Annotated in this window: 53 protein-coding genes, 2 pseudogenes and 4 riboswitches (1 of these 59 running past the window's edge); of the genes and pseudogenes, 51 read left to right on the forward strand and 4 right to left on the reverse strand. The window is 45.1% G+C overall.

The window, feature by feature from the left end; all coding sequences use genetic code 11:
- Window positions 1-192: 192 nt before the first annotated feature.
- The 33 genes and pseudogenes from WBS51_RS10575 (at window position 193) to WBS51_RS10735 (ending at window position 39339) form a co-directional block, all read left to right on the forward strand.
- Complete coding sequence (locus WBS51_RS10575) at window positions 193-636, forward strand: Rrf2 family transcriptional regulator (protein ID WP_173748842.1); 444 nt, start codon at window positions 193-195, stop codon at window positions 634-636.
- 199 nt (window positions 637-835) lie between these two features.
- Entirely contained in the window at window positions 836-1237 is a 402-nt protein-coding gene (locus tag WBS51_RS10580; RefSeq protein ID WP_173748841.1) for a pyridoxamine 5'-phosphate oxidase family protein, read from the forward strand.
- A gap of 31 nt (window positions 1238-1268) precedes the next feature.
- Window positions 1269-1901 (forward strand): pyridoxamine 5'-phosphate oxidase family protein, encoded by a 633-nt coding sequence (locus WBS51_RS10585; protein WP_294462167.1) that lies wholly within the window; start codon window positions 1269-1271, stop codon window positions 1899-1901.
- A gap of 85 nt (window positions 1902-1986) precedes the next feature.
- Window positions 1987-2165, forward strand: a riboswitch (cobalamin riboswitch).
- A gap of 134 nt (window positions 2166-2299) precedes the next feature.
- Entirely contained in the window at window positions 2300-3238 is a 939-nt protein-coding gene (gene nikB, locus WBS51_RS10590) for a nickel ABC transporter permease (RefSeq protein WP_291681257.1), read from the forward strand.
- The gene (gene nikC, locus WBS51_RS10595) at window positions 3239-4078 is read left to right on the forward strand and encodes a nickel transporter permease (RefSeq protein ID WP_173748838.1); all 840 of its coding nucleotides are present in this window, start codon (window positions 3239-3241) and stop codon (window positions 4076-4078) included. It begins immediately after the preceding gene.
- Window positions 4078-5673 (forward strand): ABC transporter substrate-binding protein, encoded by a 1596-nt coding sequence (locus WBS51_RS10600; protein WP_294462171.1) that lies wholly within the window; start codon window positions 4078-4080, stop codon window positions 5671-5673. Before nikC ends, WBS51_RS10600 begins: the two co-directional genes overlap by 1 nt.
- Window positions 5674-5684: 11 nt before the next feature.
- The gene (locus tag WBS51_RS10605; protein WP_294462174.1) at window positions 5685-6470 is read left to right on the forward strand and encodes an ABC transporter ATP-binding protein; all 786 of its coding nucleotides are present in this window, start codon (window positions 5685-5687) and stop codon (window positions 6468-6470) included.
- Complete coding sequence (locus WBS51_RS10610; RefSeq protein ID WP_173748835.1) at window positions 6463-7419, forward strand: oligopeptide/dipeptide ABC transporter ATP-binding protein; 957 nt, start codon at window positions 6463-6465, stop codon at window positions 7417-7419. Before WBS51_RS10605 ends, WBS51_RS10610 begins: the two co-directional genes overlap by 8 nt.
- Window positions 7420-7436: 17 nt before the next feature.
- Window positions 7437-8354, forward strand: coding sequence for a LysR family transcriptional regulator (locus tag WBS51_RS10615; protein ID WP_291681251.1), 918 nt, complete (start codon window positions 7437-7439; stop codon window positions 8352-8354).
- A 43-nt stretch (window positions 8355-8397) separates the two neighbouring features.
- Window positions 8398-8585: riboswitch (cobalamin riboswitch) on the forward strand.
- A 170-nt stretch (window positions 8586-8755) separates the two neighbouring features.
- Complete coding sequence (locus tag WBS51_RS10620) at window positions 8756-13735, forward strand: DUF4430 domain-containing protein (RefSeq protein WP_294462179.1); 4980 nt, start codon at window positions 8756-8758, stop codon at window positions 13733-13735.
- Between the two features lie 95 nt (window positions 13736-13830).
- Window positions 13831-14023: riboswitch (cobalamin riboswitch) on the forward strand.
- A gap of 134 nt (window positions 14024-14157) precedes the next feature.
- A complete protein-coding gene (locus WBS51_RS10625) occupies window positions 14158-16944 on the forward strand; it encodes a prenyltransferase/squalene oxidase repeat-containing protein (RefSeq protein ID WP_294462181.1) in 2787 nt (928 codons plus the stop codon).
- A gap of 9 nt (window positions 16945-16953) precedes the next feature.
- Window positions 16954-17868, forward strand: a complete 915-nt coding sequence (locus tag WBS51_RS10630) for a DUF4430 domain-containing protein (RefSeq protein WP_294462186.1) — start codon at window positions 16954-16956, stop codon at window positions 17866-17868.
- Between the two features lies 1 nt (window position 17869).
- On the forward strand, window positions 17870-18763 hold the full coding sequence (locus WBS51_RS10635; RefSeq protein ID WP_294462187.1) for an energy-coupling factor transporter transmembrane component T: 894 nt from the start codon (window positions 17870-17872) through the stop codon (window positions 18761-18763).
- Window positions 18736-20412, forward strand: a complete 1677-nt coding sequence (locus WBS51_RS10640) for an ABC transporter ATP-binding protein (RefSeq protein ID WP_173748829.1) — start codon at window positions 18736-18738, stop codon at window positions 20410-20412. Before WBS51_RS10635 ends, WBS51_RS10640 begins: the two co-directional genes overlap by 28 nt.
- Window positions 20385-21728, forward strand: a complete 1344-nt coding sequence (locus WBS51_RS10645; RefSeq protein WP_173748828.1) for an ECF transporter S component — start codon at window positions 20385-20387, stop codon at window positions 21726-21728. The genes WBS51_RS10640 and WBS51_RS10645 overlap by 28 nt, the downstream gene beginning before the upstream one ends.
- A gap of 65 nt (window positions 21729-21793) precedes the next feature.
- Window positions 21794-22654: a leucine-rich repeat domain-containing protein gene (locus WBS51_RS10650; protein ID WP_291681241.1), complete on the forward strand. Its 861-nt coding sequence runs from the start codon at window positions 21794-21796 to the stop codon at window positions 22652-22654.
- 92 nt (window positions 22655-22746) lie between these two features.
- Window positions 22747-25308 carry a PAS domain-containing hybrid sensor histidine kinase/response regulator gene (locus WBS51_RS10655; RefSeq protein ID WP_294462191.1) on the forward strand — a complete coding sequence of 854 codons (2562 nt, stop codon included), beginning with the start codon at window positions 22747-22749 and terminating at the stop codon, window positions 25306-25308.
- A gap of 156 nt (window positions 25309-25464) precedes the next feature.
- Entirely contained in the window at window positions 25465-25821 is a 357-nt protein-coding gene (locus WBS51_RS10660; RefSeq protein ID WP_291681237.1) for an Hpt domain-containing protein, read from the forward strand.
- A gap of 11 nt (window positions 25822-25832) precedes the next feature.
- Window positions 25833-27263, forward strand: a pseudogene (locus tag WBS51_RS10665) (extracellular solute-binding protein).
- 10 nt (window positions 27264-27273) lie between these two features.
- Window positions 27274-29505, forward strand: coding sequence for a sensor domain-containing diguanylate cyclase (locus WBS51_RS10670; protein ID WP_294462195.1), 2232 nt, complete (start codon window positions 27274-27276; stop codon window positions 29503-29505).
- Window positions 29453-30643: an HD-GYP domain-containing protein gene (locus tag WBS51_RS10675; protein WP_294462200.1), complete on the forward strand. Its 1191-nt coding sequence runs from the start codon at window positions 29453-29455 to the stop codon at window positions 30641-30643. The genes WBS51_RS10670 and WBS51_RS10675 overlap by 53 nt, the downstream gene beginning before the upstream one ends.
- Window positions 30640-31374, forward strand: coding sequence for a tRNA pseudouridine(38-40) synthase TruA (truA, locus tag WBS51_RS10680; RefSeq protein WP_342694082.1), 735 nt, complete (start codon window positions 30640-30642; stop codon window positions 31372-31374). The genes WBS51_RS10675 and truA overlap by 4 nt, the downstream gene beginning before the upstream one ends.
- A gap of 12 nt (window positions 31375-31386) precedes the next feature.
- Window positions 31387-31833: a PaaI family thioesterase gene (locus WBS51_RS10685; protein WP_173748820.1), complete on the forward strand. Its 447-nt coding sequence runs from the start codon at window positions 31387-31389 to the stop codon at window positions 31831-31833.
- Between the two features lie 115 nt (window positions 31834-31948).
- Window positions 31949-33628 carry a glutamine--tRNA ligase/YqeY domain fusion protein gene (locus WBS51_RS10690; protein ID WP_173748819.1) on the forward strand — a complete coding sequence of 560 codons (1680 nt, stop codon included), beginning with the start codon at window positions 31949-31951 and terminating at the stop codon, window positions 33626-33628.
- Window positions 33629-33659: 31 nt separating this feature from the next.
- Window positions 33660-35090 (forward strand): MocR-like pyridoxine biosynthesis transcription factor PdxR, encoded by a 1431-nt coding sequence (pdxR, locus tag WBS51_RS10695; RefSeq protein ID WP_173748818.1) that lies wholly within the window; start codon window positions 33660-33662, stop codon window positions 35088-35090.
- A 32-nt stretch (window positions 35091-35122) separates the two neighbouring features.
- Window positions 35123-35234, forward strand: a riboswitch (TPP riboswitch).
- Window positions 35235-35318: 84 nt separating this feature from the next.
- The gene (locus WBS51_RS10700) at window positions 35319-35615 is read left to right on the forward strand and encodes a thiamine-binding protein (RefSeq protein ID WP_173748817.1); all 297 of its coding nucleotides are present in this window, start codon (window positions 35319-35321) and stop codon (window positions 35613-35615) included.
- Window positions 35584-36348 (forward strand): ABC transporter permease, encoded by a 765-nt coding sequence (locus WBS51_RS10705; protein WP_294462645.1) that lies wholly within the window; start codon window positions 35584-35586, stop codon window positions 36346-36348. Before WBS51_RS10700 ends, WBS51_RS10705 begins: the two co-directional genes overlap by 32 nt.
- 19 nt (window positions 36349-36367) lie before the next feature.
- The gene (locus WBS51_RS10710) at window positions 36368-37381 is read left to right on the forward strand and encodes an ABC transporter substrate-binding protein (protein ID WP_173748815.1); all 1014 of its coding nucleotides are present in this window, start codon (window positions 36368-36370) and stop codon (window positions 37379-37381) included.
- A gap of 16 nt (window positions 37382-37397) precedes the next feature.
- Window positions 37398-38141, forward strand: coding sequence for an ABC transporter ATP-binding protein (locus WBS51_RS10715; RefSeq protein ID WP_173748814.1), 744 nt, complete (start codon window positions 37398-37400; stop codon window positions 38139-38141).
- A gap of 274 nt (window positions 38142-38415) precedes the next feature.
- Window positions 38416-38598, forward strand: a complete 183-nt coding sequence (locus tag WBS51_RS10720) for a hypothetical protein (RefSeq protein WP_173748813.1) — start codon at window positions 38416-38418, stop codon at window positions 38596-38598.
- Window positions 38599-38662: 64 nt separating this feature from the next.
- Window positions 38663-38881: a DUF3791 domain-containing protein gene (locus tag WBS51_RS10725; RefSeq protein ID WP_173748812.1), complete on the forward strand. Its 219-nt coding sequence runs from the start codon at window positions 38663-38665 to the stop codon at window positions 38879-38881.
- A 172-nt stretch (window positions 38882-39053) separates the two neighbouring features.
- Window positions 39054-39197 carry a DUF3990 domain-containing protein gene (locus tag WBS51_RS10730; protein ID WP_244092032.1) on the forward strand — a complete coding sequence of 48 codons (144 nt, stop codon included), beginning with the start codon at window positions 39054-39056 and terminating at the stop codon, window positions 39195-39197.
- Window position 39198: 1 nt separating this feature from the next.
- On the forward strand, window positions 39199-39339 hold the full coding sequence (locus WBS51_RS10735; RefSeq protein ID WP_173748811.1) for a hypothetical protein: 141 nt from the start codon (window positions 39199-39201) through the stop codon (window positions 39337-39339).
- A gap of 198 nt (window positions 39340-39537) precedes the next feature.
- Here WBS51_RS10735 and WBS51_RS10740 read toward each other — a convergent pair whose 3' ends face one another.
- Both WBS51_RS10740 and WBS51_RS10745 read right to left on the reverse strand, forming a co-directional pair.
- Window positions 39538-40053: a hypothetical protein gene (locus WBS51_RS10740; RefSeq protein WP_173748810.1), complete on the reverse strand. Its 516-nt coding sequence runs from the start codon at window positions 40051-40053 to the stop codon at window positions 39538-39540.
- A 30-nt stretch (window positions 40054-40083) separates the two neighbouring features.
- Window positions 40084-40536, reverse strand: coding sequence for a hypothetical protein (locus WBS51_RS10745; RefSeq protein WP_173748809.1), 453 nt, complete (start codon window positions 40534-40536; stop codon window positions 40084-40086).
- 309 nt (window positions 40537-40845) lie between these two features.
- On the opposite strand from WBS51_RS10745, the gene WBS51_RS10750 reads away from it, so the two are divergent.
- The 16 genes and pseudogenes from WBS51_RS10750 (at window position 40846) to WBS51_RS10825 (ending at window position 54400) form a co-directional block, all read left to right on the forward strand.
- Window positions 40846-41142, forward strand: a complete 297-nt coding sequence (locus WBS51_RS10750; protein WP_173748808.1) for a DUF2325 domain-containing protein — start codon at window positions 40846-40848, stop codon at window positions 41140-41142.
- Entirely contained in the window at window positions 41135-41686 is a 552-nt protein-coding gene (locus WBS51_RS10755; RefSeq protein WP_173748807.1) for a DUF3793 family protein, read from the forward strand. The genes WBS51_RS10750 and WBS51_RS10755 overlap by 8 nt, the downstream gene beginning before the upstream one ends.
- A gap of 173 nt (window positions 41687-41859) precedes the next feature.
- The gene (locus WBS51_RS10760; protein ID WP_173748806.1) at window positions 41860-42447 is read left to right on the forward strand and encodes a Maf family protein; all 588 of its coding nucleotides are present in this window, start codon (window positions 41860-41862) and stop codon (window positions 42445-42447) included.
- A gap of 2 nt (window positions 42448-42449) precedes the next feature.
- Window positions 42450-43145, forward strand: coding sequence for an HAD family hydrolase (locus tag WBS51_RS10765; RefSeq protein ID WP_173748805.1), 696 nt, complete (start codon window positions 42450-42452; stop codon window positions 43143-43145).
- Window positions 43123-43917 (forward strand): HAD family hydrolase, encoded by a 795-nt coding sequence (locus WBS51_RS10770; RefSeq protein ID WP_294462660.1) that lies wholly within the window; start codon window positions 43123-43125, stop codon window positions 43915-43917. Before WBS51_RS10765 ends, WBS51_RS10770 begins: the two co-directional genes overlap by 23 nt.
- Window positions 43910-44173, forward strand: a complete 264-nt coding sequence (locus tag WBS51_RS10775) for a glyoxalase (protein ID WP_173748803.1) — start codon at window positions 43910-43912, stop codon at window positions 44171-44173. Before WBS51_RS10770 ends, WBS51_RS10775 begins: the two co-directional genes overlap by 8 nt.
- A 101-nt stretch (window positions 44174-44274) precedes the next feature.
- Window positions 44275-45882 carry a potassium/proton antiporter gene (locus WBS51_RS10780; protein WP_294462664.1) on the forward strand — a complete coding sequence of 536 codons (1608 nt, stop codon included), beginning with the start codon at window positions 44275-44277 and terminating at the stop codon, window positions 45880-45882.
- Between the two features lie 68 nt (window positions 45883-45950).
- Window positions 45951-47348: an aldehyde dehydrogenase gene (locus tag WBS51_RS10785; RefSeq protein ID WP_226853647.1), complete on the forward strand. Its 1398-nt coding sequence runs from the start codon at window positions 45951-45953 to the stop codon at window positions 47346-47348.
- Window positions 47349-47369: 21 nt separating this feature from the next.
- On the forward strand, window positions 47370-48008 hold the full coding sequence (locus WBS51_RS10790) for a class I SAM-dependent methyltransferase (RefSeq protein ID WP_173748801.1): 639 nt from the start codon (window positions 47370-47372) through the stop codon (window positions 48006-48008).
- Between the two features lie 131 nt (window positions 48009-48139).
- Complete coding sequence (gene htpG / locus WBS51_RS10795) at window positions 48140-50188, forward strand: molecular chaperone HtpG (protein ID WP_173748800.1); 2049 nt, start codon at window positions 48140-48142, stop codon at window positions 50186-50188.
- Between the two features lie 258 nt (window positions 50189-50446).
- Window positions 50447-50758, forward strand: a complete 312-nt coding sequence (locus tag WBS51_RS10800) for a hypothetical protein (RefSeq protein ID WP_173748799.1) — start codon at window positions 50447-50449, stop codon at window positions 50756-50758.
- Window positions 50730-51284 (forward strand): hypothetical protein, encoded by a 555-nt coding sequence (locus tag WBS51_RS10805; RefSeq protein ID WP_294462670.1) that lies wholly within the window; start codon window positions 50730-50732, stop codon window positions 51282-51284. Before WBS51_RS10800 ends, WBS51_RS10805 begins: the two co-directional genes overlap by 29 nt.
- A gap of 148 nt (window positions 51285-51432) precedes the next feature.
- Window positions 51433-51891, forward strand: coding sequence for a GGDEF domain-containing protein (locus WBS51_RS10810; protein WP_294462678.1), 459 nt, complete (start codon window positions 51433-51435; stop codon window positions 51889-51891).
- 20 nt (window positions 51892-51911) lie between these two features.
- Window positions 51912-52322, forward strand: a pseudogene (locus WBS51_RS10815) (GGDEF domain-containing protein); the annotation flags it as partial.
- Between the two features lie 16 nt (window positions 52323-52338).
- Window positions 52339-53811, forward strand: coding sequence for a sensor domain-containing diguanylate cyclase (locus WBS51_RS10820; RefSeq protein WP_294462673.1), 1473 nt, complete (start codon window positions 52339-52341; stop codon window positions 53809-53811).
- On the forward strand, window positions 53777-54400 hold the full coding sequence (locus WBS51_RS10825) for an EAL domain-containing protein (protein ID WP_173748795.1): 624 nt from the start codon (window positions 53777-53779) through the stop codon (window positions 54398-54400). Before WBS51_RS10820 ends, WBS51_RS10825 begins: the two co-directional genes overlap by 35 nt.
- A gap of 18 nt (window positions 54401-54418) precedes the next feature.
- On the opposite strand, the gene nudC is transcribed toward WBS51_RS10825, so the two are convergent.
- Window positions 54419-55255: an NAD(+) diphosphatase gene (gene nudC / locus WBS51_RS10830; RefSeq protein WP_291681208.1), complete on the reverse strand. Its 837-nt coding sequence runs from the start codon at window positions 55253-55255 to the stop codon at window positions 54419-54421.
- Between the two features lie 41 nt (window positions 55256-55296).
- A complete protein-coding gene (locus WBS51_RS10835) occupies window positions 55297-55800 on the reverse strand; it encodes a DUF5721 family protein (protein WP_173748793.1) in 504 nt (167 codons plus the stop codon).
- Window positions 55801-55971: 171 nt separating this feature from the next.
- On the opposite strand from WBS51_RS10835, the gene WBS51_RS10840 reads away from it, so the two are divergent.
- Together WBS51_RS10840 and speD are read left to right on the forward strand one after the other, a co-directional pair.
- Window positions 55972-56811: a DegV family protein gene (locus tag WBS51_RS10840; RefSeq protein WP_173748792.1), complete on the forward strand. Its 840-nt coding sequence runs from the start codon at window positions 55972-55974 to the stop codon at window positions 56809-56811.
- Window positions 56812-57297: 486 nt separating this feature from the next.
- On the forward strand, window positions 57298-57671 hold the beginning of the coding sequence (gene speD / locus WBS51_RS10845; protein ID WP_173748791.1) for an adenosylmethionine decarboxylase. It continues 385 nt past the right edge of the window; 374 of the gene's 759 nt are visible here — the first part of the coding sequence; the start codon lies at window positions 57298-57300; the stop codon falls past the right edge of the window.

A 57671-nucleotide genomic window follows, 5' to 3' on the forward strand; every position in this document is an offset into this window, starting at 1 on the left:
TTGGGGGCAGCTGTAAATGTGGTGCAGTTAGCAGACTTCAGTGCGCCTTCCGGGCGCAAGCAGGTAATATCCCCTTATAGGGGGAGAACATGCCACCCGCTAAGCGGGTGGTCATGACTCATTGACATGACAGCAAGGCCGTTTTATAATTTAGTACAACGAATCAGAAAAAGAGAAAGGGGGGGAATCTGTATGCAGATTTCAAGCCGTTTTACCATTGCCGTACACATATTGCTTTGTATAGATACGTTTCAGGGGAAATACAAACTCACCAGTGAATTTCTGGCATCCAGTGTGCATGTGAATCCGGTGATTATCCGAAAAATTCTGTCCCAGCTGAAAGCCGCCGGAATTGTGGAGGTGCAGAGGGGAAGCGGAGGCGCGTCGATTGTGGGAAAGCTGGAAGAAATCAGCTTTCTGGATATTTATCGTGCGGTAGAATGTGTGGAAAAAGAGGGTCTTTTTCATTTTCATGAAAGTCCCAATCCCCTGTGTCCGGTGGGAAGAAATATTCATCAGGTGCTGGATGGCAGACTTATCCAGGTACAGAATGCGTTAGAGAGAGAACTTGAAAAAATGACGCTGGCAGATGTGGTAAAAGATGCCAGAACCTGTATGGCAAAAGAAACAGAATAGAGAAAGACAGTGCCTGTCAGAGGACATGCTCCCTTTTAAGCAAATGTTGAAAAAGGAAAACAATTTGCTTGGAAGGGAATTTTTTATGGCAAAATGAAAAAAATATGGTTGTAACTATTGACATTACAATTAAGAGGGGTTATACTGTTGTTGTAAACAAGGTTATTACAACGAACAAATGAAAAAGGAGCATAACATCATGAATGAAGTCGTAAAATTTTTACAGGAAAACCCGGTACAGTATCTTGCAACCATTGGACGTGACGGAAAGGCAAAATGCCGTCCCTTTATGTTCTGCTTTGAAAAAGAGGGGAAATTATGGTTTTGTACCAATCACACCAAGGATGTTTTTAAGGATATGAAAGAGAATCCCTATGTGGAAGTGACCGTATCCAGCCCGGATTATACCTGGATTCGATTGAACGGAAAAGCTGTTTTTGAGGATAATCGGGAGGTAAAAGAAGCCTGCATGGAGAATCCTATTGTAAAGGGACAGTACGAAACCGCAGACAATCCGATTTTTGAAGTGTTTTATTTGGCAGAAGCAAAAGCGGTTCTTGCAGATTTCTCCGGTAACCCGCCGAGAACCTATACATTTTAAGGATATTTTATAAGAGAAACGGGGGATTTTTATGACTGCACAGGAATGTTTGAAGTATATTGTGAAGGAACTGCATACTGTGGTGTTTTCCACAGTGGATGAAAAAGGCTATCCCGTCACTTGCGCCATTGATATGATGGATGGAGATGAAAGCAGTCTGTATTTTCTGACGGCCAGAGGAAAGCAGTTCTTCAGTCGCCTGAAAGCCAACAGACATATTGCGTTTACCGCCCTCCGGGGAAAAGATACCCTTTCCAGTATAGCGGTTTCCGTACAGGGAGAGGCAAAAGAACTGGGCAGCGGCAGAGTGGAAGACTTGTTTCAGAAAAATTCTTATATGTATGAAATTTATCCCACACGACAGTCGAGAGAAGCTTTGACCGTTTTTCAGATTTACAGGGGCCGGGGGGAATGGTTTGATTTGTCAAAAAAGCCCATAGAGCGCTTTGACTTTTCTTTCGGAGAAGCCAGCCGGAAGCAGGAGGGATATGTGATTACCCGGAAATGTATTCACTGCGGTGTGTGCAGTCAGACTTGTCCCCAGCAGTGTATTGACGTCGCTGCCGGGGTTATCAGGCAGCAAAATTGTCTGCACTGCGGAAACTGTTACCGCAGATGTCCGGTTAAAGCTGTAGAAAGGAGAGGACGAGGTGACACAGAGTGAAAGAAGACTTAAAAAGTGTATCCATAACAAATTGTGATACATAAAGTGTTGAATTTTCAAAATCTTCCAGTATAATTAGGGGCAGAAATCATAACAGGATATAAGTTGCGCAAGCATTCATAGAGAAACCGGTGCAAGTCCGGTACGGTCCCGCCACTGTAACAAGGAGTTTTTGCAGCGTATGCCACTGAAGGAAAACTTTGGGAAGGTGCTGTAGAAGCGGTGAGTTGAAGTCAGGAGAACTGCTTATATCTTTGGGAAGTTTCTCACGGCTGATGAGAACTCTTAAAATACGGTTAGGTACAAATAACAATATCGAATTTTATGAGTAGAGACAGTCTGTATATGCATATATCAGATTGTCTTTTTGCCGTTATAAAAACAGGAGGTGGAAGATTTTGAAAAAAGAAAACCTGGGCAGGCGGCTTTTGCAAATCGTAATTGTGCTTTTTGGAATCAGCTTTTTTACCTTTGGCCTGACCTATTTGTCCCCTGGTGACCCGGCAGAAATTATGCTTACCGAATGTGGAAATATTCCCACACCGGAGCTTTTGGAGCAGACCAGGGCAGAACTGGGGCTGGACAAGCCTTTTCTGGTGCAGTACGGAAACTGGTTAAAAGGGGTGCTGACCGGTGATATGGGAAAATCCTATTCCATGAAGGTTCCGGTGGTGGAAAAACTGGTATCCTGCTTTTTTCCTACCCTCAAGCTGGCACTGGCATCTTTGCTTATTATGATATTGTTTTCCATACCACTGGGAATATTGTCAGCAGTTTATCACAACCGCTGGCCGGACTATCTGGTGCGGGGCCTGACTTTTTTCGGCGTTTCGGTTCCCAATTTCTGGATTGGTCTGATTCTGCTCAGTATTTTCGGGGTGCAGCTTCGGTGGGTGACCGTGTCCGGGGGAAGTACCGATTTTAAATCCCTGGTGTTGCCGGCTGTTACCCTGGCTATTGCCATGTCTGCCAAATACACCAGACAGGTGCGGATTGCCGTGCTGGAAGAGCTGCAGCAGGATTACGTTACAGGGGCCCGTATGAGGGGACTTTCAGAGAAAAAGATTTTGTGGAAACATGTGCTTCCCAATGCTACGCTTCCTCTGGTAACGCTTTTGGGGCTTTCCCTGGGCAGTCTGCTGGGCGGAACGGCAGTGGTGGAAATTATTTATAACTGGCCGGGGCTTGGAAGCATGGCGGTAAAAGCCATTTCCTGCAGGGATTATCCTTTGGTGCAGGGCTATGTTTTGTGGATTGCCCTGCTCTACATGGGCATTAATCTTTTGGTAGACCTTTCCTATGAACGGCTGGACCCAAGACTGAAGGAGGAGCGGTAAGTGAAAATTTGGAAATTTTTGAAGACAAACAGGCAGTTTACACTTTTTCTCACACTGGCTCTGGGGATTGCCGCCATTGCCGTATTTGCACCGTGGATTGCTCCCAAAGATCCCTACGAGGCGGTGATGAGCCATTCTTTGCAGGCGCCGGGAGGAGAATATCTCTGCGGTACGGATAAGCTGGGAAGAGATGTGCTTTCCAGAGTTATCTACGGCACCCGTTCTTCTCTGGTCATGACCCTTTGTCTGGTTGCCGTGATTTTTGTGGTGGGAACTGCGCTGGGAATTCTGGCCGGATATTTCGGCGGGTTTGTGGATGCCGTGATTATGAGGATTGCAGATATGATGATTTCCTTTCCCGGACTGGTGCTGGCTATTGCCATTGCAGGTCTTTTAGGACCCAGTATGGTCAATGCCGTCCTTGCCATTTCGGCGGTGAGCTGGACAAAGTATGCCAGACTGGCTCGAAGTATGGTGCTGAAAATAAAGAAAAATCTTTACATTGAGGCAGCCGTAGTAACAGGAACCCGAAATCATAAAATCATTCTGAACTACATTTTGCCCAATATGATTACCACCATGGTGGTGACTGCGGCAACAGATATCGGAACCATGATGTTGGAACTGGCGTCCCTGTCCTTTCTGGGATTCGGCGCCCAGGCTCCGGTTCCCGAGTGGGGGCTTATGCTCAACGAGGGCAGAACTTATCTGACCAAGGCTCCCTGGCTGATGTTGTATCCGGGAATTGCCATCGTCATTGTGGTTGTTGTGTTTAATATGCTGGGAGACAGTATCCGTGATATTTTAGACCCCAGACAGGAAAAGAAAAGGAGAGCGTAATGAAAAAGAAATGGGTAAGAAGAATATGCAGCACTCTGTTGGCAGGAAGTATGGCGGCGTCTCTGCTGACCGGATGCGGGAGTGGAAACGGAGAAAAATCAGAAGGCAGTGCCTCCTCCTCTTCTGCACAGGAAAAGCAGGAACTGACGATTGGTGTAACCAGCTTTGCAGATACACTGGAACCGACAGAGCAGTATTTCAGCTGGGTGGTATCCCGGTATGGAATCGGTGAAACACTGGTAAAATTTGATGAAAAGGGAGAGATTGTACCCTGTCTGGCAGAAAGCTGGGAAAATAGCCAGGACAAGCTGACCTGGACTTTTAAAATCCGTGAGGGCGTGAAGTTTTCAAATGGAGAAGAAATGACACCGGAGCTGGTAAAAGCCTCTCTGGAGAGAACCTTTTCTCTAAGCGACCGTGCGGAAACCTTTTTCGCGCCTGCCTCCATAGAAACAGAGGGACAGAATCTGAAAATCACCACCAAAGAACCGGTGGCAGTCCTTCCGGGCAGCCTTGCGGATCCGCTGTTTCTCATTGTGGATGCCAATGCGGATACGGAGTCCTTTGCCATGTCCGGTCCTATCTGCACAGGACCTTATGCGGTGGAATCCTTTAGCCCCACGGATTCCTGCGTGGTAGTGAAAAATGAATATTACTGGGGTGGGGAGGTACCCCTTGAAAAGGTGGTATTAAAATGTATCGACGACCAGACCACCCGTTCCATGGCTTTGCAGACAGGGGAAATCCAGATTGCCTACAATTTGAAAACGGAAAACCTGGCAGATTTTGAAAACGATGACAGTATTCAGGTGCAGGAGCTGGAATCCCTGCGCTCCACCTACGCCTTTATGAATCAGAACGGCGTTTTAAAGGACAAAGCGTTAAGACAGGCTATCATTCGGGCATTGGACCGGGAAACCTACTGCAGCACACTGCTGGAAGGGGGCGCAACACCGGGAAAAGCGCCGGTTCCTCCAACGTTGGACTTTGGCTTTGACCAGCTTCAGGACGAAAATGCCTATGACCCGGAAGGCGCAAAGGCTCTGCTAAAAGAGGCAGGATATATAGACAAGGATGGGGACGGCTTTGTAGAGCAGCCATCCGGAGAAAAACTGGAATTGAATTTCGTTATTTATACCAGCCGGGAAGAGTTGAATGTGTATGCACAGGCAGCCCAGTCCAGCTTAAAGGACATTGGCATCAACGTAAAACTCAATACCGTAAGCTATGAAACCCTGCTGGATATGCGGGATGCAGGGGAGTTTGATTTGCTTATCTGGAATGTTCTGGTGGCAAATACAGGAGACCCGGAAAAGTATCTCCGAGAAAACTGGTACAGCACTTCCGCGTCGAACCAGACGGGCTATAAGAACGAAGAGGCAGATAAGCTTTTAGACCAGCTGGCGCAGGAATTTGACCCAGAGAAACGAAAAGCTTTGATTATTCAGATACAGCAGCTGATTATGGATGATGCGGCAACCGTCTTTTTTGGCTATGAAACCACATACCTGTTTTCCTCCAAAGAGGTGCAGGGAGCCACCCTGTATCCCATGGACTATTACTGGCTGACAAAGGACATTGCATTTGCAGAATAGAGAGGCAGATTATGCTGGAAATAAGAGATTTGACGATTCAATACGAAGGACAGCCGCCTGTGCTGGAGCATTTTAACCTTTCTATGAAAAAAGGGGAAATCATCAGTATTGCAGGAGAAAGCGGCAGTGGAAAGACCACGGTTATCCGGGCTATTTTGGGCGCTTTGGCAGGCGGCGGGAAAATTACAGAGGGTGAAATCCTGTTCCTTGGCGAATCCCTGACGGAAAAATCCCCAAAAGAATGGAGAACCTTAAGAGGCACGAAGATTTCCATGATTTTTCAGGACTGCGGGGGAACCTTAAATCCCATCCGGAAAATCGGCAGTCAGTATGTGGAATATATCTGTACCCACAGTAGGGCTTCCAAACAGGAAGCATGGAACCGGGCTGTTCATATGCTGAAAAAAATGCATCTGCCTGACGGAGAAGCTGTGATGAAAAGCTATCCTCATCAGCTAAGCGGCGGTATGCGGCAGAGGGTGGGAATTGCCATGGCTATGACCTTTCAGCCCCGGCTTTTGCTGGCAGACGAGCCCACCAGCGCGCTGGATGTGACGACTCAGGCGCGGATTGTCCGCCAGATGATGGAACTTCGAAGGGATTATCAGACAGGAATTATCATGGTGACGCATAATCTGGGCGTAGCGGCCTATATGGCAGATAAACTGCTGATTATGCAGAACGGAAAGGTGCTAGACCAGGGAAGTACAGAAGAAGTGCTGCACAATCCGAAAAGCGATTATACCAGAAAGCTTTTGGCAGCAGTACCGGAAATGGAGGGAGCGCGTTTTGTTTGAGAAAAGAGAATGTATTTTGCAGGCAAATCATCTGGTGCGGCAGTTTCCGGCGCCAAAGAAAAAAGTGCTGACAGCCTGTAATGACATCAGTCTGGAAGTTTACAGAGGAAAGACGCTGGGAATCGTAGGGGAAAGCGGCTGCGGAAAATCGACTCTGGTGCGGATGCTGATGCAGCTGGAGCAGCCGGATAGAGGAGAAATCCTTTTTCACGGAAAGAATCTGGCTGAAATGACTGCAAAAGAGAAATGGCTGAACCGGCAGAAGATGCAGATGGTATTTCAGGACCCGCTGGCGTCCTTTCATCCCAAACGAAAAGTCATTGACATTCTCACCGAGCCGTTGGAAAATTATAAGAGACTGAAAAAAGGGGAAAAAGAGGCGAAGGCAAAAGAACTTCTGCGTATGGTGGAACTGCCGGAAGACCTTCTCTGGCGGTATCCCCATAGTATGAGCGGCGGACAGCGGCAGAGAATCGGCATTGCCAGAGCCCTTTCCCTGGAACCGGAAATTCTCATTTGTGATGAAGCCACGTCAGCGCTGGACGTTTCGGTACAGAAGACAGTGATTGAATTGCTGGTAAGACTTCAGAAGGAAAAGCATATCAGTATGGTCTTTATCTGCCATGACATTGCTCTGATTCAGTCCTTTGCCCATCAGATTGCGGTGATGTATCTGGGCCATGTGGTAGAGTTGCTTCCGGGGGAGCAGGTTGGAAGTCATGGAGCACATCCCTACACACAGGCTTTGCTGCAGGCTCTTTTCTCCGTCCGGGATGACAGACGAAAAGAGATAGAAGGTCTGGAGGGAGAAGTGCCCAGTCCCTGTGATTTGCCAAAGGGCTGTCCTTTTTGGAGCCGCTGCAGATACGGGACGGAAACGTGCAGGGAAGAAAAACCTAAATTGAAAGAAATTGCCCCGGGGCATCTGGCTGCATGCCACCGGTTGTAAGAGAGGAAGAAAAAGATATGGAGATGAAACAACTGCAGTATTTTGTGGTAAGCGCAGAGGCAGGGTCTTTGAGCAAAGCCGCAGAACTTTTGTACACGACCCAGCCCCATGTAAGCATGACCATTCAGAAACTGGAGTCCAGTCTGGGGGTTCCTCTGCTGAAACGGAGCAAAAAAGGCGTGGTGATGACAAAAGAAGGGGAACTGGTTTACGAACAGGTAAGAGAGATTCTCAAAAGCCTGCAGACGATTCAGGATGTGAAAAACCTGGAAAAGAAGGAGCCTCTTTTAGTAGCTGCCATGCCAAGCAGTTGTTTCGCCGGAATCTTTGCTTCCTTTTATGCAAAAGCGGAAGGAATGCAGGCAGGGTACTGGGAAGGAGCTTTGGATAAGGTCATTCACCGCACGGCCCACCGCCAGGCACAGGTAGGTCTTGTATTCATTTCCTCGCATCAGAAAAAGGCCTCAGAGCGACTTTTGAAAAAGATGAGGCTGGAATTTCACCTGCTGAGGGAAACAAAGCTGGCTCTTTATGTGGGGCCGAAAAGTCCGTATTATGAACAGAAAACCATAAAAAAAGCAGACCTGCAGAAGATTTCCCTGGTGCAGAATATGGCAGAGGAAATCCCTTCTTTTTACAATCTCAATTCCCGTCATTTAAAAGGCGAGATACCGGATGGGGCAAAAGCGGTAAACGGTGTTCTGGTGAACAGCGCCCATGCTATGAAGCAGCTGCTTTTAAAAACAGAGCTGGGAAATATCAGCACCGGATTTGATTTGTGCTGTGACAAGAAAAGCAGGCTCCATAAGCTGGAACTGGAGGACTGTGGGGCAGATATTTCCTGCGGCTACGTCAGACGGGCGGATACAGAGCCTGGAATCTGCACAAAACAGTTTTTGGAATTTCTGGAAGACAAATTCGCAGAAATGCATTGACACTTTGACTAACATTGTGTAGTATAGAGTAGAAAGAAAGGTATAACTGCATAATAATAACGGTCACCGGATGTGTTACATGTCCGGAGTTAAAAAGGAAATCCGTGTAAATCGGATACAGTCACCTCTACTGTGAAATGGACAAGGAAATAGTACCATTGGGGAAAACCCGAGAAGGTATTTCTGCGGAAGAAGTTGAGTCAGAAGACTTGCCGTTATAAACGTTTCGTGTTTCCGGGCTGAGGATGTTTTGCGGTTTTACAATATGAAAATTTAATATGGTAAAGTGATAATAGAGGCTCTTTTGTCTGGTAAAGATGAGAGAGCCTTTTTTGCATGCAAAATTTCCTCAAAACAAACATAGGACAATTATGCAGAATAAAAAGAAAAGGAGAAAACATATGAAACACAAGAAACGACGTGCGGGCAGCCGAATGCTCAGTATTGTTCTGGCCATGGTTCTCATGGTATCGGGTATTACTGTGCCGGTGCAGGCAGACACATTGCCCGCAGCAGAAGAAAGCACTGCTTATGAGCAGCAGGCAGAAAACGTGGAAAGTACGGAACATTACCAGGAGCCGGAAAATCAAGAGTCAGAAATTCAGGAGCCGGAAGAAGCGGTGCAGCCGGAAGCGGGTGAAACAGAGCAGATTTCGGTTCCTGAAATGGTGCCGGGAGAGGCAGAAACCACGGAAGACCAGGCCGCAGAAGAAAAGCCCTATGTATACTTCCAGTATGATGACGGAAGAATACAGGAAATGGATGAAAACAACACCTTTACTTTAAATGCCATGGACGAAGGTACTTTTGTTCTGGCAGGCACAGACAAACGGCCAGACTGGAATGTATCCGCAAAAGTGTATACATCGGATATAGAATATACCAAACACTATTGGGTAAATGCCAGCGGACGGTATCAGCCGGCAGACCTCCGGGTTGTGGAAGGTTATGTCTGCAACGCAGACAACATGGGAGAAGTCTTCCAGAGATTTAAAATCAACAATGTTTCCAGTAATGTGGAAGAGCTGAAGGTTTTCGTAGGAGACCAGGAAGTATCTTTGGACAAACCTTACGAAATGCACGGAACAGACAGCGGAGTTGCCTATTTAAAGGCCAGAGTCAAAGGCTCAGACGAATTTAAGAAGGTTCCCGTCGCCGCTATGTATCATGAGAATATCAGCGGCCCCGGCATTATCCAGAATCATGCTGAGGGCAGCAAATTCACCATGGAAAGCGAAGGAGAGGCTGTTTTCAAGCTTGGCATGGGGGAAGATAAACAACGCCTTTCCAAAGAGTTTAAGGTCATCTCCAAAAACGTAGCGTTGGAAGACTTTCAGGTTACTGTTCCAAGTGTCTGGTATATAGATTCCTGGAATCCTCTGGGCGGTTACTATGTAGGTATCACCAAAGGAAATGACCCGGATGATTATAACTGCAGCTTTACGCCGTATAATGCCACAAATCAGAAGCTTGTCTGGGAGGCAAAGACACCGGAAATTGCAGAGTTTATGGAATATTTCGGAAACGGCATTGTGCCAAAGAAGGCAGGCGTGGCAAAATTCCATATTTACAGCCAGGAAGATAAGGATATTTCTCAGGACATTAGTGTGGAATTCAAATATAAATACCCCCTGCAAAAGGCAGAATCAGAAAAGGATACCTATGAACTGGAAGAAGGCAGTTCCAAAAGCGTTCAAATTACACCAACACCTTCCAATGCTACGGAGCAGAGATTTAACTGGTCTTACAGCAAGGAAGGAATTGTAGAAGTTACAGATGAAGTGCAGACAGTCGTTGGAAATGTAAATGCACCCAGAAAAACCGTACACACCATTAAGGCAAAAAAAGCCGGAGAAGTACAGGTAATAGGAACACCCTGGGACGCTACGGCAGACTGCAAGCCTGTACAGTTTACTGTGTTGGTCAGCAAGGGCGGTATAGTTCCCGACGATACAGACTATACGGCTTTGGTGAAAGAGGATATACAGCATGGCATGGATTATCTGCAGAAAGAGCCTGTAAATGCATACGGAGACGAATGGAATATTTTCACAACCCTTCGTGCAGGCGGAACCATCAGCCAGGAAAATCTGGACGCTTATTATGCCAGTGTGTCGGAAAAATTAAAAACAGGGCTGACAAAGCTTCGGGCCACAGATGTGGCAAGAGTCAGCATTACCTTGGCAGCTATGGGAAAAGATTTGACAGATATTGACGGTGTCAATCTGATGAAGGCGCTCTATAATGATGAACTGAAGATGAAAATCGGCAAAGATACCTCCAATGCCCCTATATGGGCTTTGATTGCACTGGATTGTCAGAATGCAGATATTCCAAAGGATGCAGTATGGACAAGAGAGAAGCTGATTCAGCACATTCTTACTTTCCAGACCCAAGAAGGCGGTTTCGGACTGACAAATAACAAATTCAGCAGTATTGATATGACAGGTATGGCGCTGCAGGCGCTGGCTCCTTACAGGAACAATGATTCTTATCCGGAAGTGAAAACAGCGTTTGACAAAGCTCTGGAACACATGAAAGAAAATATGACAGAGAATGCAGGATTTCTTCTGGATAGCGGAAAAGAAAACAGTTGTACAACCGCACAGGTTCTTACGGCCCTTACCGCAGCAGGCATTGATCCTCTGGACAAAAGCAACGGATTCACAAAAACGGGAAATAAGAATATCGTAAAAAATCTGGACAGCTACAAGGCAGAGAGCGGCTTTATGTGGCAGCAGGGACAGAAAGGCAATGGCATGGCTACCCAGCAGGTGACTTACGCAATGGAAGCGTACAGGCGCTTTGCAGAAAATGAAAACCGTTTGTATGACCTTACAGATGCGATGGATAAGGATACCGCAGCAGTAAAATCCGTTATCAAACAAATTGATGCCATCGGAGAAGTAACGCTGGAAAGCGAAGCGGCAATCAAAGCAGCCAGAACTGCCTATGACAAGCTGACAGAAGCGCAGAAGAAGTTAGTAACCAACTATGGAAAACTGACAGAGGCAGAGGAGAAACTGGCAGAGTTAAAAGAGCAGGCGGCAGACCAGAAAGCAGCTGATGCAGTAATCGAAAAGATTAAGGCCATTGGAGAAGTGACACTGGAAAGTAAGAACGACATTGAAGAAGCCAGAGCTGCTTATGACAAGCTGACAGATTCCCAGAAGAAATTAATAAGTGAAGACGTTCTTAAACTTTTGGAAAAGGCCGAGGAAGACCTGAAAAAACTGGAGGAAGAAGCCGGAAACGGTCATGTAGTGGTATCCGTAGAGAGATTTACTATCGGACAGGGCTACATCCACGAGCCGGTAATCGTGCCGTTTGAAAAAGGTGATAATGCGGTTGATATTCTGAAAAAAGTCATTGGAGCAGAAAACTGGGTGGGAGAAGACGGTTCGGCAGCATATCTGGAAGCCATTAAGGGAGCAGATCTTGGTTCAGACCATGTAAAAGTACCGGATTATATTTCCGAAAAACTTGGAGGCCCGACAACCGAAGAAGCATTGGAAAACGGAAAATCCCAGGAGGGAGATGCCCTTGGTGAATTTGACTACAGCTTTATGTCCGGCTGGATGTACCATGTAAATGGCGTGGAAGTGGGTTATGGAATGGCAAGCTATGTACCAAAAGACGGAGATGTACTCAGATATCAGTTCACATTGTGGGGATACGGCACAGACCTGACCGGATATGAGTATGGAAACACGGATCCGGTATTGGATATCTGCAATAAAGATGAAATCACAAGAGTTATGGCAGAAGTCAATGAAGACAGAGACATGCTTATGGCTGCACCGGCAGTGAAAGCGGCCTATGATAAAGCAGTGGAACTGGTTTCCGCAGTGATTACTCCAAAAGCTGAAATTGAAACAGCAACGGAAAATCTGAAAAAGGCTATGGAAGAGGCAAAAGAGCAGATGAGTCAGGATAAACTGGCAGCCGAAAGTGTAATTGCAAAGATTAACGCCATCGGAGAGGTCACTCTGGAAAGCGAAGCAGTTATTACAGAGGCAAGAACTGCTTATGATAAGCTGACGGATGCACAGAAAGAATTGGTAGGAACAGAAAATCTTGCAAAATTGACAGATGCGGAGAAGAAACTGGCAGAATTGAAACAGCAGGCCGAGGAAGACCAGAAGGTAGCCAATGCAGTAATCGAAAAGATTAACGCCATCGGGGAGGTCACTCTGGAAAGCGAAGCGGCTATTACAGAAGCCAGAGCTGCATATGACAAGCTGACAGAAGCGCAGAAAAAGTTTATAAGCGAAACGGAACTTAAAACACTGAAAGCTGCAGAAGCAAAACTGAAAGTGTTGAAACAGCAGGCAGCTGCAGACCAGGAAAAAGCCAATGCAGTAATCGAAAAGATTAACGCCATCGGAGAAGTAACCCTGGAAAGCGAAAAAGCTATTACAGAAACAAGAACAGCTTATAATGCTTTGACAGATGCTCAGAAGAATTTGGTAGGAGAAGACAATCTTGCAAAGCTCACCACTGCAGAGAAGAAACTGGCAGAACTGAAAGAGCAGGCAGAAAATCAGAAGAAAGACCAGGCGGCAGCAGATGCAGCTGCAGGTAAGATTGATGCTATCGGGGATAAGATTACTCTGGAAAGCAAAGCAGCCATTGAAGCAGCCAGAAAAGCCTATGACGCTTTGACAGATGCTCAGAAGAAGCTGGTAAGCAAAGAAACTCTTGCCAAGTTGGAAAAAGCAGAGGAAGAGTTGAAGAAACTGGAAGATAACAACCAGAATCCAAACCCAAACCCAGGCAAACCGGAAAGTGTAAAAATGCTGGTAAATGAAAAATACGGCGTGAAACTGGAAGGAGAGGGTCTGACCTCTGATATGGAACTGGCAGTTACTCCAATCGGAAAAGACAATGCAGACGTAGAAAAGATGAGAAAAGAAATTGCTTCTGACAAATCCGTATTCCGTCTGTACAACATCAAACTCACAAAGAATGGAAAAGAAATCGAACTTCCGTCTGCGTGTGTATTATCCATTCCGGTAGGAAAGGATTATAATGGCAAAGAATTGACTGTACTTCACTGCAGCGATTCCAAAGTGGAAAAACTGACCGGAAAGGTAACCGATGAAGCTGTTTCGGTAGAGGTAAAGAGCTTAGACAGCTTTGGCGTAGTCATTGACACACCGGCCTCCAACGGAAACAATGGTTCCGGAAACCATGGAAATAACGGCAGCAATGGAAGTGGAAACAATGGAAGCGGAAACAGTGGAAGCGGTACATTAAAAGGCACAGGTGCCAAGACAGGTGATGAAGCACCAATCAGCGTTCTGCTGCTCATGCTGGCAGTATCCGCGGCAGCTTTTGGAACAGCTGTTTATAAGAAAAATAGACAGCAGATGAAATAAGGACAGCAAAAACGGCAAAGTTCTTCGGGACTTTGCTGTTTTTTACAAATTCCTTGACATTTTCTGCCTGTTTGTGTAGTATGGTAATAGATTCATAACTGCATACACATGATGGTCTCTGCACGCAGAAAATGCAGAGTTAAAAGGGAAATCGGTGGAAGTCCGATACAGTTGCCTCTGCTGTGATGTTGACGAAGAAACAGTTGCCATTGAACTTACAAGAAGTTTGAGAAGGCGTTTCCGAGGGTGAGACTAAGTCAGAATATCTGCCATTATTTTAAAAATATTTCCGGGCGGAGGAGATTTTGTTGTTGTATGCATTTTAAAATTTCATAATTCAAAAGAACAGAGTTCCTTTACCGGAAAATGGTGAGGGGGCTCTTTTTTATGTGTATCAGGAAAGATAGAGGAAGGATGAGAGCATGAACAGAAAAAAATTAAAGCTTGTAGTGTCAGCCATGTCCATTCTGCTGGCAGTGCAGTCTCCGGGGGCAGTTCTGGCAGATACAGGACAGGAGACAGCTGTGGAGGCACAGGTTTCCACAGAAGAAACGGTATCAGAACCGGGTACGGAAGAAATATTAAACGGCATGGGCACAGAAATCACACAGGAGTCTGAAGGTTATCAGGAGGAAATCCTTCCGGGAACTGCGGATGAGGTGCTGCCGGGAACCGGAGAAGAGGAAAGTCAGATTTTGCGGGGGACTGCAGACATTGCCGAGGCCCAAAATCCTACCGTCCAGGAAGCTCTTGATAAGGCGGAAAAGTATCTGCAGTCTGCGGTGACTTCTCCGGTGGTGGATACTATTGGAGGCGAATGGTCTGTGATGGCCATGGCCAGAGCCGGATACTTGAGCGACACGGCAAAAGCAAATTATCTGGCAAATTTATATATGAAACTAGATGACACAAACGGAGTGCTTCACAACGCAAAATATACGGAATATTCCAGAGTCATCATGGCGCTGTCCTCTATTGGAACAGACCCTTCCCGGATAAATGGCTATAATCTGCTGAAGCCATTAGCAAAATTTGAGAAGGTGAATCAACAGGGCATTAACGGAACTATTTTTGCCCTGATTGCGCTGGATACGAAAGATTACGAAATTCCTGAGCGAGAAGGAGAAGGAACCCAGACTACCCGGGAAAATCTGATTCAGAAAATCCTTTCACAGGAACTTTCCGGCGGCGGCTGGGCTTTGCAGGGGAAAGTGGCAGACCCGGATATTACTGCTATGGCTATGCAGGCGCTGGCGCCGTATAAAGAACGGGCAGACGTTGGTGCGGCTTTAAACCGGGGATTGGATAAGCTGGCTTCCATGCAGGACGCAGACGGCGGATACGGCAGTTCTTACATTTCTGAAGGGGAAGAACCGGTAAAAAATCTGGAGAGTACGGCACAGGTCGTGATTGCTCTGTCAGCCATTGATGTATCTCTTTTGGAACAGGATAAATTTATGAAAAACGGAAAAACCCTGCTGGATGAAATCCTGAGATTCCAAAAAGAAGACGGTTCTTTTGAGCATATAAAAGGCGGCGGCAGTGATGCCATGGCAACCGACCAGGGAACTTTAGCCCTTCTGGCCTGGTCCAGGGCGGTAAACGGGCAGACCAGTCTGTACGACATGACAGATACAGAGACCCCCGATGAGGGAACGGAATCGGAAGAAAATATAGAGGCCTTCCGCAGTAAACTGAATGCGCTGCCGGAACAGATTACACTTGCAGAAAAACAAAGGGTTTATAATCTCAAAGTCGAACTGGAACTTTTGAAAGACTTTGAAGAAAAAGAAAGTTTCCGCAACATTTTGCAGGCAAAGGGAGAAGAAATAGACAGACAGGAAGCAGAAGTAGAAGCGTTGGATCATCGCATCTGGAATGAGTTAAATCCTTTGAAGATTACTTTAAAAGAAAAAGATACCGTGGAAGAACTGCTTTCTATTTATCATACGCTTCCCGAAAATAATAAGTCTTTTGTCACAAGAATCGATGACTTGAGAATTGCAGAAAGCATTGTGGACAAGCTGGAGAGAGGCATTATTGGAAAGGAAATTTTTGAGAAAGCCCAGGCTTCCAGAATGGATTATATTTATGAAGGAGAAGGCTACACCATTCGCGTAAAAGGAAAGAAGATAGCAGAACCGGCGGATATGAATGCAGAGGTGGAAATTCAGCAGAAAGAAGACGCCCTGCAGTTTGCGCTGAAACACGAAGGCGCGCTTCCCGGTGAAGTGGAAATTTCCATGCCCTGTACGTTTAAAGACGGTGTGTTTATGTTGTATAACATCAACGGGAATGAGATGCAGTGGACCGGCGCTGTGGACGGTGTGCTGACCTGTGATGTATCCGCAGGCGGAATTTACACCCTGAAAAAGGGGAATATGGGATTTGAAGATGAGACAGAAGCCCTTTCCGGCACCAGTGACGTTACGACAGATGAAAGCGTTCTGAAAGGTACGAAGAAATCTGCAAATACCGCGAAAAAGAGTACGTCTGCAGGCAGTGCGAAGAAATCTGCAGCGAAAAAGAAAACCGAATCCAACACCACAGAAGCTGAGGTGAAGAACGGTGTAGTGGAAAAGGCGGCTTTTGAAGCCGTGAAGGGAAAGGATAAAAACCTGAAAATCAAGGGAGAAACGGGCAAGGATAAACCGTATACCCTGACGGTCAACGGCAAGGATATCAAGACAGTGAAAGATATGAAAGTCGGTATCCGGGAAGGCAGTGATTATGCAGAAGATATTCAGAAATTGTCTGAAAACCCCTATATTTTCTCCTTTGATGAGAAGGGCGAACTTCCGGGAGAAATGCAGGTGGAGCTTACCACCGGTCAGGAGGACGGCAAATACCTTTTGATGAAATACAAGGAAAAAGAGCGAAAAGCAGAGTATATCCAGAAGGTTACGGTAAAAGATAAACAGACGAAATTTCTTGTGAAGACAGGCGGCGAGTATTTCCTTGCAAAGAAAGCAAAGACAAAATCTTTAAACGAACTGGAGGAAAAGGAGGCTGCTTCTGCGGCACCCAATACAGAGAAAACGGTTACAGCAAAAAAAAGTACAGGAGCAGATGCTGAAAACAGTAAAAAAACCAGCGCAGAAGCGGCAGAGGAAAAAAGTGCATTACCGGCAGTTTTAACAGGTACTGTGGTGGCGCTGGCCGGAATTGCAGGCGGCATTATCTGGTATATCAAAAGGAAAAGACAGTAGGTGGAATACATGAGAAAAACAATCAGAAAAACAATGGGAATTCTGGCGCTGGCTGCAGCACTTGCTTTTACAACAGTTGGCTGCGGTACGGAGAAACTGGCTGTGCCGGGGCAGGAGAAAACCGCGGACAGCGATGCCTGGACGGAGACAGAAGGAACCAAGAAAAAAGATACCGGGAAAAAAGCAGAAGAGAAAAAGACGGACAGCGCAGAAAAAGAGGAAGCGTTGGAAGCTGGGGAAGACGAGTACCTGGATGTCGAGTCTGCGGAAGACAGAGAGGCAGATTATACGAAATACCAGGAGAACAAATCCTCGGAACAAAGTGCAGCAGGAAATGCAGACAGCCATACAGAGAAGGGGGAGGACAGTTCTGGCGAAGGGAGTACGGGGAGCAATGGAACGGTAACCTACAGTGACGGTACGTCTACAGAGCAAGACCAGTATCTGACAGACCCCATTCCGGAAGGAAAGCCGAACCCCGTAGAACCGGGGAGCGTGGAAATCGACAAGAGTAAGCCGGGAACCTGTTATCTGAGCATTTCCTGTGACACCATACTGGACAATATGTCAGATTTGACAGAGGGAAAGGATGTACTGGTGCCGGAGGATGGTGTTATTTTCAGTGAGCGGGAAGTGACTTTCTATCAGGGAGAATCTGTGTATGATGTATTGCTGAGAGAAACCCAGAACAACCGTATTCATATGGAAGCCAGCTTCACCCCAAAGTACAACAGCGCTTATGTGGAAGGTATCAACAACCTGTATGAATTTGACTGCGGGAGATATTCCGGCTGGATGTATGAGGTCAATGGCTGGTATCCCAACTATGGCTGCAGCCGTTATCAGGTAAAAGAAGGGGATGTGATTCACTGGAATTATACCTGTGATTTGGGACGCGATTTAGGACAGTATTGGGAAGAGTGATATGAGACAGGATACTTTTTCTGCCTTCCATCCGGTCAATAACTTTCTTTATTTTGTACTGGTTATCGGGTGCTCTATGTTTCTGATGCACCCGGTCTTTCTGGGACTTTCCTGCCTGGGTGGAATGGCGTACTACATCTATTTAAAACACTGGAAAGCATTAAAAACAGCATTATGGCTGATGCTGCCGGTCTTTCTGATTTCGGCAGCTGTAAATCCCCTGTTTAACCACCAGGGGATTACTCTGATTTTATACCTGAAAAACGGAAATCCTCTGACACTGGAGTCGATTCTCTACGGTCTGGCGGCTGGTGTTATGCTGGTCAGTGTGCTGAACTGGTTTTCCTGCTATCAGGTGGTTATGACTTCCGACAAATTCATTTATCTGTTTGGGAAGGCCATTCCTGCTGTGTCCCTGATTTTATCCATGGTGCTTCGTTTTGTGCCAAGGTTTAAAAATCAGATTGAGAAAATTTCCGATTCCCAGAAATGCATTGGCCGTGATGTGACAAACGGCAATGTGCTTGCAAGGGCAAAGCACGGCATGAAAATCCTTTCTGTCATGACGACCTGGGCGCTGGAAAATTCGGTGGAAACTGCAGATTCCATGAAGTCCAGAGGATACGGGCTCAGAGGTCGGAATAATTTTTCTATTTACCGTTTTGATACCAGAGATAAGCTGTTTTTGGGGATTCTGCTTTTGCTGGGCGGAAATATTTTTGCAGGAATTTTGACAAAGAGGGTGCATTTTTTGTATTACCCCATGTTGCGGATGAATACAAATACCCTGTGGGCCATGCTGGTGTATGTGTGCTATGGGATTTTGTGTTTTCTCCCTATAATCATAGATGTGACAGAGGATATAAAATGGCATTATATGAAATCAAAAATTTGAATTTTACTTATCCGGACACAGAACGTCCGGCGATACAAAACTTGAATTTTTCCATTGAACCGGGAGAATTTGTGGTTATCTGCGGAAAATCCGGCTGTGGAAAAACCACCCTTCTGCGGCATTTTAAAACCGTTCTGAGTCCTTATGGAAAGCGGGAGGGCGAAATCCTTTTTGAGGGAGAAAAGCTGGAGGAGGTGTCTGTGCGCAGGCAGTCTGCACAGATTGGCTATGTACTTCAGAGTCCGGACAACCAGATTGTCACGGATAAGGTCTGGCATGAACTGGCCTTTGGTGTGGAAAACTTAGGATATGACCAGCAGACCATACGCCTTCGGGTGGCGGAAATGGCCAGCTTTTTTGGGATTCAGAACTGGTTCGACAAGAATGTGGAAGAACTGTCCGGCGGGCAGAAGCAGCTTTTGAATCTGGCTTCTGTTATGGCTATGCAGCCAAAGGTACTGGTGCTGGACGAACCCACTTCCCAGCTTGACCCCATTGCCGCAGGAGAATTTCTTTCTACGATACGGAAGATTAATCTGGATTTGGGCGTTACCGTGATTCTCATTGAGCACAGACTGGAAGAGGTCTTTCCCATGGCAGATCAGGTGCTGGTACTGGAAGAGGGAAAGCAGATTTATTTTGATACGCCCCGGATGGTGGGAAAGGATTTGGCAGACAATGATTTGTTTCTGGCCATGCCAAGTCCGGTGCAGATTTACAATGGAACCGGTCAGGAAGGCGTCTGTCCCCTGACGGTATGCGAGGGCAGAAACTGGCTGGAGCAGCACTATGGAAGCTGCAAAAATATGCAGCACAGGGAATGTTTCCGGCACAGAAAACAGGAAAGGGACTATGTGGTTGAGGCAAAAGAAGTCTGGTTTCGCTATGAAAAGGATGGGCGGGACATTGTAAAGGATTTATCTCTGCAGGTTCCCAAAGGCGAACTTTTCTGTATTCTGGGCGGAAACGGTACGGGAAAGAGCACCACGCTGTCTCTTCTTAGCGGAATTCACCGGCCCTACCGTGGGAAAATCCTTTTAAAAGGAAAAGAAATCCGCAAAATCCGGGATAAAGAATTGTTTCATCGTTTTCTGGGAGTTCTGCCCCAGAATCCCCAGACGCTGTTTGTGGGAAACACAGTGGAAGAGGATTTGTGGGAAATGTTTTCGGAACGTTCCCCCATCAGGCGAAAGGAAGACAGGGAAAAGATAGAAAAAGTCGTTGGGGATACGCAAATTGGGCATTTACTGCACATGCACCCCTATGATTTAAGCGGCGGGGAGCAGCAGAGGGCGGCGCTTGCCAAGGTACTGCTTCTGGAGCCGGAAATTCTGCTTTTGGACGAGCCTACAAAGGGGCTGGATGGATTTTATAAAAGCAGACTGGCGGAGATTTTCCAGAAACTGAAAGAACAGGGGATTACCATAGTCATGGTTTCCCATGACATTGAATTTTGTGCTGCCTATGGGGATACCTGCGCCATGTTTTTTGACGGAGGGATTGTGACGGCCTGCGCCGCTAAGGAATTTTTTACGGGAAACAGCTTTTATACCACAGCGGCAAACCGCATGGCCAGGCAGATTTTCCCGGATGCAGTAACAGTAAAGGATGTGATAGAAGCATGTCAAAGAAGCAGGCAACCGGAGTAGATACCAGGGCTATGCTGCCCTTATACGTCAGTCTTTTTGTAAGTCTGTGCGCCTCCTTTTTTCCGTGGATTTCCATACCTGTGCTGAAATATTCCCAGCTTCCGGTGACGTATACCTTCTGGGAGATGGAGCAGTGTGTAAAAAACATACAAACCAGTATTGAAATGGGCGGCAGGATGCGCATGGAATTGTTTGAGGCAGGAGAACTGGAAATGCTGCATAAAATCAGCATGGGACTGAAGGGCGCGGCAGGGCTTTTGATTCTTTTCATGGTTCTGTGCGGGGTTCTTTCTTATACAATGAAGAAAAAGAGCCTGGGGTATGTAAGATTTGCCTTTGTCTGGAGCAGTCTTATGGCCGTGGCGGCTTTTTGCTGCATAGGAGCGGCCAATCTTTTTATCAACGAAAGAATGGGAAGAGAGAGCAATTTCATCAATCTGACGATACACAGTTATATTCAACTGACGGCCTGGCAGTATGCGCAGCTGATTCTGTCTGTGCTTATGCTCATTTGGGCAGGAAAGCTTCTGGATACCCAGGCGGAATATGAAGTCCAGAAGTACATAGAGCGCAGTGTGAAGAAAGACCGGGGAGTGGGGAAAAGAACGCTGACTGCCATGGTGCTGATTCTTGTAGCCATTCCTTTTGTCATCTTTTTCGGGATTTTTTTCCTCAATGACAGAAGTGAAATTTTTATTTCCCTGTGTATCATCGGACTGGCTATGATACCTTTTTTCATGGTATTTGAAGAGCGAAAGCCCCAGGCCAGGGAAATCCTGCTCATTGCGGTGATGGCAGCTATTGCCGTGGCAGGGCGCATGGCGTTTTTTATGCTGCCCCAGTTTAAACCTGTGGCGGCCATTGTGATTCTGGCCGGTGTGGGACTTGGGGCAGAAGCCGGATTTCTCACAGGGGCTATGGCGGGGTTTGTGTCCAACTTCTTTTTCGGGCAGGGACCGTGGACGCCCTGGCAGATGTTTTCCTTTGGAATCATAGGGTTTCTGGCAGGTCTTTTGTTTCGCAGTCCCGGAAAAAGAAGCGGCAGCCGGAAAAAGGAGTGGAGACATAAAATTCTGCTCTGCATTTACGGCGGGCTGTCTACGCTGATTATTTACGGATTTTTCATGGATACGGCATCTGTGACTATGGTGGGACAGGATTTGTCCTGGCAGGCTTTTGCAGCCTCTTATGCCACCGGATTTCCGTTTAATGTGATACACGGAACATCTACCGTGATTTTTCTGTTCTTTCTGACCATTCCCATGGAACGGAAATTGGACAGAATCCGAAAGAAGTATGGAATTTTAGAAGTGTAAAGGGGTGTGAAAGTCATTGAGTGCAGCATATTTTTGTGCTAAAGTTTTAAATAGAGAATGGGAAAATGAAAAAGAAAGCAGGGGAAGGTACAATGGGAAGGACACTGACATGGAGAGCAAGAGAAAAGGATGTTTTCGACAGAGAATCGGGGAAAAATTTTAAGGGAAAGGTGCTGATACTGGACGATTGCTACCGCAGTATTCAGGACCAGGCCATGAAGAATAATGTAAAGGTGAAACAGGCGGAAATTCCGGATACCCTGGCTGTAATTGGAAATCAGAGTTTTTATCACTGTACCGGACTTAAAAATATTAATCTGGGAGAAGTTGCCCAAATCCGAAAAGAAGCCTTTTCCGGCTGTATCCGCTTAAAAGAAGCCGTGTTTTCGGATAAGCTGGAGATTCTTGGAAAGTCGTCTTTTGCCCAGTGCAAACGTCTGGAAAAAGTGGAACTGGAAAGCGGAAGACTCCGAAAGCTGGAGGCAGGAACCTTTCAGGAATGTGAAAGTATGGAGAAAATCTGTCTTCCGGAAGGTATGGAAATCATAGAAGACAGGGCCTTTTACCGCTGCGTCAACTTAAAAGAAGTGGTATTTCCGGCACAGGGACTGAAAAAAATCGGCAGGGAAGCCTTTTACTGGACTGGAATGGATAAAGTAGAATTTCCGGATTCCCTGGAAGAAATCGGAGACAGCGCTTTTTTGAAAAGCAAAACACTGGAAAAAGCAAGGATTCCATCTTCGGTAAAGAAAATAGGAAAATGGGCCTTTCACGGCTGCGGCAGACTAAAGGTATTGGAGATTTTAGGTGAGCCGGAGGAAATCGGAGAGTGGATTGTAAATAAAAGTACCACCATCCGCTGCAGAAAGGGCGGAAGCGTGGAGAAATATGCTTTGGACAGCGGATTTGCAGTGGAATACCTGTAGAAAGATTTTTCTTGCATAAGGGCAGGCTATGACGTAAAATGGCAACCGAACCGTGATATTTTGAGAAACAAGTTTTTAGGAAAGGGACTGCTATGGAGTTAAAAGAGATTATCAGATGCCTGCAGAATATGAGAGAGACTTCGGTGATAGCCCCCATTCCTTTTCGGGGAGAGGGAGACTGTCAGCAATTAATAGAGGAAATTAATACGTTAATTATGGAGGAAGAGCGAAAGGCCAAAATGGTGCATCAGCTGATTTCTTCGGGTATGTGGACGATGCATTTTAATCATCAGGGGGAAATAACAAAAGTTGTGTGGAGTCAGGAATTCCGCTTTATGCTTGGATATGAGAATAGGATGGATTTTCCCGATAGACTGGATTCCTGGACTGAATTGCTGCATCCGGAGGACCGGGAATCTACATTGGAGGCTTACTGGCATGCGGTAAAATGCGGAGGGAAATATGACGTCATTTACCGTCTGAAGACAAGGTATCAGGGGTATCGCTGGTTTCATGCCATTGGAGAAACACTGCGGTGGGAGAAAGGAAACCCCCGTCTGTTTACTGGTGTTTTTATTGATATTACCAGGGAAAAGGAACAGAAAGAAAACATACAGGCCCGTTTGGAAATGCAGGAGCAGTTAAATGAAATGAGCCATGAATTGGAGATGAACAATGAAATTTTAAATGCACTCTGCGAAGATTATAACTCCATTTATATTGTAAATCTGGATACGGGAAAATACGACATTTACCGAATGACGGATACCTTGCCGAAAACGGTATCGGAAATTTCGTTCACCAATCAAATATATGATGTGGCTATCAGCCAGTACATAGAACGCTGGGTTTCAGAAAACGATGCGGGATTTGTTCGCTATATGACAGAGAGAAAGCGGCTGAAACGGCTGGTGAGAGAAACAGGAAGAGTGTCGTTCCGGTATTGTATTAAGGAGAGAGCAGATAGACAGAGGCATTTTGAATTTTGCTTTTGTGATATAAGCAAAACCCTGGATGAAACCGTTGTCGTTATGGGGGCGAGAAATATTGATGCTTTGATGGATGAAAAAGAAGATTCTCGCCGGGAGACGCTGGAGCAGGTGCAGGAAACTTTGGCCGGCTCCCAGACCGGGCTTTGGAGTCTTCTCTGGGAAGAGGGAAAAGCGCCGGTTATGCATGGAGACAGGACGCTGCATAAACTGATGGGAATTCCCGAAGAAGAGCTTTCTTTCAACTGTTTTAGGGATTGGGTGTCCGGAATTGATGAAAAATATAGAGGGGAAGTCATGGAAGTGCTGAAACGCAGCATTGCCAACGGTTTTCAGGAAATTGTCTATCCCTGCAGCTATGGAAAAAAAGAACAGATGTATTTTCGGCTGGGTGTTTCCAGCAAGAAAAATTTTCCGGGCAGCGGCTATCGTCTCAGCGGATACTGGCAGGATGTAACGGATACGGTTAAAGACAAGCAGGACCGGGAAGAACTTTTAAAAGAGGCTTTGCAGGAGGCACAGCAGGCCAACAAGGTTAAGACGGAATTTCTGTCTCATATGTCCCATGATATCCGTACACCCATTAATGGAATTCTGGGGCTTTTGACGATTACGGAAAACGAGGAAGAAGACATCAGCAGACAGAAAGAGTGCCGCCGGAAAATTCGCCAGTCAGCAGAGCATCTCCTTTCCCTGGTCAATGATGTGCTGGACTTGTCCAGACTGGAAAGCGGGAAGCAGACCAGAGTGGAGGAAACCTTCGATATTCACGAAGTACTGGATCATTGTATGTCCATCCTGCTTCCACAGGCACAGCTCCAGCAGATAAAAATCCAGGACCGCCGGGAAGAAATTGGATATGCCAGACTCAGGGGCTGTCCGCTGCAGCTGAGGCAGATATTAATCAATATTATAGGAAATGCCATCAAATATAACAAAGAATGCGGAAGTGTTCAAATCCTGACAAAAGAGACACAGGGATGTGAGAACACAGTCTGGCTGGAATTTGAAATCAAAGATACGGGAATCGGCATGAAAGAAGAGTTTCAGAAGCATATTTTCGAGGCCTTTACCCAGGAAACCCAGGGCGCCAGAACTTCTTATGCGGGAACCGGGCTTGGTATGGCGATTACAAAAAAACTGGTAGACCAGATGGGCGGCACCATCCATTTGAGCAGTCAGATAGGCGAGGGAAGCTGCTTTTTTGTACGGCTGCCTTTTGAGATAAACAGGCAGGAAAACAAAGAATCTGTGGAGGAGGGCCAGTCCTTTGACGTGGCCGGTATGCATGTATTGTTGGCAGAGGACAATGAATTGAATCGGGAAATTGCCCAGTATGTGCTGGAGGAAGGAAAGGTGGAAGTTACCTGTGCGGCAAACGGGGCGGAAGCGTTGGAAATTTTTGAAAAATCAGAACCAGGGGAGATGGACTGCATTATCATGGATGTCATGATGCCTGTGATGGATGGACTGCAGGCAGCAAAAGAAATCCGGAAGCTTTCAAGAGAAGATGCAAAAACCATTCCCATGATTGCTTTATCTGCCAATGCCTTTGAGGAGGACCGGAAAAAGACAAGAGAAGCAGGCATGAATCAGCATGTATCCAAGCCACTGGATGCCAATCAGCTGTTTGCAATTTTAACTCAATATAAAAAGCAGAAATAAAAAGATTCTCCTGACAGACAATGGAAAGCAGTGAAAATAAGGTCTGTCGGGAGAATTGTATTTTTGCGGAAACATTTCTTTGCACAGGGTGTAAGAAGTAGACAATAAAAGCTGGTTATACTATAATTTTAAATCATATGGAAAAGAGGAAAGCGTATGAATTTAGCAGAGTGTTATGGCGAAATGGGGGCAGATTATCAGGGAACCATGCAGCGGCTGTGCAGTGAAAAACTGATAGAAAGAATTGTGCTGAAGTTTTTGGAAGATCCTTCCTTTGGACAACTGCAGGAAGGGCTGGAGATGCACAATCACCAGCAGGCTTTTCAGGCAGCGCACACATTAAAAGGAATCAGTCAGAATCTGGGGTTTACAAAGCTGGGGGAAGCAAGTGCAGAACTGACGGATTCTTTGCGCAAGGCATTGGATTCCACAGCATATGTACAATTTGAACAGGTAAAGTCAGAATATACAACTGCTATCCGTACGATTGAAAAATACAGAGAGGGAAAGTGACAATGAAAAGAATGCATAAAGGAATAGGCTGCGGACTGGCTGTCTGCTTGCTGCTTAGCGGCTGCGGCAAGGCGAAAGAGGAAGAAAGTCCGTTAAATCCCAAAGAGCCGGTTACCGTAACCATATGGCATTATTACAACGGTCCGCAGCTAAAAGCCTTTGACAAACTGGTTCAGGGGTTTAATGAAACAATAGGACAGGAAAAAGGAATTGTGGTGGAAGGCAAGAGTCAGGGAAATGTCAGCAGTCTGGAACAGGCAGTACTGGATGCAGCGGAGCGAAAGGCGGGCGCAGGTTCCATGCCCAACATTTTTGCAGCATATGCGGATACAGCATATGAAATTGACAAAATGGGCCTGGTTGTGGATCTAAAGCCGTATTTTACACAGCAGGAATTGGATACCTATGTGGAAAGTTACATAGAAGAAGGAGTTCTTTCGGGAAAAGATGCATTAAAAATCTTTCCCATAGCAAAATCCACGGAAGTATTTGTGATGAATAAGACAGACTGGTAGAAGTTTGCAGAGGCAACAGGCGCTGACGAGAGTCAGTTAGCTACCATGGAAGGCGTTACAAAAACGGCACAGGATTATTATGAATGGACGGACGGCCTGACGCCTGAAAAGAATGACGGAAAAGCGTTTTTTGGCCGCGATGCCATGGCGAATTATATGATTATAGGCGCCATGCAGCAGGGCGTGGAGATTTTTTCCGTAGAAAACGGAACAGTTACCTTGAATTTTGATAAAGATGTGATGAAAAAGCTGTGGGAAAACTATTACGTTCCTTTTGTGAAGGGCTATTTTGCAGCGTCAGGAAGTTTTCGCAGCGATGATGTGAAGACCGGAAATATTTTAGCGTTTGTAGGCTCTTCTTCAGGGGCTATGTTTTTCCCGGAAGAGGTGACAATCAGCGATACTTTGACATACCCCATTGATTTGGAAGTGCTGCAGGCGCCGGAATTTGAAGGCGGAGGTTCCGTGGCCGTTCAGCAGGGCGCCGGCATGGTAGTGACAGATACCGGAGAAAAAGAAGTGTATGCTTCTGTAGAATTTTTAAAATGGTTTACCCAGGAGGAACAAAACCTTCAGTTTGTGCTTTCTTCCGGCTATCTTCCGGTGAAAAAAAGCGCCAACAATCTGGGCACAATTCAAAAACAGGAACGGGAAAATCCAGACGTGAATATGGACATTGTGAAAACAGCCATTGGAGAAATTCTGGATAATGAATTGTATACAACAAAGGCCTTTGAGCATGGAACAGATGCCCGCAGTGTTTTGGAGTATGCATTAGGCGATTCGGCCAAAGAAGCCCGGCAGGTTGTAGTACAGCGTCTGGAGGAAGGAAAGACATTGGAAGAAGCCGTAGCGGATTTTATCAGTGAAGAAGCATTTGAGGAATGGTATACAGAGACAAAGCAGGCTCTGGAAGAGGTTTTGTAGGAGGCGTCTCATGAAGAAAAGAGGGGTTTCGATTGCGGTTAAAATGGTGGCATTACTTCTGGTGATTTTTGTTTTTGAAGGAATGTTAATCGGATATAACGTCATTCATGGAGATGTTTTGGAGTATATGCAAACCAATGAGAGAAACATTTTTCATGAACGCGTGGTAAACCGAAAAAATTATCTGGAAGAAAAAATGCGTGTGCGGTGGGCAGATATAGAAGATTCCACCACGAAAATCAACAATATGACCCAGAAACTGGTGGATGCGGGAAGCATTTCACTGGACAGTCTGGACAAAAGTTCTGAGAGCAGTATGCCTTTGCTGAAAGAAACCAGTGATGTGCTGATTTCTCTTGTTCGTTCCAATGGCGTGACAGGTGCGTTTCTGGTTTTGAATACAGAAAATCTGGAAGAAAAGAAGCAGGAGGGTCTATACGAAGACAAACCCGGGCTGTATCTGCATGATTATGACCCGGCATCAAGAGCGTGGGAGCGCAATCAGGATTTGTTGTGGAGTTATGCGCCGGCTGAGTTCATACGGCAGCAGGAATTTTCTACGGATGAAGGATGGAAAACAAAATTTAACTTTTCCCAGTGCGGAGATTATCTGCCCTATTTGTATGAGCCATATCAGGCTGCAAAAAATACGGAAAATGTAAAAGAGAGGGATATTCTGGACTTTGGTTACTGGGGATATACCGGGATAAATGACTGTGCGCAAAAAGAAGCCATAACGTATTCAGTTCCCCTGGTTTTAGAAGATGGGACGGTTTATGGTGTTCTGGGCATTGACTTAATGTCTGAATACGTTAAAAAGCTGCTTCCCTATCTGGAATTAATTGATGATAATAAGGACGGTTCTTATTTTATAGGAATTCAAAAAGGAGATGAAAGCACTGTAGAAAATGTGCTGCTATCCGGAAATACTTACATGTCCGCCTTTTCGCAGGGGGGAGAAACCGTATTTTCAAAAAAAGACGGACAAATCTATATAGATAGCCAGTCAGAGCAGTTGTGTGCGGAAATTACCTATCTGGAACTGTACAATGAAAGCAGCCCGTTTTACGAACAGAAATGGGTTCTGGCGGGGATTGCCCGGGAAGAGGACCTGTTCCAGTTTACAGACAGACTGCTTAAGATGTTTTCCTGGATTGCAGTTCTGGCTGTGGCGATTGGCGGTCTTGGCGGTGTGATTGGTATTATCTATATATCCAGACCTGTGCTGAAATTAGTGCATGAAGTAGAGGCCATAAAGCTGACGAAGCCCTTCACTCTGACGCAGACGGGAATTCTGGAAATTGACAAATTATCCAATGCATTGGTACAGCAAAGCATACGGTTAAATCAGGTTATGAATAAATTTTCTAATATTATTCACATGGCTGATATTCCTCTTGCAGCATTTGAAGTGAACCGGAAGGACAAGACCGTATTTATAACAGATAAGTTTTTTGAAATTTTCGGGCTGCCTCCAAAGGATTCCACAGAGCTTTGCATGGAAGATTTCTGGCAGATTTTTCAGGAACTGGAGGTTTATAAGGAATCCGAAGGGGAAGTAACCCTGTATCAGATTCCGGGAAAACACCCTGGAGAATATCGCTTTGTCCGTACTATGGTAAAGGACAGTGAAAATTATTACATCGGATTCGTAGAAGATGTGACGAAGCAGACTTTAGACTTGAAACGCATGGAATACGAAAGAAATCATGATGTACTGATTGGTCTGAACAACCGGCGGGCTTTCTTTGAACGGCTCCGGGTTCTGTTTGAGAATCCAAAACAATTAAAGAAAGCAGCTTTTGTGATGATTGATCTGGACAACTTGAAACATATAAACGATACCTTCGGGCATGGCTGCGGAGACCAGTATATTCAAACGGCGGCGGAATGTCTGAAACGGGGCGTGCCCCAGTCAGCGGTGGTATGCCGTCTTGCGGGCGATGAATTCTGTATTTTCTTCTATGGCTGTTCCGGCAAAGAAGAAATTCGCCATTATATAGAACGCCTGCAGGTTCGGCTGAAACATACAACGATTCGGTTACAGGAAAACCAGGAGTACTCCATTTGTATTTCCGGTGGAATTGCATGGTATCCTGAAGACGGACGGAGTTGTGAAGAATTACTGGAACGGGCAGATAAAGCAATGTATACAGTGAAAAAGGCTGAAAAAGGACAGTTTAAGGAATATGAAAAGAGAACAGGCAACGAAATACAAAGAGACCATATTGATTGTAGATGATATGGAAATCAATCAGGAAATCCTGACAGAAATGCTGAAAGAAGATTACAATCTGATAAAAGCTTATGACGGTCAGGAAGCGATTGATTTATTGGAAAAAAACCACTTGGAGATTCAGTTAATCCTGCTGGATTTTATTATGCCCCAAAAGGATGGCCTGGAAGTCTTAAAAGAGATGAAGGAAAAGCAGTGGATAAAAAGGATTCCGGTCATTATGATTACATCGGAGGATTCTCTGGCTTTTATGCATAAGGTGTATGAACTGGGAGGAACAGAGTATATACACCGTCCGTTTGACCGTTATGTGGTACAGCAGCGCATTAAAAATACACTGATGCTCTACGCCAAGAAGCGGCGGCTGGAAGAAATGGTGGCAGAGCAGGTCTATGAGCGGAAAAAGAACAGCGATATGATGATGACCATTTTCAGCAACATTGTAGAGTTTCGGAATGGAGAGAGTGGGCTGCATGTGCTGCATATCCGGATTATTACGGAAATTTTGTGCCGTTATTTATCGGAAACCACCCATCAGGTGAACTTGTCCGGCAAAGACATCAGCAATATTGCGTTGGCCTCGGCGCTGCATGATGTGGGAAAAATTGCAATTTCAGAAAAAATACTGAATAAACCGGGCAAGCTGACAGAAGAGGAATATGAGATTATGAAGACGCATTCGGCTATTGGTGCAGATATTGTAAGCAGGTTAGAACCGTATCAGGAGGAACCGCTGGTAAAATTTGCTTATGATATCTGCAGATGGCATCATGAGCGCTGGGACGGAAAGGGGTATCCGGACGGTTTGAAAGGCGGGGAAATTCCGCTCCATGCTCAGATTGTAGCCATTGCAGATGTATATGATGCGCTTACCAGTGAGAGAGTGTATAAAAAAGCCTATTCCAGCCATGAGGCCATACAGATGATTGCAAACGGGGAGTGCGGGGCGTTTAATCCCATGTTGTTGGACGCTCTTTTCGTACTGGAGGATGAGATTTTGGAGGCGCTGGAAAAGGAGGGTCAGGGAAACCATGACCGGATTTTTACGGCAACGGAAAATATTATGCAGTCCTTAAACATTCCGGTTCACACAGATTCTTTGCAAAAGAAAGTTGCTATTCAGAAGGGGGAGAAAAAACCTTGAATTATCGTTTGGATATACAGTATGACGGAACCCGGTACGGCGGGTGGCAGAAGCAGAAAGATACAGACAACACCATACAGGGGAAAATCGAAGAGGTATTATCCCGTATGTGCCAGACTCCGGTGACGATACAGGGCGCGGGCAGGACCGATGCAGGGGTGCACGCGGCAGGGCAGGTGGCAAATGCGCATATGGAGACGGAAAAGACTAGTGAGGAAATCTGCGAATATCTCAACCGGTATCTTCCGGAGGATATTGAGATTGTCCGGGTGAAGCAGGCGGCAGACCGTTTCCACAGCCGCTTAAACGCCAGAGAAAAGGTGTACCAGTACCGCGTTGCTGCAGGTTCTCATAAGAATGTGTTTGAGCGGAAATACCAGTGCCCGCTTCATGAAAATCTGGATGTACCGGCCATGAGAGAGGCGGCGGAATTTTTGACGGGAACTCATGATTTTAAAAGTTTTTGTTCCAATAAAAAGATGAAAAAGACTTCGGTCAGAACCATATATGACATCGAAATCCGGGAAGAGGGGCAGGAAATCCGCATGACCTATACCGGCGACGGATTTCTTTATAATATGGTAAGAATTCTCACCGGAACTCTGATTGAAGTGGGAAGAGGAGAGAGAAAGCCAGAGGAAATGATGGAAATTCTGGAACGCTGCGACAGAGGAGCGGCGGGATTTACAGCGCCGGCCAGGGGACTGACCCTGCTGGAAGTGCGGTATTAGGAGGAAGACAGTATGGAAAACAGCAGAAACCGGGAAATGGAACAGGAAATTCGTAAGAGCATGGAACAGCTTTATCCTAAGGACCCGGATCATTTGTACAGCCGGATGCAGGTGGAATTTTATGCCTGCAATTACGAGAAAAAAAGTGTAACCCTTCGTTTTCCGGTACAGAGATGGGAATTAAATCACATGGCAACCATGCACGGAGGTCTCATAGCCACGGCTATTGACACCACCTGCGGCGTTACGGTGCGCAGCGTCAGCGGAAGTGAAAAAATTCCTACCATTAACCTGAACCTGAATTATCTCTCCCCTGCCATGGCTCAGGACGCCCTGCTGGTAACGGCAAAAGCAGACCGGGCCGGACGGAGAATCTGCAGTGTATCTGCAGCATGCCGGTCTGAAAAAACGGGGAATCTCATAGCCACTGCCACGGCAAATTTCATGATTCTGGAGTGAAATTTTGAATGCAAATAAAAAAATAAAAGCAAAGCCTTTGAAAAAGCGGGAATTTATGGTACTATAGTCCTTAGACTGTAAAGGAAGAAATTACGATAGATGGAGGAAGAAAAAAGTGGAAAAAGAAACAGCAAAAGAAACCGTTTCTAAAAACTTTATTGAACAGATGATTGAAAAAGACCTGGCAGAGGGCAAATACGAGGAAATTTGTACCAGGTTTCCGCCGGAGCCAAATGGTTATCTGCATATCGGACATGCAAAGTCTATTTTATTAAACTATGGTCTTGCACAGAAATACCACGGAAAGTTCAATATGCGTTTTGACGACACCAATCCGACTAAGGAAAAGGTAGAGTTTGTGGAGTCCATCAAGGAAGATATCAAATGGCTGGGCGCAGACTGGGAAGACCGTCTGTACTTTGCTTCTGACTACTTTGAGCAGATGTACGAAGCGGCTGTAAAATTGATTAAGAAAGGGAAAGCCTTTGTCTGTGATTTGACGGCAGAGGAAATCCGGGAATACAGAGGAACCCTGACAGAGCCGGGCAAGGAAAGTCCCTACAGAAACCGCAGTGTGGAGGAAAATCTGGAATTATTTGAAAAAATGAGAAACGGAGAATTTGAGGACGGCAGCAAGGTACTTCGCGCCAAAATCGACATGGCTTCTCCTAATATCAATATGCGTGATCCGGTTATCTACCGTGTGGCGCATATGACACACCACAACACCGGGGACAAATGGTGCATTTACCCTATGTATGATTTTGCACATCCCATCGAAGATGCCATTGAAGGTGTGACCCATTCCATCTGTACCCTGGAATTTGAAGACCACAGACCTTTGTATGACTGGGTAGTAACAGAACTGGAATATCCCCATCCGCCAAAGCAGATTGAATTTGCAAAGCTGTATCTGACCAATGTAGTGACAGGAAAACGTTATATCAAAAAGCTGGTAGAAGACGGCATTGTAGACGGCTGGGATGACCCTCGTCTGGTATCCATTGCGGCTCTTAGAAGACGGGGCTTTACACCGGAATCCATTCAGAAATTCGTAGAGCTCTGCGGTGTTTCAAAGGCCAACAGTTCTGTGGATTACGCTATGCTGGAATACTGTATCCGCGAAGATTTGAAGATGAAAGCGCCTCGTATGATGGCTGTTTTAGACCCGGTAAAACTGGTTATTGACAACTATCCGGAAGGCGAAATCGAGTACCTGGAAGTGCCAAATAACATGGAAAATCCGGAACTGGGCAGCAGAAAAGTGCCTTTCGGAAGAGAACTTTACATTGAAAGAGAAGACTTTATGGAAGTTCCGGTAAAGAAATACAAACGTCTCTATCCGGACAATGAAGTGCGCCTCATGAATGCGTACTTTGTGACCTGTACAGGCTGCGAAAAGGATGAAGAGGGAAATGTAACGGTTATCCACTGTACGTATGACCCGGCCTCCAAAGGCGGAAATTCCCCGGACGGAAGAAAGGTCAAAGGAACGATTCACTGGATTTGCGCTGAGACAGCCGTAGAGGCGGAGTGCCGTCTGTATGAGAATATCGTAGATGAAGAAAAAGGCGTATACAATAAGGAAGACGGAAGTTTGAACCTGAATCCGAATTCTCTTACGGTAGTCAAAGGCTGTCTGGTAGAGCCGGAACTTGGAAAAGCAGAGGCTTACGACCGGTTCCAGTTTGTGAGAAACGGATTTTTCTGTGCGGACTGCCATGACAGCAAACCGGGAGCGCCGGTATTTAACCGCATTGTGTCTCTGAAGAGTTCTTTTAAACTGAATCAGTAATGATTAAGATTTTATACGAAAAGAGGAGCCTGTGAACGAATTACTAATTCCTCTGGATACAAAAAGCAAAGTGCCGATTTACGAGCAGATTTGTGACTATATCAAAAGGGCTGTGCAGCAGAAGCATTTAATACCGGGAGAAAAGCTGCCTTCGTCCAGAGCCTTTGCCAGATGTCTGGCTGTGAGCCGAAGCACCGTAGACTTGGCCTATGACCAGCTGGTATCCGAAGGGTATATTGAGTCCATTCCCTGCAAAGGCTACTATATCTGCGAAATAGACAGCCTCTACGTTCCCGGCAGGAAGAGGACAGAAGAGTGGAAAACAGAAAAAGAGAATCCCTCTAAAAGGGCAGCGAGAGAACAGAAAACCTGTGCCTATGATTTTTCTTTAAACGGCATAGCGCCCGGCGGTTTTCCTCACAATGTCTGGAAAAAGCTGGCAAGGCAGGTGCTCTCAGAGGATGACGATACCCTGTTTCAGCTGGGAAATCCCTGGGGAGAATATGGATTTCGCAGCGCAGTGGCGGAATATCTGTATCAGGCCAGAGGCATGCGGTGCCGCCCGGAGCAGATATTAATTGGAGCAGGAAACGATTATCTGCTGATGCTCCTGGGAACCATTCTGGGGAAAAACCGTGTGATTGCCATGGAAGACCATACCTACCTGACTGCATATTACGATTTTCTGCACATTGGGTATGAGGTAAAAGCGGTGAAGCAGGACGAAAGCGGTATGTGTATCTCCTCTTTGAAAGATTCCGGTGCACAGATTGCCTATGTGATGCCCTCTCACCAGTTTCCCGCAGGCACGGTTATGCCCCTGAAACGCCGTATGGCACTTCTGGACTGGGCAGAGGAAGCGGAAAATCGCTACATCATTGAGGATGATTACGACAGCGAGTTCCGTTACCGCGGAAAGCCTATTCCGGCTCTGCAGGGATTTGACAGGGGCGGGCGTGTGATTTATATGGGAACTTTTTCCAAATCCATTGCCCCGTCCATTCGTGTCAGCTATATGGTTTTGCCGGAGTTTCTGGCAGAGCAGTATGCAGAGCGGAAAAGTCCTTTTTCAGTAACCGTGTCCAGAGCAGACCAGAAGATACTGGAGTTATTCTTAAAAGAAGGAGGATATGAGCGGCATTTGAACCGTATGCGGGCTGTCTATAAAAGCAAGCATGACAAAATGGTGAAAGTTCTGCGGGATATGGGGGATATCTGTACTTTTTCGGGAGAATATGCGGGACTTCATCTGGTACTGGAATTCACAAACGGGCTGACAGAAGAGGAGGCAGTTTTGCGGGCAGAAGCGGCCGGTGTTCAGGTCTACGGATACTCGGAATACGGCATAGAAAGCAGCAAGATAAAAAAAGAACCGGAAAGAAAGGTACTTCTGGGCTATGCCTGCATGACCGAAGAAGAAATCGAAAAAGCCATGAGGAAATTGAAAGAGGTCTGGGAATAAGTATTGACAGAAAATTATAAATACAGTAAACTGAACGTTGCAAGGGGAGCTGGAGCAAGTCCGGCTGAGAATAAAACCACATTCGTTTTAGACCCTCATACCTGATTCGGATAATGCCGGCGTAGGAAGCATTTTGTAAAATCTGCAGGTTCAGATACAGACATGAATCCCATCAGGTACTCCCTGGTGGGATTTTTTATACAGAAAGAGAATAAGGAGGAAGGAAATATGAACGCAAGCGTAGCTATCCAGACTTTGCCGGAGGCAAAAGACGACGAGGAATTAATCCGTATTGTAGACGAGGTGATTGCCTATATTAAAAGTACGGGAAATAATTATTATGTAGGCCCTTTTGAGACAACCATTGAGGGAGACTATGACGAACTCATGGACATTGTAAAGGAATGTCAGCATATTGCAGTGAAGGCAGGAGCGCCGTCTGTAGCTGCTTATATTAAGGTCAGCTACAAGCCGGAAGGAGATGTGCTTACCATTGAAAGAAAAGTCTCAAAACACCACCAGTAAAATCTGGACCGTGTCGGCTCTGGCTGTACTGCTGGTGCTTTGGCAGGCGGTTTCCATGGCTGGGCTGATTCCCAACTTTATGCTGCCCTCCCCGGTGGATGTGGGGAAGGCTTTTGTGGGGGATTTCGGGCTTTTAATGGAAAATGCAAAGGTAACGCTTTTGGAGGCGGCTCTGGGACTGGCCTGCGGTATTGCCGTGGGTTTTCTCATGGCGGTAATCATGGAGCGGTTTGAAAAGCTGTACAAAGCCTTTTATCCTTTAATTGTTCTGACCCAGACCATCCCTACGGTGGCCATTGCGCCCCTTTTGGTGCTGTGGTTTGGATATGAAATGCTGCCAAAGGTGATTCTCATTGTGGTGGTGACTTTTTTTCCTATTACCGTAGGACTTTTGGACGGTTTTGGGTCTGCGGATAAAGATATGATCAATCTCATGCGTTCCATGGGGGCAGGAGAGTTTCAGATTTTTCGTTATATTAAGCTGCCGGGAGCCATGAGTCACTTTTTTGCCAGTCTTAGAATTTCCGTGTCGTATTCCGTAGTAGGCGCTGTGATTTCTGAATGGCTGGGAGGCTTCAGCGGTCTTGGGGTTTACATGACACGGGTAAAAAAAGCATTTGCTTATGACAAAATGTTTGCCGTGATTTTTCTCATTTCCATTATCAGCCTGATTCTTATGAAGCTGGTGGAAATTCTGCAGAAAAAGGCCATGCCCTGGGAAAATGTGAAATAAGACAGAGGAGAAAAGATACATGAAAAAGAAATATTTTGCGACGCTTTTGTGCGCGGCAGTTCTCACAGCTTTTACAGGCTGCGGGGAATCCGGCGCTCTGAAAGAAGAGAAGAAAGCAGAAAATAAAACAGAAAAGCTGACTTTTGTACTGGACTGGACACCGAATACCAACCATACCGGTCTGTATGTGGCCAAGGAAAAGGGATACTTTGAAGATGAGGGGCTGGAAGTGGAAATCGTACAGCCGCCGGAGGACGGTGCAGACGCCCTGGTGGCATCGGGAAAAGCCCAGTTGGGTGTTTCCTTTCAGGATACGATGGCACCGGCGGTAGCGGGAGAAGACGCACTTCCCAATACAGCCATAGCTGCTGTTGTACAGCACAACACTTCCGGTATTATTTCCAGAAAAGGGGAGGGCATGGACCGTCCCAAGGGACTGGAAGGGAAAAAGTATGCCACCTGGGACGCTCCCATTGAAAAAGCCATGATGAAAAACGTGGTGGAGGAAGACGGAGGGGATTTCAGTAAAGTGGAACTGATTCCAAGCACAGTGACGGACGAGGTATCCGCACTGAAGACAAAGTCCGTGGACGCTATCTGGGTGTTTTACGCCTGGGCTGGTGTAGCTACAGAAGTGGCAGGTCTGGATACAGACTACTTTGCGTTTAAAGATATCAATCCGGTATTTGACTATTATACACCTGTAATTATAGGAAATAACGAATTTCTGGAAAAAGAGCCGGAAACGGCAAAATCTTTTTTGAGAGCGTTGAAAAAGGGGTATGAATTTGCCATTGAAGACCCGGATGCGGCAGCAGACATTCTCTGTGAGGCTTCACCGGAACTGGATGTGGAACTGGTAAAAGCCAGTCAGAAATATCTGGCTGACCAGTATAAGGCAGAGGAAGAACGCTGGGGATATATCAGCCCCGAGCGGTGGAACGCTTTTTATAACTGGCTGAATGAAAACGGCCTGTCAGAAACAGAAATACCGGAAAATACAGGATTTTCCAATGAGTATCTTCCGGAATAAGAAAGGCGGCAAAAAAATGGCACAGCTTGAAGTTTCCCATGTGACAAAATCCTTTGACGGCAGGAAGGTTCTGGAGGACGTGTCCATCCGTCTGGGGGAGAAAGAACTGGTGGCTCTTTTAGGCGTCAGCGGCGGCGGAAAAACAACACTTTTTAATGTGATTTCCGGTATCTTAAAGCCGGACAGCGGACAGGTGTTTTTAGACGGGGAGGAGATTACAGGCAGTCCGGGGAAGGTCAGCTATATGCTTCAGAAGGATTTGCTTCTGCCTTACCGCACCATTGAAGACAATGTGGCCCTGCCTCTGATTATCAAGGGGGAGAAAAAGAAGGCGGCGAGAAGTCAGGTGCAGCCCTATTTTCAGGAATTTGGGCTGGAAGGGACTCAGAAAAAGTACCCGGCTCAGCTTTCCGGGGGTATGCGCCAGAGAGCAGCGCTTCTGCGGACGTATATGTTTTCTCAGAAAATTGCCCTTTTGGACGAGCCGTTTTCCGCCCTTGATACCCTGACAAAAATTGCCATGCATAAGTGGTATTTAAACGTCATGGAGCAGATTCACCTGTCTACAATTTTTATTACACATGATATAGACGAGGCCATTCTTTTGGCGGACCGGATTTATCTTTTAACAGGGAGTCCGGGAACCATCACAGAAGAAATTGTGATAAAAGAGAAAAAGCCCAGAGCGGCGGATTTTAATCTGACGCCAGAGTTTCTGGAGTATAAACGGTATATTCTGGAGAAGATAGGGGAAAATTAAAAGCCGCATATAATATTCAGATAGCAGTGGAGAACTATTATAAAAATGCATTTGGAGATATCGGAAAGTATTACAACATGATAACGCAGCTGTGAGGTGTTTTTGTGAAGGGTTTGTATGTGGTGAGGTAGAGATGGGAAAAGGTATGAGAAGGTCGCAGAAATGCGGCTTTTTCTTTTTGTTTCTTCATCTTCTTGAGTTGCAGATAAAAATCAGTTAAAATAAAGTGTAGAAAGCAGAGGGACATGTTGGGAGAATGTGACAATCATGTATTATGAAGAAGATTGTGCCGCATTACTGGAACAGACTTCAAAAAGAAGAAGCTTATGAGAAGTTTGAGGAAATTAAGCAGGTTTTACAAAAGGATTATGAAGAAAATAAAGAACCATCAGGTGAATTTAATAAGAATATTTGCAGATACGTATGGGCTGTGCTTACCGAATGCTGTACTTTTTGACGCGTCATCGTTGTTTGGACTATAATACTATAGTTCAATAGATAAGAGTAAATGGAGGTTTTGGATGAGTGAAAAGAAAAAGAAAATAGGTTTTACTGTTGCATGTGTAAACGAATTTGCACAACATCATAATCTCAGTATACAGGAAGCATTTCGTTACCCTTTTCAGTTTAAAGGTATTGCGTTTATAAAAGAAAACTATGAAGTTGAGCATACTTTAGATTTTGAAACAATAATAGAAGACTTAGGGATATTGTGCCGAAAAAACGGAGGCGTGTTATGAGATTATATCATGGAAGTAATATTGTAATTGATAGTATAAATTTGGCAATGTGCAGACCATATAAAGATTTCGGTTTAGAAACAACGGAAGAATGTGCAAAATTTGTCATGAATAATAGAAATCGAACATTTACAAATATGATATGGTTATAGGACCTGTTGCGGATGATAATATGGCATTATTATTTCGTCAGTATGAAAATGAAATTATTGATTTTGAAACCTTATTGAAAGGAATGATATATAAAAAGACATCATCGCAGTATTCTTTTCATACAGAAAAAAGTATAAAACTTTTACGAAAGGTAGGAAATTAATATGGATAAGTTTTATAACTCAAAAGTCTTTGAAAAACTTCAGGATAAAGAAACCGGTTTATATATGGAAAGCTCAGAATATGTGTATGATCTTTTTAAAGATGAGATAAACTTTGGACGTATTGTTCAAGCAGAAATATAAGGTTTATAGGATATAACTTTATCTTTATTCATATAGGCTTTCAAAAATGCAGTTGAGGGGTCTTTGTGCCCTAAAATACATACAGAAAAGAAAAAATAAGAATCCCCCATAGAAGATTAGGTATAAAAAACACTGATTTCTAAGGGAGATTCTTATTTTAAGATTTAGAAGCTAAAAACGGTATTTCCCGATAGCCCCTTAAATTTCCAGAAGTTTTCCTACACTTTCGTCATATCGGCAGTATTTGCCGTTCGCAGAAAGAAAAGGGGTGTAGGTTTTGGTTCTTACATTTTTTATGTATACGACCTTAGTGGCTGCCATGTAAACCAGAGAAAACTTTTCGTTCAAACTGGAAATCCATTTGTATACTTTTTGGTCTTTGTCTGAGAGCACCAGTTCGTAACCGCCTTCACAGGGCTCTAAGGAGAAATAACTTTTCTCGTCCTTTAAGGCCGTAAATACCTGGCTGTAAATGTAGGATGAAAAATGCTCGCGGACAAAGTTTTTGAAGTCCGGCAGGTTGTAAATCCGATGAGAAACTGCGTCTGTGATTTTGTCGCCGCGCTCAATACGGATTTTCAGGACCTTCAGAATTTCCACTGCGTCATTGATGAAACTCAGACGGTTGTATTCCATGGTTTCCAAAAGAAAAGAAATCAATTCCTTTGACAGAATATCATCATTTTTTGCCTGCTCGAATAACTGGTTGTTCATTGGTTTATCCTCCCTCTTTTGTCTGCGAATTTACGCTTCGCTCTCTTTTTCTTCTTCTTTCACTTCTTCTTTTATTTCGTCTTTTATATCTTTGACGGTTTCAGCGGCAGTCTGTACTTTTTCTTCTGCTTCCTCTTTGATATCCTCTGCTTTTTCGGCAGCTTCTTCGGCCATATCTTCTGCGGTTTCTTTGACTGCTTCGGTAAAATCCTCTTCTTCAAAGATGTCGTCGTCCAGAAAATCGTCGGTGTGTTCTTTGACTTTGCTTACTGCGTCATCTACGGATTTTTCCATGACTTTTTTAAATTTAGAAGCAACGCCTGCAGCAGAAACAGCAGTTTCTTTTAAATTATCCTGAAAGTCAGCAAACTCTTCCTGTAAGTCCGGATTTTCATTTTTCTTCTTAACAAAATAGTAAGCTGCAGCACCTGCCGCTGCGCCTAAAGCGCCCATCCCTAAAAGTTTTTTTCCAAAATTTCCCATATCATTATCCTTTCTGAGTCTCACTCCCATACTCTTATATGTTCTCCATTATAATCCTTTTTATGAGGAGAAGGAAGAGGTATTTTCATTAATTTTCTATGAATTTCAAAAAAACTATTGACAAAAATAGAAAAATCAGTATGATAGTAGCATAAGAGTTAGTTGTAGCTAATTCAACAGAGGAGAGGCAGTTTTACCCTATGTCTTTTCTTTTTACAGACAGGTTAGAAATAACTAACTTAGTGAGCGTATGACGTATGAATGGAAGAAAAAAGGAAATGATAACAACAATGGAAAGGAGTTTTGCATATGAGTATTGTAATTATCGGAGGAAACGAGAGAATGGTCACCAGATATGAGAATCTGTGTCAGGATTATGGATGTAAGGCGAAAGTCTTTGTCAAAGAACATGGTTCCATTAAGAAAAAAATGGGCTGCCCGGATTTGCTTTTGATGTTTACCAATACGGTTTCCCACAAAATGGTTATGAATGCTTCCCAAGAGGCCAAGAGGAACAACATTCCTATTGTGCGGATTCACAGAGCCAGCACAGCAGCGCTGCAGTCTGTACTGGAGGATATCAAAGGAGGAGCGGTTTATGCTTGATGAATTTTTAATCCGTCACAGCGCTCCCACGCTGGCCGGACTGAAGACAGCCAATCTTTTCTGGTATCCCTGGGAAAACCGGGAAGAATTGAAGGCAGTTCTGGAAGAATGGCAGAAGGTGTTTCAGGAAAAGGGATTGGGTCTGATGGTTATGCGCCTGCACGGGCAAAGGGCTCTTTTGTATGTATATAGAATCAGCCGCCTTGAGCAGGATTTAAACCGCAGGGAAACCAGACAGATGTTAGCAGCAGAGGGCTATGCATATGAAAAAGCGAAAGAGGCTTTGGTCTGTCTGCGGCAGAGAATTCAAAGCTGTGCAAAGTTCCCTCACGAAATCGGACTGTTTCTGGGATATCCCCAGGAGGATGTGAAGGGATTTATAGAAAATGAAGGGAAAAACTGCAAATGCTGCGGCTGCTGGAAAGTGTACTGCAACGAATGTGAAGCAAGAAAAACCTTTCATAAATTTAAAAAGTGCGAACTGGTTTATACCCGTCTGTTTTTGGGAGGAAGACCGGTCAAAAAGTTGATTGTAGCAGCGTAAAACAGGAAATTTCCATACGAACCTTCTGATAAAAAGGGACGGCCACGAAGGACGGGAGAGTCCGGATTCTGGCCGTCCCTTTTAAAAAGAGGTTGCGTCAGAGGAAAAGTCGGGCTATACTCTTACTATGCAGTACACCAGAAGATATTTCATACTGCAAAAAGGAGCAGACAATGAAACAAATCATACTTGCAAGTGCATCACCGAGACGGCGGGAATTGTTATCCCAGGCAGGGATTCCTTTTGTGGTAAAGCCCAGCCAGGCAGAAGAAAAGATAACCGTCAAAGAGCCGGGGCAGGCTGTGGAGGAGCTGTCCCTGTTAAAATGCCGTGATATTTATGCACAGACAACAGGAGACGTGGCAGTTATCGGTGCGGATACTGTAGTGGCCGCAGAAGGCAGAATTTTAGGAAAGCCGGCTGATAAGGAGGAGGCTGTGAGCATGCTCACCATGCTTCAGGGAAAACAGCACGAAGTCTATACCGGTGTAACGGTTATGGTGAGGGAAGAGGGAAAAGAAAATATCCGCACCTTCCATGAAAAGACAGAAGTGTATTTTTATCCCATGACAGAAGAAGAAATCAGGGGATATGTGGAGACCGAAGAACCTATGGATAAGGCAGGTGCTTACGGAATCCAGGGGAAATCCGCAGTCTTTATCCGGGAAATCCGGGGGGATTATAATACGGTTGTGGGGCTGCCTCTGGCAAGACTCTATCAGGAATGCAGAAAAATGGGATTGGAAATAAAGGAGTGGTAGACATGTATAAAGCTTGTATTTTTGACCTGGACGGAACCATTGCAGATACCGTGGAATCCATTGCCTATGTGGGAAATCAGACACTGCGTCATTTTCACCTGCCGGAACTTCCGGTGGAAAATTATAATTTTTATGCAGGAGACGGTGCAGATGAACTGGTAAGAAGAATGCTGCAGGCAGTTCCCGGCGGCGATAAAGTGGATTATGAGGAAGTGCGGGTTTTGTACCGGAAGTGGTTTGGAGAAAATCCTTTTTACCATGTAAAGCCTTTTGAAGGAATTCTGGAACTTCTGGAAGGACTGAAAAAGGAAGGTCTGAAAATTGCTGTCTTTTCCAATAAACCTCACGGGGCGGCTGTGGAAGTTGTGGAAAAGATTTTCGGCAGAGACGTGTTCCATAAGGTGCAGGGACAGACTGAGAAGATTCCCAGAAAGCCTTCTCCCATAGGCGCCCTGGCTATTGCAGAGGAATTTCAGATTTCTCCAAAGGAGTGCATTTACTGCGGAGATACCAACACAGATATGGATACCGGGAAAGCGGCAGGCATGTTTACCGTAGGGGTGACCTGGGGATTCCGCCCAAGAACAGAATTGGAAGAACACCATGCGGATAAAATTGTGGACCGGCCGGAAGAAATTCTGACTCTTGCAAAAAGAGAAAAGGAGAAGCAGAAAAATGCTGAAGCTGATAGCCAGTGACTTAGACGGAACCCTTCTGCAAAACGGAGTCAGGACGTTGTCTGACACTGTCATAGAGCAGATAAAGCAGTTAAAAGAAATGGGTATTTTATTTGTAGCCGCCAGCGGAAGACAGTATACCAATCTGCAAAGACTGTTTGCACCTGTCTGTGAGGATATTGCCTATGTCTGTGAAAACGGTGCCCTGGTAGTTTACAAAGGAAAAATTTTACATAAAAATATCTTTGAAAGGGAATTGGCAGAAGAAATGCTGCATAGCATATTGAAGAAAGACCGTGCGGAACTGGTGGTTTCCGGGGAAAGGACGGTTTATCTGCAGCCTAAGACAGAGGCTTTTCGGGAATACATGATAAATTTTGTGAAAAACGACACTATGGTGCTGCCGGATATTTTTCAGGTGCCGGAGGAAATCATTAAGATTTCCGTATATGAGGAAAACGGCGCGGAGGCCATTGCGCCTTACTGGAAAAAGGCCTTTGGCAGCAGAGCCACGGTAGTGACTTCCGGGATTTCCTGGCTGGATATGATGCCTTTAAGCGCAGATAAGGGAAACGGGCTTCGGGTGCTGAAGAAACACCTTCTTTTGTCTGATGAGAACTGCGCGGCTTTTGGCGACAATTTCAATGATTTGGAAATGCTGCAGGAAGTGACCTATGGCTTTGCCGTGGGAGAGGCCAGGAAGGAAGTGCGGGAAACCGCCGGAAGAGTAACCGACAGAGTGGAAACGGTACTGGAAAAAGTGATAAAACAGGGAGGAAATTGGTATGAATGAGTACAGCGAAGAGTGTATTTTAACATTTTTAAGAAATCAGGAGCAGCTTTTTACAGAGCCTGTGGCAGAGACAGAGGAAGAGGCGGAGGCCTTTTTAGAGGACTGCATGGCCGCTGTGGTGGATTCACTGGAAGAAGTGAGAGTGTACTTTGAGGAAAACGGCATGGACGTAGAGGATATGTCCCTGGAAGAACTGGAGGACGCCAGTGAAGTTTTCCCACTGCCAAACGGTCAGTATTTGATTGTAGAAGGATAAATAAAAAGGAAAAAAGAGGCTGCTGCATGATTTCTGATGAAAGGTTCATAGAAGACATGCAGAAGCCTTTTTCTGAATGATTTACAGATGGGAGAGATGAGATGACAGGAATTATATTGGGAATCACCTTGATTATGCTGCTTTGCGTGCTTGCAGAAAAGTTTTCGGACAGGCTGGGTATGCCTGCGCTGATACTGTTTATGTTTATCGGCATGCTTTTCGGAAGTGACGGTATTTTTAAAGTACCTTTTGAAAATTTTGAACTGGCAGAAAGAATCTGTTCGGTGGCTTTTGTATTTATTATGTTTTATGGCGGATTCAATACCAAGTGGGAGGCGGCGAAGAGTATTGCAGGAAAGGCCGTTACCCTGTCTACAGCAGGTGTTTTCATTACGGCCGGAATTACGGCTTTGCTTTGCAATGTAGTTTTAAAGTTTTCTTTTGAAGAGAGTTTTCTGATTGGCGCCGTGCTGTCTTCTACAGATGCAGCCAGTGTGTTTGCCATTCTGCGAAAAAAGAAGCTGAACCTAAAGGATGGGACAGCGTCACTTCTGGAGGTGGAAAGCGGAAGCAATGACCCCATTTCCTATCTTCTCACGATTATAGCCATTGGAATTATGACAAATGGAAAATCCGGAAATATTGCGGCTGTGATTGCCATGCAGATTATCTTCGGTGTTCTGGTAGGACTGGTGCTGGCGAAGCTTTGCGTCTTTATTATGGCAAATACTAGTCTGATTGCGGAAGGGCTGGAGATGGTTTTTGTGATTGCCATGGTGCTGGGCTGCTATGGTCTGACTTCTTTTGTGGGGGGCAATGCTTTTTTGAGTGTGTATCTTTTCGGTATTCTTATGGGAAACAGCAAAATCAAAAAGAAGGAGATACTGATTCCGTTTTTTGACGGCGTTACCAGCCTGGCTCAGATATTGATTTTCTTTTTAATCGGACTTTTAACCTTTCCGCATCAGATGCCGGAAATCATTCCCACAGCGCTTGCTATTGTGGCTTTTCTGACAATTATCAGCAGGCCGGTGGCTGTCTTTTTACTTTTAAAGCCTATGAAATGCAGCAACCGGCAGTGCTGGCTGATTTCCTGGGCAGGGCTTCGCGGTGCCTCTTCTTCAGTATTTGCCATTACCGCCGTAGCGGCAGGGATTTCTATGAAGCAGGATTTGTTCCACATTGTGTTTATGGTTTCTCTTTTCTCTGTAGCCATTCAGGGAACGTTTCTGCCCAAGGTGGCGCAGAAGCTGTCTATGATTGATGATACCGCGGATGTAAGCAAAACCTTTAACGATTATCAGGAAGAAACTTCGCTGCAGCTTATGCGCATGTATATTCCCCAGGGGCATGAGTGGGATGGAAAGAAAATAAAAGAGGTGAACATTCCCACGGGCTCTCTGGCTTTGATGATTAAACGGGGAGAGGAAATGATACTGACAAAAGGAAATACAGAAATCTGTGCCGGGGACAGTGTGATTCTCAGTGTGCCGCCTTATAATACCAATGAGACGGAGCAGCTCCAGGAGAAGCGTATTCTTTCAGGGGATAAATGGTGCAACAAAAGCATAGCCCAGCTGCATTTGTCCAGAAACGAACTGATTGCCATGGTTATTCGTGGGGAGGAGGCCATTATTCCGGATGGAAAAACGGTGTTAAAGGAGCAGGATGTTGTGGTTATGTACCGGGACATGGCAGCCGGAAAGTGAGAAAGAATTCTCCAGCTGTTTTTTCCCTTGTATTTGTGGTAAAATAAAGAAAGATATCCGGCAGAAGAATAAGAGAACAGGAGTGTGATAGCAAGATGGAAATCAGCAGTCTGGTAGAAAAACAGAGAGCCTTTTTTCAAAAAGGCATTACAAAAACCCCGCAATTTCGTCAGAAAGCACTGGAAAGGCTGGAAAAAGGAATCAGACGGTATGAGAAGGAAATTCATCAGGCTCTCCGAAAAGACCTGGGGAAATCAGAGTTTGAGGCCTATATGACCGAAGTGGGACTGACGCTTTCCGAACTGACTTATGTGAAAAAACACCTTTCCGCCTGGATGCGGCCAAATGGGGTGCCGACTCCTCTGGCCCAGTTTCCGGCAAAAAGTTTTGAAATGACAGAACCATACGGGGTGGTACTGATTATGTCTCCCTGGAATTATCCGTTTATGCTGTGTATGGAACCGCTGATTGGCGCCATTGCCGCAGGAAACTGCTGTATTGTGAAGCCGTCTGCCTATGCGCCCCATGTATCGGCAGTGCTGAAAAAAATGCTTTCGGCAGTGTTTCCACCGGAGTTTGCAGCCGTGGTAGAGGGGGGAAGGGAAGAGAACAGCCGCCTTTTAGAGCAGCGTTTTGACTATATTTTCTTCACAGGCGGAAAAGCGGTGGGACAGCTGGTACTGGAAAAAGCAGCTGTCCATCTGACGCCGGTGACCTTGGAACTGGGTGGAAAAAGTCCCTGTATCGTAGACGAAACGGCGGATTTGAAACTGGCGGCCAGGCGTCTGGTATTCGGGAAATATTTGAACAGCGGTCAGACTTGTGTGGCTCCCGATTATCTTCTGGTGCAGAAAAGTGTGAAAGAGCCTTTCCTGAACTATGTAAAAATGTGGATTCATAAAATGCTGGGAAAAAATCCACTGGAGAATCCCAATTATCCCAAAATGATAAACGAAAAGCATTACCACAGAATGTTGGAACTTATCAAAGGCGAGGCAATTCTGGAAGGGGGATTTGGCGAGGAAGCGCGTCTGCGGATTGCCCCTACTGTACTGGATTATGTTTCTCCGGATTCCCCGGTTATGCAGGAAGAAATTTTCGGTCCGGTGCTTCCGGTGCTGACTTATGACACCATAGAAGAAGCAGAAACCTTTATCCGTGACAGAGAAAAGCCCTTGGCTCTTTACCTTTTTACGAAAAATCCGGACACAGAGCAGAGGATTTTGAGGAATCTTTCCTTTGGCGGCGGTTGTGTGAATGACACCATTATTCATCTGGCTACTTCCCGCATGGGCTTTGGAGGAGTAGGAGCCAGCGGTATGGGAAGTTACCACGGAAAGAAGAGCTTTGACACTTTCAGCCATACCAAGAGTATGGTAAAGAAAGCCGGCTGGCTGGATTTGCCCATTCGCTATCAGCCTTATACCAAAGGGAAAAAGCAGCTTTTGCGTATGTTTTTAAGATGACCGGAAAGGAGCGTGGAGAATATGAAAGAAAAACAAGGATCCGGATTCTGGGACAAGCGCTCCCGGATGTTTGACAGCCAGGTTCTGGAGGTTTATAAAAATGCCTACAAAAAGACAGTAAAGCGGTCTGCAGCATTTCTGAATCAGGAAAATACTGTATTGGAAATCGGCTGCGGCACCGGAATTGTGACCATGCAGCTGGCAGATTGCGTGAAGGAAATTACCGCAATAGATAGTTCAAGGGAAATGCTTTTGCGTGCAGAGCAAAAAGCCAGAGAACTGGGAAAACAGAATATTTCCTTTCACTGCGGAACCCTTAAGGATAGGAAGTTTCCGGCGAAATCCTTTGACGTGGTGACCGCCTATAATGTGCTGCTTTATATGGAAAATCAGGAGGAAGTGCTGGAGCAAATTTATGAAGTCTTAAAGCCGGGCGGCCTTTTTATTTCGGCTACGGACTGCCTTGGCAGAAGTCTGTCAAAAGAAGCCATAAAGAAGTTCTGGAAAAGCAAACTGCATCTTATGCCGTATGTGGCCTTTGATACCCCTATTGGGCTTATGCGGAGAATACAAAAGCACGGTTTTTTAGTGCTGGAGATTGTGAATCTGCATAAAAGTCCGCCCAATATTTTTATCGTAGGGCAGAAAGTGGAAAAATGAAAATCTAAACAAAATATAAAATTTATAAATTATTAGCACTCACTGAAAATGAGTGCTAATTTTCTCTTGACTTTTATTCCCCTGCGTATTAATATGTTTTTTAGAAATGAAGAAAAAGGAGATGCATTATCATGGCTAATAAGCGTGGTACTTTATCAATTAATAGTGACAATATTTTTCCGATTATTAAGAAATGGCTCTACTCAGACCATGACATTTTTTTCCGTGAACTGATTTCCAACGGCTGCGACGCTATCACAAAGCTGAAAAAGCTGGAAGTCATGGGCGAGTATACTTTCCCGGAAAATCATAAAAACAAAATCCAGGTTATCGTAAATCCGGAAGAGAAAACCCTGAAATTTATTGATACCGGTCTTGGTATGACAGCGGAAGAAGTAGAAGAGTATATCACCCAGATTGCCTTTTCAGGTGCAACCCAGTTCCTGGAGAAATACAAAGACAAGACAAACGAAGACCAGATTATCGGACACTTTGGTTTGGGATTCTATTCTGCATTTATGGTGGCAGATGAAGTGCAGATTGATACGCTTTCTTATAAGGAAGGCGCTGTGCCGGTACACTGGTCCTGCGACGGCGGCACCGAATACGAAATCGGTGAGGGAAATAAGACAGAAGTGGGTACTGAAATTACCCTGTTTTTAAATGAAGACAGCCTGGAGTTTGCCAACGAATACCGTGCAAGAGAAGTCATTGAGAAATACTGTTCCTTCATGCCGACGGAAATATTCCTGTCCAAGGCGAATGCGCCGCAGGAATATGAAACGGTAGAAGAATCCGAAGTCAGAGAAGACGATGTAGTTGTAGAGCACATTCACGAAGAGGCCAAAACCGAAGAAAAAGAGAACGAAAACGGCGAAAAAGAAGTGGTAGAAGTTTCCCCTGCAAAGGAAATGGTAAAAATCCACAAGCGTCCGGTTTCTTTAAGCGATACCAACCCGTTATGGATGAAGCACCCAAATGAATGTACAGACGAGGACTATAAGGCTTTTTACCGCAAAGTCTTTATGGATTACAAAGAGCCGCTGTTCTGGATTCATCTGAATATGGATTATCCGTTTAACTTGAAAGGTATTTTGTACTTCCCGAAAATCAACATGGAATATGAATCCATTGAGGGAACCATTAAATTATACAACAACCAGGTATTTATTGCAGACAACATTAAGGAAGTGATTCCGGAGTTTTTGATGCTTTTAAAGGGTGTGATTGACTGTCCGGACTTACCGCTGAACGTATCCAGAAGCGCCCTTCAGAACGATGGATTCGTGAAGAAAATTTCTGACTATATCAGCAAAAAGGTAGCAGACAAGCTGACCGGTATGTGCAAGACAGACAGAGAAAACTATGAAAAATACTGGGATGACATCAATCCGTTTATCAAATTCGGCTGCTTAAAAGATACGAAGTTCTCTGAAAGAATGATGGACTACATTCTGTATAAGAACATTGACGGAAAATATCTGACTTTGGAAGACTGTATCAAAGAGAATGCAAAAGAAACACCGGAAGATACAAAGGAAGAAGTTCTGGAGGAAACCAAAGACGAGGCACAGAAAGAGCCGGAGAAGACCAATATCTACTATGTCACAGATGAAGTACAGCAGAGCCAGTACATCAATCTGTTTAAAGAACAGGGACAGGATGCTGTGATTCTGAAGCACAACATTGACTCTGCATTTATCTCTCATGTAGAGCAGGCAAAGGAAACAGTCAGATTCCTTCGCATTGATGCAGATTTGACAGAAGCAGTGAAAGAGGAAGGAAAGAATCTGGAAGACGAGACAAAAGAGTTGTCAGAAGTTTTCAAAAAAGCTTTGAAAAAAGAGAATCTGACCGTGAAAGTGGAAAGCCTGAAAAACGAGAAGGTATCTTCCATGATGACGATTTCAGAAGAAAACCGCCGTATGCAGGAAATGATGAAAATGTACAATATGTATGGTATGGACCCGTCTATGTTCGGCGGACAGGAAACTCTGGTATTAAATGCCAACAATAAACTGGTGCAGTATGTACTGGAGCACAAAGAAGGAGAACAGACACAGATTCTCTGTGAACAGCTCTATGATTTGGCGTTAATCAGCCACAGACAGCTGACACCGGAGGAAATGACAAAATTTGTAGCCCGAAGCAATGAGATTATGCTGTTGCTGGCAAAATAAACCAGGCAGTTACGAGAAAAAATAACAAAAGGAAAGAGCAGAAAAATCCGTATGGGAGTTTCTGCTCTTTCCTTTTTGAAGACAGGTACAGCCTGTTGGATTTAGGAGGATGGTACTGTAAAAATTTGGAGAAACATATAGACAAATAATGCGGAGTGTATTAGAATAATGCTCGAAAATGGGTAAGTATGAGAGAAAATGACGCATAGAGAAAATGTCCCGGAAGGAAACAGAGCCGGCAAGGGAGAAATGAAGAATATGAAAGCATACAAAAAAGAGAAAAAGAAGTATCTGAACAGTATGGGCGGCAGAAGGCTGAAAGTGCGGGTTCACATGCTGCTGCTGGGGACGCTTTCCCTGGGAATTGTTATATATTCTGTAGTTTGTACCATTCAAATGAAATCAAAGGATGCCAAAACCACAAAAGAATATGTAAGGAATTATGTGGAGCAGCGGGCTGATATGATAGACATGGAAATCAGCAGCAATACAGCCATGATGACGGGACTGGCCGAGACTCTGACAGAAGAAAAACCCCGGGATGGATATAGAAAGTTACCTGGAGACTAAGAGGAAGCTGTATGGTTTTGATTTTATTGCGCTATATGATGATAAAACAGGAGAGGTACAGCTTGCTGGAAAAGGTTTTGAGGATGTAAACAGGGAAGAACTGACAGAAAACGATGTGTTTGGGCAGGAATTAAGAGAAGGACATTGTGCGTCCTGTATGGAAGAGGAACGAATGGTCTATGCCGTAAAGACAGGCAGCGCCAGTGAAGAAAAAACTTTGTGGGCAGCAGCTTCGTCAGAAGAAATAACAAGTATTATGATGTCTAAAACGTTCCAGGAAAAAAGCAGTACTTATGTGGTAGATAAAACGGAGCAGGTACTTCTGTCTTCCGGGGAAGAAGAGAGCATGGCGTTTTGGAATCTTGTCGTAGGACAGAAGGAAGATAAAGAGATTCTGGAAAATGCAGAACGTATGAAAGAAAATATCAGCAACCACAAGGGCGGCGTTTTCCGTATCCTTCTGCCCGGCTATAAGAGGTATTACCTGGCTTACGAGCCTCTGGAAAGAAGAGATGGACAGCTGTAACCATTGTTTCTGCGGATTTGTTTTCCGGTTTTTCTGATTCTTACGTAGTGAAAATGATGGGAAATCTGGTTGTGGTTATGCTGGTGTTCGGCGCTTATTTTTCCTGCTGTTTAAAAGCTACAGCGAGGGGGAAAAGAAACTGGAACACCTGGCTTTTTCCGATGAGGTGACCGGAGGAATCAATAAGCTGGAGTTTCAGATAAAATATCGGAAGCTTTGCAGAAAGCATATTGCAGAACAGTATGCCATTGTTATGATGGATTCGGTGGACTTTAAGATTGTGAACAGAAATCTGGGCGCAAAAAACGGAGATAAACTGCTTCGCTATTTTTATGCTGTAATGGCGGAGGCGTTAAAAGAAGAAGACAGAGAGTTTGTTACCCGGACAGAAATGGATCATTTCTTTTTATGTATGAAGGAAACGAATTTTCAGGTTATCCAGGAGCGGTTAAATGCCATAGTAAGGGAGATTAATACCTTTCAGGGGATGGATTTACCGAAATATAAGATTCGGTTTCGCAGAGGTATCAGCTTTGGCGACAGTTCTGAAACGGATGTAACGGTGATTCAGGATCAGGCCAGAGCAGCCTTGAAGAACCAGAAGTAGAAGCATATTTAGAACAGGAAAAAGAAAATACTTCCGACCTATGTGCTCTGTTTTTTTTGGACTTGGATCATTTCAAAGAAGTGAATGATACGTTGGGTCATATAGTAGGAGATAAGGCCTTGCATGAAGCAGCAGCCAGCCTGAAATCCGTTATCCGAGCCAAGGATTTGATATGCAGAATCGGAGGGGACGAGTTTATGCTGTTTATCAAGGATGCGGAGAGCGTAGCGGATATTCGTTTCTGCGCGGAGAAGATAAACAGAATTTTGGTAAAAACCTACGAAAAAGACGGAAAAGAAGTGACAGTCAGCGCTTCCATAGGCATTGCCCTTGTGGAAGAAGGAATTACGTTTGAAAGCCTTTATGAAAGGGCTGACAGAGCGCTTTATGAGGTGAAAAACAAACACAGGAATCAATATTGGATTGCATAAGAGAGGGGATATAAAAATGGATGAAAGAGGAATGCAGAAGCGTCTGAGAAAGATAACACTTTTCTTTACTCTGGTGAGTCTTGTGCTCTTAATGGGAAGCGGAGGCATTTCCATCCTGCTGAATCATACGTTTCAGAATGAAATCGAAGATCAGATTGTGACAGAGACAAACAGGCATAGAACCAATATCAACAGAAAAATTGACACAGACCTGCAAACTCTTTATACCCTGTCAAGTTTTATGGAGTTCAGCGGAACCATAGACAGCAGCCAGTTTGCAAAGGGATTGTATGAATCCAACAATGAGAACAGCTTCCTGCAGATGGGATACTTTGAAAAGGGCGGAACAGGAATCCGCGTAACCGTCAATGGCGCCATGGAAGAAAATATGAAGGCAGAAGAGACGGATTCCACTTTCTATGAGAGCATTCAGAAAGCCTGGGACGGGAAAAGCGTGGTTTCCGATGTCTATCATGACAGCGCAGCAGATGAAGATTTCATTGCGTATGCAGTTCCTGTACAGAAAAATGGAACGGTGGTAGGCGCCTTGACGGCCTGTGAAAGCACGTCGGTGTTTTTTGATGTATTAAGTATTAAAAGTGGTTTCAGTGAACAGACAAAGGTTCGGGTTATGGGGACAGACGGAAAATTTTTTCTGCCTGCCCAGTCCGGAGATCAGGCAGACTCTGTTTCTGATATTCTTCTCTCTGAAAAAGAGCGGACAGCATTTCAGAACATGTTGGAACAGGGAAAAAGTAAATTTATGGAGGTCAATGAGAATGGGCAGACTTGCCGGATGTTTGCAGAGCCGGTAGGGGTTCATGACTGGTATCTGGTGCTGACTGCCACAGAACGGGGAATCAGCGAGCCACTGTACCAGAACCTTCTGATTACGAGGATTATTTTCTTCCTGCTTCTGGCTCTTTCCGGTATGTGTATCCTGTATGGCGCCCGTCTGATGAAGCGAAACAGCAGAGCACTTCTGCGGTTTGCCTATTATGACCAGCTGACAGGCAGTTATAATATGGTGAAGTTCTCCCACATGCTGGAAGAAACCATTGCCAGTACCCGGGATTTCAGTCTGGTGGCCATGAACATCCGCAAGTTTAAGTTTATCAATGAGACTTTTGGAGATGAAGTGGCTAACCAGCTGCTGTGCTATGTGAAAAAGGTGCTGGATGAGGCAGTTTTTGAGGGAGAGTTCTTCTGCCGGGAAACTGCGGATAAGTTTTACATACTCATGAGAACTTCATATGAAAACCTTGTGCAGAGGCGTCTGGAGGAGATTACAGAGCACATTCGTGATTTCTTTCTGCACTACAACCGGCAGTACCGCATGATGATTTATGCAGGGGTGGTGACCGGGGCAGAGATAAACGGCAGTTTTGTGAAGCGGGAAGAACTTATGAGTCATGTCATGTTTGCATTGGACAGAGCGAAGAAGCGGCAGCAGGATGATTTTTCCGGATCAGTTTATTCCGCTGTTTGAGCAGAATGGTTTCTGTACAGAACTGGATTTGTATATGGTAGAGCTGGCATGCCGTCAGATTCGCCAGTGGATGGATGAAGGAAAGGAAGCCATTCCCATTTCGGTCAATCAGTCCAAACTGTTGTTTTACAAGGACGGATATGTGGAAAATCTGTGTGAAATCATGGAACGGTACCATGTGCCGGCTAAGATGATTACCCTGGAAATTCTGGAGGGCCTGGCTCTTGGGGATGCAGAAGGATTAAACAGCAGAATCCGGGAACTGAAAGAAAAGGGCTTCCAGATTTCCATGGATGATTTCGGCAGCGGCTACTCTTCTCTGAACATTCTGTGCAGTCTGGAAATTGATGAATTGAAGCTGGACAGAGCGTTTCTGATGGAAATGCCGGGTCATAAAAAATGGCAGCAGCAGATTGTGATGGAACAGATTGCACAGCTGGCAAAGAAAATGAACATGACGACTGTGGCAGAAGGCGTGGAAACCTGGGAAGACGAAGCCTTTATTCTGAAAGCAGGCTGTGATTACGGACAGGGGTATTATTACAGCAAACCTCTTTGTGCCGCTGAATTTACGGAAAAATATATGTAGAAAAAAGGCTCCTTTGGTTTAAAGGAGTCCTTTTTTAAACTGTATCATCATTTCACGGGTAAGGCTGACATCATAGTCGTCATAGGGGATTTCTTCCCGTTCAAACCACTGTGCCACAGCCAGTTCGTTTTTGTCTAAGGTGATGGTATCTTCTCCCTCCAAATCGCAGACAAAGCCGGCCAGAAGGCTGCCGGAAAGTCCCCAGGGCTGGCTCTTGTAGTAGCGGATATTCTTCACTTTTAAACCAACCTCTTCCATGACCTCTCTTTTTACGGTTTCCTCCAGGGTTTCTCCGATTTCTGCAAATCCCGCAATAAGGGCATAGCGTTTGGCGTTTCTTCCCGCATATTTTGACATGAGAATTTTGTTCCCGTTGGTAACCGCCACAATGACGGCTGGAGAAATTTTAGGATATTCTGTGGATTGGCACTGAGGACAGTACATCATGCGCTCTTTTTCGTCATGGATGAGTTTGTGTCCGCAGGTTCCGCAGAACCGGCGTCCTTTATACCAGTTGTAGAGATGAAAGCCGGTGACAAGTCCGAAACACTGCTCCTTAGGCTGCATACTGCGGAAAATGGAAATATCCTGATATGTAAAGTCTGCAAATTCTTCTGCCTCATAATCAAAAAGCAGGAAATATCTTTGTTCGTCAATGGAAAAAAGATAAATACAGGCACTGGGAGAAAGGTTCTGGCTGCCAGAGAGCGTTTCCCAGGTGGGGAAGGTGAGAAGCCCGTCTCTTATGGCGCCAAGGATTTCCCGGCTGCGGAAGGAGAGAATGAAATCTCCGTTCTCAGGCTGTGCGTGGGTGTATTCGTTGTGATAGCAATGAAAATCAAGGTCCTGAATCATGTTGATTACCTCCGAATGTAAAATAAAGTAAGACAAATCAGTTACAGTTTTTCGCAGGGGATTTGCTGCTGTCTGAAAAATTTCTGAATCAAATCGTCCCAGACGTGGTCAAGGGATTTATCCAGGGTAAAGGTCTTTAGGGAAGTACCAGTGGTACAGGTCAGTGTCTTTCCGTCATACTGGAAATTGACAAATAACCCGAAAACATCATCAGAGGAAAAGTTCAGATGATTTCCCAAAAGAAGTTTTTCCGTATTTTTTTCGGAAAGACGGAATACAATCTTAAAGTGAAGAGGTGTTTTCTTTCCTTTCATCATGGAAAAGCAAAAGGGTTTAATATCCCGCCAGAGCGAATAAGTCTGCTTTTGCGTCTGGAGGAGTTGGGCCTCCTGTGTATCGTAAAAGTCTGTATGCAGAGTACCGTCAATGGTAAAGGTTGCAAAGGTGGTGACAGAGGCCTCGCACAGCCAGAAGCTGTCAAAGGTACTGCCGATAAGAAGCTTGGACATGAAATCCTTTAAGTCCACAATCTGCAGAGCAATCATAGTAAGAATCCCTCGTTTCTCTAAAAATTACTGCATGAAACACAGATAAGAACAGTATAAACGAAAATCAGAAAAAATCCTAGAGTTTTCCGGGAAAAAACCTTTTCAAATAGCAGGCTTTGTGTTATTATAAGACATGGTATTAAAAACTACATAAAGAGGTTGTTGAAAATGAGTTATAAAATAGTGATAGACAGCTGCGGCGAACTGCCCGAAAGCTGGAAAACAGATGAAAATATAGAAAGTATCCCCCTGACGCTTACGGTAGAAGGAGAGGATATTATAGATGATGAAACCTTTGACCAAAGCGCTTTTTTGAAAAAGACTGCACAGAGTCCGGAGTGTCCGAAATCTTCCTGCCCTTCTCCGGAGCGGTATATGCAGGCTTATGACTGCAGCGCAGAGCGTGTATATGCAGTCACCCTGTCTTCTAATCTGAGCGGTTCTTACAACAGCGCCGTGCTGGGAAAAAATCTTCTTCTGGAGAACCGGCCAGAGCAGAAAATATATGTCTTTGATTCCCGTTCTGCTTCGGTAGGGGAAACGCTTGTTGCCATGAAGATTCGGGAGTGCGAGGAGCAGGGCATGGCGTTTGAGCAGGTCATTGAGACGGTGGAGGCGTACATTGATTCCCAGAACACATACTTTGTCCTGGAGAATCTGGAGACTCTGCGCAAAAACGGAAGACTCAGCAATCTGAAAGCCTTTGTGGCATCTGCGCTGAAAATCAAGCCGGTGATGGGGTCCACCCCGGAAGGTACCATTGTGCAGCTGAACCAGGCCAGGGGCATTAATAAGGCCATGATGAAAATGGTGGATTATGTTGCCCAGAGGGCAAAGGACAGCGAGGAAAAGGTGCTGGCTATCAGCCACTGCAACTGTCCGGCCAGAGCGGAAATTGTAAAAGAGGCGATTTTGCAGAGAGTTTCCGTAAAAGATGTGGTGATTCTGGATACGGCAGGTGTCAGCACCATGTATGCCAATGACGGAGGCGTGATTGTAGTCTTATAGTTTTGTTTTGCAATTTGTCTCACAAAGGAATTGACAGGAAGAAAAAAATCAGATATAGTAGAAACGCTATGGGATACAAAGTTCGACAGATTCCATGCAAATATTTATGTGACCATCCCGGAAGGGATTAAGGCCATACGGACAGCCGGGTCAACTGCCGATTGGCAACGGAAGTTGCCTTATTGATTGAGTTAAAAGCTCAAATTTTATAAGTTGGTAACTTTACAACCAGTGCGTACAGATGCACATCAACTTGTGAAACGGTCAATAAGAGTAGTAAAAGTAAGATATTTGCTATATAGACTCTGAACTTGAGTAATTCCATAATCAAACCTTTATTTTCTGCCTTGTGCAGAATTTAAAAACATGGATAAGAAATGGTCAGCCGCAGGTGATGTGTAGAAATATACGTCATTTGCGGCTTTTTACGTTTGCTTTAAGCCTGCGGAAAAGCCATATTTCAGGAAGAAAAAGGAGTTATCCGTTGTGGGCGAGAAAATGAAATTGTATGGATTTAATAATTTGACGAAAGCCCTGAGCTTTAATATTTATGATGTCTGTTATGCAAAGACGGCCAGAGAGCAGAAAGACTATATTGCCTATATTGACGAGCAGTACAATTCCGAAAGACTGACGGGGATTTTAACCAATCTGACGGACATGATAGGAGCCCAGGTACTGCATGTTTCCCAGCAGGATTATGAACCCCAGGGGGCGTCCGTGACTTTGCTGATTGCAGAAGGGTCTATGATTCCCGCAGGCAGCACTCAGGTGGCTCATCTGGACAAAAGCCATGTGACAGTGCATACTTACCCGGAATACCATCCGGAAACCTGTCTGGCCACTTTTCGGGTGGACAT

Source organism: Blautia acetica (assembly GCF_038739805.1).
Lineage (GTDB): Bacteria > Bacillota > Clostridia > Lachnospirales > Lachnospiraceae > Blautia.

Bases quoted from the DNA above. Each gene is read 5' to 3' on its own strand.
- WBS51_RS10575 (WP_173748842.1), top strand. From the start codon at position 193: ATGCAGATTTCAAGCCGTTTTACCATTGCCGTACACATATTGCTTTGT.
- WBS51_RS10580 (WP_173748841.1), top strand. From the start codon at position 836: ATGAATGAAGTCGTAAAATTTTTACAGGAAAACCCGGTACAGTATCTT.
- WBS51_RS10585 (WP_294462167.1), top strand. From the start codon at position 1,269: ATGACTGCACAGGAATGTTTGAAGTATATTGTGAAGGAACTGCATACT.
- WBS51_RS10600 (WP_294462171.1), top strand. From the start codon at position 4,078: ATGAAAAAGAAATGGGTAAGAAGAATATGCAGCACTCTGTTGGCAGGA.
- WBS51_RS10605 (WP_294462174.1), top strand. From the start codon at position 5,685: ATGCTGGAAATAAGAGATTTGACGATTCAATACGAAGGACAGCCGCCT.
- WBS51_RS10615 (WP_291681251.1), top strand. From the start codon at position 7,437: ATGGAGATGAAACAACTGCAGTATTTTGTGGTAAGCGCAGAGGCAGGG.
- WBS51_RS10620 (WP_294462179.1), top strand. From the start codon at position 8,756: ATGAAACACAAGAAACGACGTGCGGGCAGCCGAATGCTCAGTATTGTT.
- WBS51_RS10625 (WP_294462181.1), top strand. From the start codon at position 14,158: ATGAACAGAAAAAAATTAAAGCTTGTAGTGTCAGCCATGTCCATTCTG.
- WBS51_RS10630 (WP_294462186.1), top strand. From the start codon at position 16,954: ATGAGAAAAACAATCAGAAAAACAATGGGAATTCTGGCGCTGGCTGCA.
- WBS51_RS10635 (WP_294462187.1), top strand. From the start codon at position 17,870: ATGAGACAGGATACTTTTTCTGCCTTCCATCCGGTCAATAACTTTCTT.
- WBS51_RS10640 (WP_173748829.1), top strand. From the start codon at position 18,736: ATGGCATTATATGAAATCAAAAATTTGAATTTTACTTATCCGGACACA.
- WBS51_RS10645 (WP_173748828.1), top strand. From the start codon at position 20,385: ATGTCAAAGAAGCAGGCAACCGGAGTAGATACCAGGGCTATGCTGCCC.
- WBS51_RS10650 (WP_291681241.1), top strand. From the start codon at position 21,794: ATGAAAAAGAAAGCAGGGGAAGGTACAATGGGAAGGACACTGACATGG.
- WBS51_RS10655 (WP_294462191.1), top strand. From the start codon at position 22,747: ATGGAGTTAAAAGAGATTATCAGATGCCTGCAGAATATGAGAGAGACT.
- WBS51_RS10660 (WP_291681237.1), top strand. From the start codon at position 25,465: ATGAATTTAGCAGAGTGTTATGGCGAAATGGGGGCAGATTATCAGGGA.
- WBS51_RS10670 (WP_294462195.1), top strand. From the start codon at position 27,274: ATGAAGAAAAGAGGGGTTTCGATTGCGGTTAAAATGGTGGCATTACTT.
- WBS51_RS10675 (WP_294462200.1), top strand. From the start codon at position 29,453: ATGAAAAGAGAACAGGCAACGAAATACAAAGAGACCATATTGATTGTA.
- WBS51_RS10685 (WP_173748820.1), top strand. From the start codon at position 31,387: ATGGAAAACAGCAGAAACCGGGAAATGGAACAGGAAATTCGTAAGAGC.
- WBS51_RS10700 (WP_173748817.1), top strand. From the start codon at position 35,319: ATGAACGCAAGCGTAGCTATCCAGACTTTGCCGGAGGCAAAAGACGAC.
- WBS51_RS10710 (WP_173748815.1), top strand. From the start codon at position 36,368: ATGAAAAAGAAATATTTTGCGACGCTTTTGTGCGCGGCAGTTCTCACA.
- WBS51_RS10715 (WP_173748814.1), top strand. From the start codon at position 37,398: ATGGCACAGCTTGAAGTTTCCCATGTGACAAAATCCTTTGACGGCAGG.
- WBS51_RS10720 (WP_173748813.1), top strand. From the start codon at position 38,416: ATGAAGAAGATTGTGCCGCATTACTGGAACAGACTTCAAAAAGAAGAA.
- WBS51_RS10725 (WP_173748812.1), top strand. From the start codon at position 38,663: ATGAGTGAAAAGAAAAAGAAAATAGGTTTTACTGTTGCATGTGTAAAC.
- WBS51_RS10730 (WP_244092032.1), top strand. From the start codon at position 39,054: ATGGCATTATTATTTCGTCAGTATGAAAATGAAATTATTGATTTTGAA.
- WBS51_RS10735 (WP_173748811.1), top strand. From the start codon at position 39,199: ATGGATAAGTTTTATAACTCAAAAGTCTTTGAAAAACTTCAGGATAAA.
- WBS51_RS10740 (WP_173748810.1), bottom strand. From the start codon at position 40,053: ATGAACAACCAGTTATTCGAGCAGGCAAAAAATGATGATATTCTGTCA.
- WBS51_RS10745 (WP_173748809.1), bottom strand. From the start codon at position 40,536: ATGGGAAATTTTGGAAAAAAACTTTTAGGGATGGGCGCTTTAGGCGCA.
- WBS51_RS10750 (WP_173748808.1), top strand. From the start codon at position 40,846: ATGAGTATTGTAATTATCGGAGGAAACGAGAGAATGGTCACCAGATAT.
- WBS51_RS10755 (WP_173748807.1), top strand. From the start codon at position 41,135: ATGCTTGATGAATTTTTAATCCGTCACAGCGCTCCCACGCTGGCCGGA.
- WBS51_RS10760 (WP_173748806.1), top strand. From the start codon at position 41,860: ATGAAACAAATCATACTTGCAAGTGCATCACCGAGACGGCGGGAATTG.
- WBS51_RS10765 (WP_173748805.1), top strand. From the start codon at position 42,450: ATGTATAAAGCTTGTATTTTTGACCTGGACGGAACCATTGCAGATACC.
- WBS51_RS10770 (WP_294462660.1), top strand. From the start codon at position 43,123: ATGCTGAAGCTGATAGCCAGTGACTTAGACGGAACCCTTCTGCAAAAC.
- WBS51_RS10775 (WP_173748803.1), top strand. From the start codon at position 43,910: ATGAATGAGTACAGCGAAGAGTGTATTTTAACATTTTTAAGAAATCAG.
- WBS51_RS10780 (WP_294462664.1), top strand. From the start codon at position 44,275: ATGACAGGAATTATATTGGGAATCACCTTGATTATGCTGCTTTGCGTG.
- WBS51_RS10790 (WP_173748801.1), top strand. From the start codon at position 47,370: ATGAAAGAAAAACAAGGATCCGGATTCTGGGACAAGCGCTCCCGGATG.
- htpG (WP_173748800.1), top strand. From the start codon at position 48,140: ATGGCTAATAAGCGTGGTACTTTATCAATTAATAGTGACAATATTTTT.
- WBS51_RS10800 (WP_173748799.1), top strand. From the start codon at position 50,447: ATGAAAGCATACAAAAAAGAGAAAAAGAAGTATCTGAACAGTATGGGC.
- WBS51_RS10805 (WP_294462670.1), top strand. From the start codon at position 50,730: ATGGATATAGAAAGTTACCTGGAGACTAAGAGGAAGCTGTATGGTTTT.
- WBS51_RS10820 (WP_294462673.1), top strand. From the start codon at position 52,339: ATGGATGAAAGAGGAATGCAGAAGCGTCTGAGAAAGATAACACTTTTC.
- WBS51_RS10825 (WP_173748795.1), top strand. From the start codon at position 53,777: ATGATTTTTCCGGATCAGTTTATTCCGCTGTTTGAGCAGAATGGTTTC.
- nudC (WP_291681208.1), bottom strand. From the start codon at position 55,255: ATGATTCAGGACCTTGATTTTCATTGCTATCACAACGAATACACCCAC.
- WBS51_RS10835 (WP_173748793.1), bottom strand. From the start codon at position 55,800: ATGATTGCTCTGCAGATTGTGGACTTAAAGGATTTCATGTCCAAGCTT.
- WBS51_RS10840 (WP_173748792.1), top strand. From the start codon at position 55,972: ATGAGTTATAAAATAGTGATAGACAGCTGCGGCGAACTGCCCGAAAGC.